The sequence below is a fragment of the Mycobacterium syngnathidarum genome (assembly GCF_001942625.1).
GTDB lineage: Bacteria > Actinomycetota > Actinomycetes > Mycobacteriales > Mycobacteriaceae > Mycobacterium > Mycobacterium syngnathidarum.
In genome coordinates, this window is record NZ_MLCL01000037.1 from 1 (window position 1) to 42,983 (window position 42,983).

39 protein-coding genes and 1 pseudogene are annotated in these 42,983 nt (G+C 67.1%); 31 read left to right on the forward strand and 9 right to left on the reverse strand.

Translation table 11 applies throughout. From position 1 onward, the window contains the following. Nucleotides 1-119: 119 nt before the first annotated feature. Both BKG60_RS12020 and BKG60_RS12025 read left to right on the forward strand, forming a co-directional pair. The gene (locus BKG60_RS12020) at nt 120-1,103 is read left to right on the forward strand and encodes a thiamine-phosphate kinase (RefSeq protein WP_120764898.1); all 984 of its coding nucleotides are present in this window, start codon (nt 120-122) and stop codon (nt 1,101-1,103) included. A 24-nt stretch (nt 1,104-1,127) separates the two neighbouring features. Continuing rightward, nucleotides 1,128-1,838 (forward strand): uracil-DNA glycosylase, encoded by a 711-nt coding sequence (locus tag BKG60_RS12025; RefSeq protein ID WP_070188968.1) that lies wholly within the window; start codon nt 1,128-1,130, stop codon nt 1,836-1,838. A gap of 3 nt (nt 1,839-1,841) precedes the next feature. Here BKG60_RS12025 and BKG60_RS12030 read toward each other — a convergent pair whose 3' ends face one another. Together BKG60_RS12030 and rpmB are read right to left on the reverse strand one after the other, a co-directional pair. Next, the gene (locus tag BKG60_RS12030) at nt 1,842-2,198 is read right to left on the reverse strand and encodes a hypothetical protein (protein WP_131823174.1); all 357 of its coding nucleotides are present in this window, start codon (nt 2,196-2,198) and stop codon (nt 1,842-1,844) included. A gap of 69 nt (nt 2,199-2,267) precedes the next feature. Further along, the gene (rpmB, locus tag BKG60_RS12035; RefSeq protein ID WP_003881125.1) at nt 2,268-2,462 is read right to left on the reverse strand and encodes a 50S ribosomal protein L28; all 195 of its coding nucleotides are present in this window, start codon (nt 2,460-2,462) and stop codon (nt 2,268-2,270) included. Between the two features lie 262 nt (nt 2,463-2,724). Here rpmB and BKG60_RS12040 point away from each other — a divergent pair, with 262 nt between their 5' ends. Genes BKG60_RS12040 through BKG60_RS12050 form a run of 3 tightly spaced genes read left to right on the forward strand, consistent with a single transcriptional unit; the run spans nt 2,725 to nt 7,315 of the window. After that, nucleotides 2,725-4,362, forward strand: coding sequence for a DAK2 domain-containing protein (locus BKG60_RS12040; RefSeq protein ID WP_070945272.1), 1,638 nt, complete (start codon nt 2,725-2,727; stop codon nt 4,360-4,362). Then, the gene (gene recG, locus BKG60_RS12045) at nt 4,362-6,611 is read left to right on the forward strand and encodes an ATP-dependent DNA helicase RecG (protein ID WP_075909650.1); all 2,250 of its coding nucleotides are present in this window, start codon (nt 4,362-4,364) and stop codon (nt 6,609-6,611) included. The genes BKG60_RS12040 and recG overlap by 1 nt, the downstream gene beginning before the upstream one ends. After that, entirely contained in the window at nt 6,608-7,315 is a 708-nt protein-coding gene (locus BKG60_RS12050; RefSeq protein ID WP_075909651.1) for an HNH endonuclease family protein, read from the forward strand. Before recG ends, BKG60_RS12050 begins: the two co-directional genes overlap by 4 nt. Nucleotides 7,316-7,446: 131 nt before the next feature. Here the strand turns inward: BKG60_RS12050 and BKG60_RS12055 are convergent, their stop codons facing one another. After that, entirely contained in the window at nt 7,447-8,289 is an 843-nt protein-coding gene (locus tag BKG60_RS12055; protein WP_075909652.1) for an aldo/keto reductase, read from the reverse strand. Nucleotides 8,290-8,294: 5 nt separating this feature from the next. Then, entirely contained in the window at nt 8,295-9,122 is an 828-nt protein-coding gene (locus tag BKG60_RS12060; RefSeq protein ID WP_075909653.1) for an aldo/keto reductase, read from the reverse strand. A 13-nt stretch (nt 9,123-9,135) separates the two neighbouring features. Between BKG60_RS12060 and BKG60_RS12065 the strand changes: the two genes are divergently transcribed. From BKG60_RS12065 to mutM, 11 genes and pseudogenes are all read left to right on the forward strand, one after another. After that, on the forward strand, nt 9,136-10,272 hold the full coding sequence (locus BKG60_RS12065) for an alpha/beta hydrolase (protein WP_171054957.1): 1,137 nt from the start codon (nt 9,136-9,138) through the stop codon (nt 10,270-10,272). Between the two features lie 27 nt (nt 10,273-10,299). After that, nucleotides 10,300-11,136 carry a DsbA family protein gene (locus BKG60_RS12070; RefSeq protein ID WP_075909655.1) on the forward strand — a complete coding sequence of 279 codons (837 nt, stop codon included), beginning with the start codon at nt 10,300-10,302 and terminating at the stop codon, nt 11,134-11,136. Next, nucleotides 11,133-11,756 carry a vitamin K epoxide reductase family protein gene (locus BKG60_RS12075; RefSeq protein ID WP_070945279.1) on the forward strand — a complete coding sequence of 208 codons (624 nt, stop codon included), beginning with the start codon at nt 11,133-11,135 and terminating at the stop codon, nt 11,754-11,756. Before BKG60_RS12070 ends, BKG60_RS12075 begins: the two co-directional genes overlap by 4 nt. A 34-nt stretch (nt 11,757-11,790) precedes the next feature. Beyond that, the gene (locus BKG60_RS12080; RefSeq protein ID WP_070187869.1) at nt 11,791-15,210 is read left to right on the forward strand and encodes a pyruvate carboxylase; all 3,420 of its coding nucleotides are present in this window, start codon (nt 11,791-11,793) and stop codon (nt 15,208-15,210) included. Then, complete coding sequence (gene rsmD, locus BKG60_RS12085) at nt 15,207-15,761, forward strand: 16S rRNA (guanine(966)-N(2))-methyltransferase RsmD (protein WP_075909656.1); 555 nt, start codon at nt 15,207-15,209, stop codon at nt 15,759-15,761. Before BKG60_RS12080 ends, rsmD begins: the two co-directional genes overlap by 4 nt. 38 nt (nt 15,762-15,799) lie before the next feature. Further along, nucleotides 15,800-16,276, forward strand: a complete 477-nt coding sequence (gene coaD / locus BKG60_RS12090) for a pantetheine-phosphate adenylyltransferase (RefSeq protein ID WP_070187871.1) — start codon at nt 15,800-15,802, stop codon at nt 16,274-16,276. Nucleotides 16,277-16,280: 4 nt separating this feature from the next. After that, a pseudogene (locus BKG60_RS12095) lies at nt 16,281-16,592 on the forward strand (hemerythrin domain-containing protein); the annotation flags it as partial. 144 nt (nt 16,593-16,736) lie between these two features. Continuing rightward, complete coding sequence (sepIVA, locus tag BKG60_RS12100; RefSeq protein ID WP_070187873.1) at nt 16,737-17,474, forward strand: cell division protein SepIVA; 738 nt, start codon at nt 16,737-16,739, stop codon at nt 17,472-17,474. 65 nt (nt 17,475-17,539) lie between these two features. Next, nucleotides 17,540-18,157 carry a YceD family protein gene (locus tag BKG60_RS12105; protein WP_070187874.1) on the forward strand — a complete coding sequence of 206 codons (618 nt, stop codon included), beginning with the start codon at nt 17,540-17,542 and terminating at the stop codon, nt 18,155-18,157. After that, entirely contained in the window at nt 18,154-18,846 is a 693-nt protein-coding gene (rnc, locus tag BKG60_RS12110; protein WP_070947144.1) for a ribonuclease III, read from the forward strand. Before BKG60_RS12105 ends, rnc begins: the two co-directional genes overlap by 4 nt. Nucleotides 18,847-18,852: 6 nt before the next feature. Then, nucleotides 18,853-19,725: a bifunctional DNA-formamidopyrimidine glycosylase/DNA-(apurinic or apyrimidinic site) lyase gene (gene mutM, locus BKG60_RS12115; RefSeq protein ID WP_070947143.1), complete on the forward strand. Its 873-nt coding sequence runs from the start codon at nt 18,853-18,855 to the stop codon at nt 19,723-19,725. A gap of 21 nt (nt 19,726-19,746) precedes the next feature. Here mutM and BKG60_RS12120 read toward each other — a convergent pair whose 3' ends face one another. Beyond that, nucleotides 19,747-20,574 carry an Rv0361 family membrane protein gene (locus tag BKG60_RS12120; RefSeq protein WP_070187877.1) on the reverse strand — a complete coding sequence of 276 codons (828 nt, stop codon included), beginning with the start codon at nt 20,572-20,574 and terminating at the stop codon, nt 19,747-19,749. Nucleotides 20,575-20,713: 139 nt separating this feature from the next. On the opposite strand from BKG60_RS12120, the gene BKG60_RS12125 reads away from it, so the two are divergent. From BKG60_RS12125 to smc, 3 genes are read left to right on the forward strand one after another with little or no spacing between them, the layout of a single operon-like run. Continuing rightward, nucleotides 20,714-21,121, forward strand: a complete 408-nt coding sequence (locus BKG60_RS12125) for an OsmC family protein (RefSeq protein ID WP_070187878.1) — start codon at nt 20,714-20,716, stop codon at nt 21,119-21,121. Beyond that, nucleotides 21,118-21,426, forward strand: a complete 309-nt coding sequence (locus tag BKG60_RS12130; RefSeq protein ID WP_070187879.1) for an acylphosphatase — start codon at nt 21,118-21,120, stop codon at nt 21,424-21,426. The genes BKG60_RS12125 and BKG60_RS12130 overlap by 4 nt, the downstream gene beginning before the upstream one ends. A 26-nt stretch (nt 21,427-21,452) precedes the next feature. After that, nucleotides 21,453-25,040: a chromosome segregation protein SMC gene (smc, locus tag BKG60_RS12135; RefSeq protein WP_070947141.1), complete on the forward strand. Its 3,588-nt coding sequence runs from the start codon at nt 21,453-21,455 to the stop codon at nt 25,038-25,040. Nucleotides 25,041-25,077: 37 nt separating this feature from the next. Here smc and BKG60_RS12140 read toward each other — a convergent pair whose 3' ends face one another. Next, a complete protein-coding gene (locus BKG60_RS12140; RefSeq protein WP_075909657.1) occupies nt 25,078-26,559 on the reverse strand; it encodes a PE-PPE domain-containing protein in 1,482 nt (493 codons plus the stop codon). 396 nt (nt 26,560-26,955) lie between these two features. Here BKG60_RS12140 and ftsY point away from each other — a divergent pair, with 396 nt between their 5' ends. From ftsY to BKG60_RS12170, 6 genes are all read left to right on the forward strand, one after another. Continuing rightward, on the forward strand, nt 26,956-28,338 hold the full coding sequence (gene ftsY / locus BKG60_RS12145; protein ID WP_070187882.1) for a signal recognition particle-docking protein FtsY: 1,383 nt from the start codon (nt 26,956-26,958) through the stop codon (nt 28,336-28,338). Between the two features lie 163 nt (nt 28,339-28,501). Beyond that, nucleotides 28,502-29,851 (forward strand): ammonium transporter, encoded by a 1,350-nt coding sequence (locus BKG60_RS12150; protein ID WP_070187883.1) that lies wholly within the window; start codon nt 28,502-28,504, stop codon nt 29,849-29,851. 33 nt (nt 29,852-29,884) lie between these two features. Continuing rightward, nucleotides 29,885-30,223: a P-II family nitrogen regulator gene (locus BKG60_RS12155; protein WP_003881099.1), complete on the forward strand. Its 339-nt coding sequence runs from the start codon at nt 29,885-29,887 to the stop codon at nt 30,221-30,223. 80 nt (nt 30,224-30,303) lie between these two features. Then, nucleotides 30,304-32,793: a [protein-PII] uridylyltransferase gene (locus BKG60_RS12160; protein ID WP_070947139.1), complete on the forward strand. Its 2,490-nt coding sequence runs from the start codon at nt 30,304-30,306 to the stop codon at nt 32,791-32,793. Between the two features lie 64 nt (nt 32,794-32,857). Continuing rightward, a complete protein-coding gene (gene ffh / locus BKG60_RS12165; RefSeq protein ID WP_070187885.1) occupies nt 32,858-34,432 on the forward strand; it encodes a signal recognition particle protein in 1,575 nt (524 codons plus the stop codon). 4 nt (nt 34,433-34,436) lie between these two features. Beyond that, entirely contained in the window at nt 34,437-35,498 is a 1,062-nt protein-coding gene (locus BKG60_RS12170) for an amidohydrolase family protein (RefSeq protein ID WP_070187886.1), read from the forward strand. Nucleotides 35,499-35,556: 58 nt separating this feature from the next. Here BKG60_RS12170 and BKG60_RS12175 read toward each other — a convergent pair whose 3' ends face one another. From BKG60_RS12175 to BKG60_RS12185, 3 genes are all read right to left on the reverse strand, one after another. Further along, entirely contained in the window at nt 35,557-37,119 is a 1,563-nt protein-coding gene (locus BKG60_RS12175) for a diflavin oxidoreductase (RefSeq protein ID WP_070188025.1), read from the reverse strand. Between the two features lie 84 nt (nt 37,120-37,203). Continuing rightward, nucleotides 37,204-38,019 carry a D-alanyl-D-alanine carboxypeptidase gene (locus BKG60_RS12180; protein ID WP_070187887.1) on the reverse strand — a complete coding sequence of 272 codons (816 nt, stop codon included), beginning with the start codon at nt 38,017-38,019 and terminating at the stop codon, nt 37,204-37,206. 87 nt (nt 38,020-38,106) lie between these two features. Next, the gene (locus tag BKG60_RS12185) at nt 38,107-38,991 is read right to left on the reverse strand and encodes a D-alanyl-D-alanine carboxypeptidase family protein (RefSeq protein WP_070188026.1); all 885 of its coding nucleotides are present in this window, start codon (nt 38,989-38,991) and stop codon (nt 38,107-38,109) included. A 75-nt stretch (nt 38,992-39,066) separates the two neighbouring features. Between BKG60_RS12185 and BKG60_RS12190 the strand changes: the two genes are divergently transcribed. From BKG60_RS12190 to trmD, 6 genes are all read left to right on the forward strand, one after another. Beyond that, nucleotides 39,067-40,302: an osmoprotectant NAGGN system M42 family peptidase gene (locus tag BKG60_RS12190; protein WP_070187888.1), complete on the forward strand. Its 1,236-nt coding sequence runs from the start codon at nt 39,067-39,069 to the stop codon at nt 40,300-40,302. 19 nt (nt 40,303-40,321) lie between these two features. Continuing rightward, entirely contained in the window at nt 40,322-40,741 is a 420-nt protein-coding gene (locus BKG60_RS12195) for a nuclear transport factor 2 family protein (RefSeq protein WP_070187889.1), read from the forward strand. A 170-nt stretch (nt 40,742-40,911) separates the two neighbouring features. Beyond that, nucleotides 40,912-41,376: a 30S ribosomal protein S16 gene (gene rpsP, locus BKG60_RS12200; protein ID WP_070187890.1), complete on the forward strand. Its 465-nt coding sequence runs from the start codon at nt 40,912-40,914 to the stop codon at nt 41,374-41,376. An 8-nt stretch (nt 41,377-41,384) separates the two neighbouring features. Continuing rightward, a complete protein-coding gene (locus BKG60_RS12205; protein WP_003881089.1) occupies nt 41,385-41,627 on the forward strand; it encodes an RNA-binding protein in 243 nt (80 codons plus the stop codon). Between the two features lie 10 nt (nt 41,628-41,637). After that, on the forward strand, nt 41,638-42,165 hold the full coding sequence (gene rimM, locus BKG60_RS12210; RefSeq protein ID WP_070187891.1) for a ribosome maturation factor RimM: 528 nt from the start codon (nt 41,638-41,640) through the stop codon (nt 42,163-42,165). A gap of 11 nt (nt 42,166-42,176) precedes the next feature. Then, nucleotides 42,177-42,860 carry a tRNA (guanosine(37)-N1)-methyltransferase TrmD gene (gene trmD, locus BKG60_RS12215; protein WP_070947138.1) on the forward strand — a complete coding sequence of 228 codons (684 nt, stop codon included), beginning with the start codon at nt 42,177-42,179 and terminating at the stop codon, nt 42,858-42,860. Nucleotides 42,861-42,983: the final 123 nt, after the last annotated feature.

Here is a 42,983-nt window from a genome sequence, read left to right on the forward strand (position 1 = left end):
CGAGGGCGGCGGTGTCATGCAGGCCCTCTACGAGCGACCGACGCTGGCCGTCACCTCGGCCCCCGCCGAGTCCCTTCCACGAACCTCTCAACAAGGCCCGCAATAAGGATGGTGCCCTAGTGACCGGCGAGACCATCGGCAGCGCTTCCGGTGACGACAACGACGACACGCTGGGCGGAGCCGGAGAATTCGTGGTCATCGACCGCTTGGTGGCCGGGCGCGTACAAGCCGATGTGGTGACGTTGGGCCCGGGCGATGACGCAGCAGTGGTGACCTCGGCCGACGGCCGCACGGTGGTCTCCACCGACATGCTGATCCAAGACCGCCATTTCCGGCTGGATTGGTCGACGCCGCACGACATCGGGCGCAAGGCGATCGCCCAGAACGCCGCTGATATCGAAGCGATGGGTGGCCGCAGCACCGCATTCGTGGTGGCGTTCGGGGCGCCGCCGGACACGCCGGTCGCCGCCGGAGCCGAATTGGCCGACGGCCTGTGGGATGAGGCGCGCCGGCTGGGTGCCAGCATCGCCGGGGGAGACCTGGTGAGCGCCCCGCAGTGGGTGATATCGGTCACGGTCCTCGGCGACCTCGGCGGGCGGGAACCGGTGTGCCGCAGCGATGCCCGGCCCGGTGACCTCGTCGCGGTGGTCGGTGAGCTGGGTCGTTCCGCGGCGGGATACGCGCTGCTGCTCGACGGCGTCGACGGGTTCCCCGAATTGCGGCAGCGGCACCTGACGCCGCAGCCGCCGTATGGGCAGGGGGCGCGGGCCGCCGATGCGGGTGCCACCTCGATGACCGACGTGTCCGACGGACTGCTCGCCGACCTGGGCCACATCGCTGCGGCCTCCGGGGTGCGCATCGACCTGGACCGCGGCTCTCTGGAGGGCGATCGGCAGGCGGTCGCCGAGGCCGCCGCGGCAGTGGGCGCCGACCCGTGGGCGTGGGTGCTCGGCGGTGGCGAGGACCACGCGCTGGTCGCGACGTTCCCGGGCGCTGCGCCACCAGGGTGGCGGGCCATCGGTCGAGTGGGTAAAGGTCCGGCCGCGGTGCTCGTCGACGGCGCGCCGTGGGCGGGGAGTGCGGGATGGCAGTCGTTTGACTGAGTGGTCAGGCTAAGTTGGCTTTCTGTGACTGCGGATGCGACAAGCAATTCAACGGGTGCACGTCCCCTGGATGAACTGGTCGAGGACGGCTGGGCCCGCGCACTCCAGCCGGTGGGCGCGCACGTCTCGAAGATGGGGGAGTTTCTGCGGGCTGAGCTCTCAGCGGGCCGACGTTATCTCCCTGCCGGTCAGAATATCCTGCGCGCCTTCACTTTTCCGTTCGACAAGGTGCGAGTGCTGATCGTCGGCCAGGATCCGTATCCGACACCGGGACATGCTGTCGGCCTCAGTTTCTCGGTCGGTGCCGACGTGCGCCCACTGCCGCGCAGTCTGTCGAACATCTTCACCGAGTACAGCGCGGATCTGGGTCATCCGCAGCCGGCCAACGGTGACCTCACTCCGTGGGCAGAACAAGGCGTGATGCTTCTCAACAGGGTGCTGACGGTGTCTCCGGGCACCCCGGCCTCCCACCGAGGCAAAGGCTGGGAAGCGGTGACCGAGTGTGCGATCCGGGCGCTGGTAGCCCGTGAGCAACCAATGGTTGCGGTGCTCTGGGGTCGCGACGCATCCACGCTGAAACCACTGTTGGCCGAGGGCGACTGCGCGACGATCGAATCGCCACATCCGTCGCCGTTGTCGGCTTCGCGCGGGTTCTTCGGCTCGCGCCCGTTCAGCCGTGCCAACGAGCTGTTGCAGCAGAAGGGTGTCGATCCGATCGACTGGCGGCTGCCCTGAGCGTCAGGGCATCGGTACTGCCGGCGGGGCCGGGATCGCCGGCGGCGCCGGGACCGGCGGGGGTGACGGGATACCCGGTGAAGGAATCTGTACGGTCACGTCACCGTCCCCTTCGGTCGGACCGGGCATCTCAGCCGGTGGCGATCCGGGGCCAGGCGATACCGGGGTCTCGATCACCGTGGTCTCGGTGTGAGTGGCCGGGCCTTCCGAGGTCACGGGTGCCTCGGTGGTCGTAGAGGTCTCCGAGGTGGTGGTATCTGTGTCGGAGGCGGTGCCGCCACACGCGGTCAGCATCAAGCCGACCGCGACGGCGGCAGCAAACGCATAGGGCGGTGTGTGTGATGCACGACATGGGGTCATGACGGCAGCACATACCCCGCCGTGACCGCTGATAAACAGGATGGTCGCGCACCGATCAGGCGCGCGACGTCAGCCGCGCGAGACCTTGCCGGCCTTGATGCAGGAGGTGCAGGCGTTCACGCGCTGCTTGTTGCCACCCGGACGCGCAACGGCACGCACCGACTGGATGTTCGGATCCCAGCGTCGGCTGGTCCGCCGATGCGAGTGCGACACCGACTTGCCGAAGCCCGGGGCCTTTCCGCAGATATCGCACACGGCAGCCATATCAACAACTCCTCGAATTCAGTCCTTGGGGGTCTGGGCCCGCTCGCCGCTAACGGCGGGGCTCAACCCGACAACCTGATCAGAATACCGGGAGGCCAGAGGATCGCCAAAACGGCCTGTGAACACGACTCCAGGTTGTCCACAGCTGACGGTGCTCTGATCAAGTGTGTCGCCGCAACTCGATAGGCTGGCGCCCACGGCGGTGACTGCGGGGGAACGGCCGCGCCATTCTGTGGGGATCTGATGGGGATTGGGAGGTCCGATGTCGGCTCGACGGCTGGACGGTCCCGCTCTGCGCGCCTGGGCCCACACTGCCGTCGATGATCTGATCGCCCACACCGACGAGATCAACCGGCTCAACGTCTTCCCGGTGGCCGATGCAGACACCGGGACAAACATGCTGTTCACGATGCGTTCGGCGTGGGCGCACGTCGACGCCGAACCGGTCGACGGGGACATCCCGGCCCTGGCCAGCGCGCTGGCGGCCGGGGCGTTGCAGGGGGCTCGCGGTAACTCCGGGGTGATCTTGTCGCAGATCCTGCTCGGCCTGGCCGAGGCGATCACCACCGGGGCGGCTCAGCGTGACGGTGATCTCTCCGTTGTGGACGCCGCGCTGCTGGCCGCGTCGCTGCGCCATGCCGCTGCCCTGGCCGGTGCGTCGATGGGCGAGCCGGTGCCGGGCACCATCGTGTCGGTGCTGGAGGCCGCGGCCGGGGCCGCCGAGCGATGCGCGGCCGAAGGTGGTGACGTCGCCGATGCGGCCGCGGCCGCCGGCGATGCCGCGGCGGCCGCGCTGGACCGCACCCCGGAGCAGCTCGACGTGCTGGCCAAGGCCGGCGTGGTCGATTCGGGCGGGCGCGGCCTGCTGGTCCTGCTCGACGCCATGACGGCCACGCTGGCGGGGCATGCGCCCACCCGGCCCGTCTACACACCGGCACCGCAGACTCCACTGGCCGCGACGGATCTTGCCGGCGCAGAGGCCCCACCCCAGTTCGAGGTCATGTACCTGCTGACGGGCTGCGGTGCGCCGGCCGTCGAGGGATTACGGGCCGCGCTCGAACAGATGGGTGAGTCCGTGGCGATCGCTGCGTCGGGCAGCGACCAGTACTCGGTGCACGTTCACCTCGACGATGCCGGGGCCGCGGTTGAGGCCGGGCTCGCGGTCGGGACGCTGAACCGTATCCAGATCACCGCCCTGACAGTGGGCCCGGGCCCCAGGTCGACCGGGGGCTGGGCCCGCGAGCGGGCCGTGCTGGCCGTCGTCGATGGGGACGGCGGCGTGGAATTGTTCGCCGGCGAGGGCGCACACGTGCTGCGGCCCGAGGCGGACGAGCCCATCAGCGCCCAGCAGTTGTTGCGTGCCCTGATCGATGTGGGGGCAGCCCAGGTCATGGTGCTGCCCAACGGCTATGTGGCCGCCGAGGAGTTGGTGGCCGGCTGCACGGCGGCGATCGGGCGGGGTATCGACGTCGTGCCGGTGCCGGCCGGGTCGATGGTGCAGGGGCTGGCGGCGCTGGCGGTGCACGACGGGAGCAGACAAGCCGTCGACGACGGGTACACCATGGCGCGGGCGGCCGCCGGCGCGCGGCACGGGACGGTCAGGCTCGCCAGCGAAGAGGCGTTGACGTGGGCGGGTGCCTGCAAGCCGGGCGACGGGCTGGGCATCGCCGGCGACGAGGTGTTGATCGTGGGGCCCGACATCACCACGGCTGCCGCCGGGTTGATCGATCTGCTGATGGTGGCCGGCGGAGAGCTGATCACGGTGCTGACCGGCGACGGTGTGGACGGCGCCGTGGGTGAGGCTCTGCAGGCCCACGTGCATCGCGAGCACCTCGGCGCAGAGCTGGTCACCTATCACACGGGCCACCGCGGCGACGCCCTGCTGATCGGGGTGGAGTAGTGGTCAGTCTCAGCGAGCGCCTCGAGTTCGTGATCGGAAAGAAGAACGCGGACAAGCTGAATGCGAATTTCGGCCTTCGCACGGTCAACGACCTGCTGCGGCACTACCCGCGAAAGTACAGCGACGGCATGGCGGTGCGTGAGGAGGGTGAGGCCCTCGATCTGGAGGAGGGCGAGCACGTCACGTTCATCGACGTGGTGACCAAAGCCGAGATCGGCGAGATGCGCTCGACCGTCCGAACCAAATCCGGTGGGACCAGACGGGCCAAGTATCTGCGGGTGGCACTGGGGGATCACCGGCCCGCGGTGACGGCCACGTTCTTCAATGCGGGCTGGATGGTGGACAAGGTGGAGAAGGGCACCCGCCTGATGCTCTCCGGTGAGGTCAAATACTTCCGCAACACCCTGCAGTTGAACCACCCGGCATTCCTGGTGCTCAATCCGCCACCAGGAAAGCAGATCGGCACCAAGTCGCTGACCACCATCGCGTCGGCGTCAGGAGCCAGCGGCGAGGACATGCTGGCCGAGTTCGAGCGTGACTTCTTCCCGATCTACCCGGCGTCGGCGAAGGTACAGAGTTGGGACATCTACGCGTGTGTGCGGCAGACGCTCGACATGCTCGATCCCATTCCCGATCCTCTTCCGGAAGACTTTGTCCGCCAACACAACCTGATATCCGAGGATGAGGCGTTGCGGGCGATCCACCTGGCGGAGAACTCGACCCAGCGTGACCGGGCCCGGGAGCGGCTGACCTTCGATGAGGCCATCGGCCTGCAGTGGGGATTGGTGGGCCGGCGCTACAGCGAGCTGAGCGAATCCGGCCCTGCTGCACCGCCGCTGGATCACGGGCTGGCCGCTGCCATGCGCAGCCGGATGCCTTTCGAGCTGACTGCCGGGCAATCCGAAGTGCTGGAGGTGATCTCGGGCGAGCTGGCGTCGACGCGGCCGATGAACCGGATGCTGCAGGGCGAGGTGGGTTCGGGTAAGACCATCGTGTCGGTGTTGGCGATGTTGCAGATGGTCGACGCGGGCTATCAGTGCGCTTTACTGGCGCCCACCGAAGTGCTTGCGGCCCAACATGCGCGCTCGATCCGTGACGTGCTTGGGCCGCTGGCGATGGCGGGGGAACTCGGCGGTGCCGAGACGGCAACCGGGGTCGCTCTGCTCACCGGGTCGATGACCGCACCGCAGAAGCGTGCGGTGCGTGCCCAGGTGGCGTCCGGGCAGGCCGGCATCGTCGTCGGTACGCACGCATTGCTGCAGGAGGCGGTCGAGTTCCACAACTTGGGCATGGCGGTCGTCGACGAACAGCATCGCTTCGGGGTTGAACAGCGGGACACGTTGCGCGCCAAGGCGCGTGATGGTCTGACTCCGCATCTTTTGGTGATGACGGCCACACCGATTCCGCGCACGGTGGCGCTCACGGTGTACGGCGACCTGGAGACCTCGACGTTGCGCGAGCTGCCGCGTGGCCGTCAACCCATCACCACCAACACCATTTTCATCTCTCAGAAGCCGACCTGGCTGGACCGGGCCTGGGCCAGGATCCGTGAGGAGGTGGGCGCCGGCCGGCAGGCCTATGTGGTGGCATCGCGCATCGACGAATCGGACAAGCCCGCCGACAAGAACGACAATCGCGGCGGCCCACCGCCCATCACAGTGGTCGACCTGTTCGACCGGTTGAGTGCGGGCCCGCTCTCGGGGTTGCGGCTCGGGCTCATGCACGGCCGGTTGTCCGGTGACGAGAAGGATGCGGTGATGGGCCTGTTCCGGGCCGGCGAGATCGATGTTCTGGTGTGTACCACCGTCATCGAGGTCGGTGTCGACGTGCCCAACGCGACCATGATGGTGGTGATGGACGCCGACCGTTTCGGCATCAGCCAGCTGCATCAGTTGCGCGGCCGGATCGGCCGCGGTCAGCATCCCAGCCTGTGCCTGCTGGCCACCAGGCTCCCGGAAACCTCCAAGGCCGGTGAGCGGATCAAGGCCGTGGCCGCGACACTGGACGGTTTCGCCCTGGCGGATCTCGACCTCGACGAGCGTCGCGAGGGAGATGTGTTGGGCCTCAACCAGTCCGGGCGCACCATCAACCTGCGCTTCCTGTCCCTACGCGATCATCTCGAAGTGATCCAGGAGGCCCGGGCATTCTGCGAGCGACGGTACGAGCAGAGCCCGCACGATCCCGGAATGGATCTGCTGGCAGCGCAATTCGTGAACACCGACCGCGTCGAGTACCTGGACAAGGCATGACCGGCTCGCGGGTGTGGTGGCTGGTGGCGGCCGTCGCACTCGCGGTGGTGGTCGCCGTCCAGGTGACCACTTCGACGCACGACGCCGCGCGATTCGCGGCTCAGGCGCAGCCACCCACCGTGGCGCCCGGCGTCGACCTGCTGGCCGGTGTGCTCCAGATTCCGGTTCGCGTCCGCGGCAACGACTATCGTCGCGCGGCGTTCGGCGAGTCCTGGGACGACGACAACAGCGCGCCCGGCGGGCACAACGGCTGCGACACCCGCAACGACATCCTCAACCGGGACCTCGTCGACAAGACGTCCGTCGCGATCAAGCGTTGCCCGGCCGCCGTGGCGACGGGCACTCTGCATGATCCCTACACGAACGCGGTGGTGTCGTTCGTCCGCGGCAATCAGACCGGTGCCTCGGTACAGATCGACCACATCGTGCCGTTGGCCTTGGCATGGGACCTCGGGGCCCGTGACTGGCCCGACGACCTGCGGTTGCGGTTCGCCAACGACCCGGCCAATCTCCTGGCCGTCGCGGGTAAAGCCAATCAGGACAAGGGCGATCAGGAACCCGCCCATTGGATGCCGCCGAACCGGGCGTTCTGGTGCCAATACGCGGTGCAGTTCGTCGAGGTACTGCGCGGGTACGCGCTGCCGGTCGACACGGCGTCGGCTGTGGTGCTGCGTGACGCCGCGGGTACCTGCCCCATGGGCTGAGAGTCCTCGGCGGTCACCGGTCATCCTCGTGGGCCCGTCACGAGGGCACGGACCCCGGCAAGGTGCTGAAGCGCGAACTTCGGGAACCATTCTGGTCAGCCCGATCGGCGGAGTGACACCGGTTTGGGGTGTTACCCCGTGAAGGTCGCCGGGTCCGGCCGGAACCGGGTGCCGTCATCGAGGCCGCTCAGGCTGTCCATCTGCTCGGCGCTCAGCTCGAAGCCGAACACGTCGAGGTTGGACGCGATCCGCTCCGGGTTGGTCGACCGGGAGATCACGATGTTGCCCAGCTGGATGCTCCAGCGGATCAGCACCTGCGCCGGGGTTTTGCCGTGCGCCTCGGCGATGGCCGTGACCGCCGGGTTGTCGAGCAGATTGCCGACGCCGAGCGGGCTGTAGGCCTGTGTGACGACGTTGTACCGGGCGTTCGCTGCCCGCCAGTCACTCTGGTTCAGCAACGGGTGCAGCTCGATCTGATTGACCGCGGGCGCCGTGAACGTCAGGTCGACGATCGTCGAGAGGTTCTCCGGGCTGAAATTGGACACCCCGGTGGAGCGGGCCAGCCCCTCCTGCTTGAGCGCCATCAGCCCACCCCAGCTGTCGACGTACTTGCCGACGTCGTTGCCGGGCCAATGGATCAGATACAGGTCGACGTAGTCCAGGCCCAGCCGCTCCAGGCTGGCCCGTCCGGCGTTCTGTGAGGACTGGAAGCCGTGGTCGGTGATGGCCAGTTTGGTGGTGACCGAGATGTCTTCGCGGGGAATGCCCGAGGCCGCGATGGCGCGCCCGACGCCGGCTTCGTTGTCATAGGCAGCTGCCGTGTCGATCAACCGGTGGCCCGCCTCCAGTGCCGCGGACACCACGCGCTCTGCCTCAGAATCCGAGAGGCCGCCGACGCCGAGGCCGACCACGGGGATCGTGCGGTCGTCGTTGAGCGTGACGGTGGGAATCGCAGCCCCGTCCGAGGAGGTCATGTCACCTATCCTGTGAAGTTGAAGGTTCGCGGATCGGGACCCAGGCGGGTGTCCGTCTTCAACGTGGCGATGGCCGCCATGTCCGTTTCGTCCAGATCGAAATCGAACACGTCGAAATTGCTGACGATCCGCTCGGGGTTTACCGACTTGGGGATGACGATATTACCCAGATGGATATGCCACCTAATCAGTACCTGTGCGGCGGTTTTACCATGCCGTTCGGCGATCCCGGTGATCACCGGATCGGTCAGCAGCGCGCCCTGGCCGAGCGGGCTCCAGGCCTCGGTGGCGATGCCCAGTCTGGCGTGCACCTCACGAAGTTCTTGTTGCGGTAGCAGTGGGTGCAATTCGACCTGATTGACTGCGGGCACGATGCCGGTCGAGTCGATGAGCACCTCGAGGTGTTCGGGTTCGAAGTTGCTCACTCCGATCGACCGGACCCGGCCCTGATCGTGCAGGTGCGCGAACGCCTTGAACGTGTCGACAAATGCGTTGTTGGCCGGCATCGGCCAGTGGATCAGATAAAGGTCGAGATAGTCGACGCCGAGCCGGTCCTGGCTGGCGTCGAACGCAGCCAGCGTGGACTCATATCCCTGGTCGCTGTTCCACAGCTTGGTCACCAGGAACACTTCGTCGCGGGGGACCCCGGAGTCGACCAGGCCGCGGCCGGTCTCGGCCTCGTTGCGGTAGGCGGCCGCGGTGTCGATGTGCCGATAGCCTGCCTGCAGAGCCGCGCTCACTGCACGTTCGGTTTCTTCGGCGGGGGTCTGCCAAACCCCCAATCCGACTTGCGGTATCGAATTACCGTCGTTGAGCGTGACACGAGGACTCACAGAGGGAGCAGCCATGACTGAAAGTCTGCCAGGCGGACCAGTCGGAGGCAGACGTGACGGTCATGGCCGGGATGCGGTCAAACAGGTGGTGCTGGAACGGGCGACCGGGTTCACCTTGGCGGCGATTCCGCGGATCCCGGATCGGCTCAAGAGACTGTTGCTGGGTGGGCGTTCGGTCACGGTCGACGGCAACACCCTGGACACGACGCTGCAGTTCACCCTGGCCGCCCAACATGCGGCCGGAGTCGGCGGATTGGTTGCCGATTACAGCCCGGAATCCGGTGTCGCCGTATCTCGCGCGGCGTTGGCGGTGACGGCGGGCATGATGAAGGCCCGGATCCGTGCGGACGTGACCGATATTTCCATCCCGGGGCCGGCTGGACCGATGTCGGCGCGACGGTACGTCCCCGACGGCAGCGGGTCCCCGGCGCTCCCGGCGCTGCTGCTGTACTTCCACGGCGGTGGCTTCGTGATCGGTGACCTCGACACCCACGACAGCCTGTGCCGGCTGATCTGCCGGGACGGCGGAATCCAGGTGATCTCCGTCGACTATCGGCTCGCGCCCGAGCACAAGGCGCCCGCTGCCGTCGACGACGCTTACGCGGCGTACCAATGGGCACTCGACCATGCTGCCGGCCTGGGGGCCACCCGCATCGTCGTCGGGGGAGACAGTGCCGGGGGCAACCTGGCAGCCGTGGTGGCGCAGCAGGCCCGCGACTCCGAACTGCCGTTGCCGGCATTGCAGCTGCTGCTCTATCCGGTCACCGACCTGTCGAGCGACACGCGATCCAAGACATTGTTCGCCGACGGCTATTTCCTGGGTAAGCGCGACATGGACTGGTTTGCCGGGCATTACCTCGACGGCGCCGAGGTGTCGGCGCAGGATCCGCTGGTTTCGCCGCTGCTCAGCGAGGATCTGTCCGGCTTGCCTCCGGCACTGGTAGTCACCGCGGGATTCGATCCGTTGCGGGACGAGGGCAACCGATATGCCCGGGCGCTGCGCGAGGCCGGGGTGGTGGTCGACCTTCGCGAGGAGCGCTCCATGATCCACGCGTTCGCCAACTTCTTTCCGCTGGGTGGCGGCAGCGCCACCGCCACGGGCGCGATGATCTCCGCGCTGCGCGCACATCTCAGCCACGCCGAAAGTTGACCGGTCGGCGCCGGTACGCTGGTCGACGTGGCCAAACCGAAGAAGACCGCGAAGTACGACCTCAAGGCGGCTGACCGCAAGCGCAACCGGTGGGTTCAGATCGGACTGACAGCCGTTGTGGTGCTGTTTGCCGTCGGCCTGGTGCTCTACATCGTGACCACCGGCCACAAGCGGCCGGCCGCGGGGGAAGCCCGGGCCGTGCACGTGGCCGCGCCCAACGTGATCACCAAGGAGGGCACCACCGAGCCCAAGGTCACGCTGAGCCTCTTCGAGGATTTCCTGTGCCCGGCCTGCGGCAATCTGGAGCAGCAGTTCGGCCCGACCATCAACAAGCTCATCGACACCGGCGCGGTCGCCGTCGACTACCACATGGTGGCGATCCTGGACAGGGCCGGCAACGGTTACTCGTCGCGGGCCGGCGGCGCCGCGTACTGCATCGCCGACGAGTCCGTCGAAGCATTCCGCCGTTTCCATTCCGCTCTCTTCACGCCCGGTATCCAGCCGGAGGAGGGCGGCGGGGTCTACCCCGACAACGCCCGGATCATCGAGCTCGCCCGCCAGGCCGGTGCCGCAGGTGAGGTACCCGATTGCATCACCAAGGGCCGGTACGTCGAGATGGTGCAGGGCATGGCGGCCGCCACCGGAATCCGCTCGACCCCGTCCGTCCGGTTCAACGGCGAGGACTACGACCCGAGCACCCCTGACGCGCTGATCGCGAAGGTCAAGGAAGTCGTCGGTGACCTACCCGCGCTGAAGGGCCCGGCCCCCGGCCCCGCCGCACCCGCTGCGCCTGCCCCTGGGGCTCCGGCCGCACCGGCAGCTCCCGCACCGGCAGCTCCCGCTCCCGCGCCTGCCGCCCCATGACTGACACCGCCGCTGAGCTCGATGAGCTCGGGACCGAGGAGTCCCGGGGCGTAGCGGTGGGCAGGGCCAGTGCCATCTGGGTGCTCATCGCAGGTGTCCTCGGCCTGGCCGCGGCGCTGGCACTCACGGTCGAGAAGATCGAGCTGCTGATCGATCCGGCTTACGTCCCGACCTGCAGCATCAACCCGGTGATCTCCTGCGGGTCGGTGATGACCACCCCGCAAGCATCGGTCTTCGGATTCCCGAATTCGCTGATCGGGGTGGTCGCGTTCACGCTCACCCTGGTCACCGGCGTGCTGGCGGTGGCGGGTGTCCGGCTGCCGCGCTGGTACTGGGCCGGGTTTGCCGCCGGAACCCTGCTCGGTGCCGTCTTGGTGCACTGGCTGATCTTCCAGAGCCTCTACCGCATCGGCGCCCTGTGCCCGTACTGCATGGTGGTGTGGTCGGTGACCATCCCGCTGCTGGTGGTCACGAGCTCCATCGCGCTGCGGCCGCTGCACACCAATGCGGTCGCCCGGGCGGTCTACCAGTGGCGCTGGTCGCTCGTGGCGTTCTGGTTCACCTCACTTGTGCTGTTGATCTTGGTGCGTTTCTGGGAATACTGGTCAACGCTGCTGTAACACTTCCGAAATAACTTGTCGGTTAGGTCTACCCGTGATTTCCAAACTGCTAGTCGCCAATCGTGGCGAGATCGCGATCCGCGCGTTCCGTGCTGCTTATGAGATGGGTATCGCGACGGTGGCGGTGTATCCGTATGAGGATCGCAATTCGCTGCACCGGTTGAAGGCCGACGAGTCGTATCAGATCGGTGAGATCGGTCATCCGGTACGGGCATACCTGTCGGTGGAAGAGATCATCAGGGTGGCCAAGCATTCCGGTGCGGATGCGGTCTATCCGGGATACGGGTTCTTGTCGGAGAACCCGGAACTGGCCTCGGCGTGTGCAGAGGCGGGCATCACGTTTGTGGGGCCTTCGGCGCAGGTTTTGGAATTGACCGGCAACAAGGCACGGGCGATCGCGGCGGCGAAGGCCGCGGGACTGCCGGTGCTCGCGTCCTCGGCGCCGTCGTCGTCGGTGGACGAATTGGTCGCCGCGGCACGGGATATGACGTTCCCGCTGTTCGTCAAGGCGGTGTCCGGTGGTGGTGGGCGCGGTATGCGTCGCGTCACCGACCCCGAGGCGCTGCCCGAGGCGGTGGAGGCGGCCTCGCGGGAGGCGGAGTCGGCCTTCGGTGATCCCGCGGTGTATCTGGAGCAGGCCGTCATCAACCCGCGCCACATCGAGGTGCAGATCCTCGCCGATACGCAGGGCAACGTGATGCACCTGTTCGAGCGGGATTGCAGCGTGCAGCGGCGGCACCAGAAGGTGATCGAGCTGGCGCCGGCACCGAATCTGGATCCTGGTTTGCGCGAACAGATTTGCGCGGATGCGGTGGCTCTGGCCCGACAGATCGGCTACAGCTGCGCGGGCACCATCGAGTTCCTGCTCGACGAGCGCGGCCATCACGTGTTCATCGAGTGCAATCCACGTATCCAGGTGGAGCACACGGTGACCGAGGAGATCACCGACGTGGACCTGGTTGGCTCGCAGTTGCGCATCGCGGCCGGGGAGAGCCTGGCCGATCTGGGCTTGAGCCAGGACTCGTTGGTGATCCGCGGGGCCGCGATGCAGTGTCGGATCACGACCGAGGATCCGGCCAATGGGTTCCGGCCGGATACCGGGCGGATCACCGCCTACCGGTCGCCCGGCGGTGCGGGTATCCGCTTGGACGGTGGCTCGAACCTGGGTGCCGAGATCTCGGCGCATTTCGATTCGATGCTGGTCAAGCTGACCTGCCGCGGGCGGGACTTCTCCACCGCGGTCTCGCGTGCCCGGCGGGCGCTGGCCGAGTTCCGGATTCGCGGTGTGTCGACGAACATCCCGTTTTTGCAGGCGGTGATCGACGATCCGGATTTCCGTGCCGGACGGATCACCACTTCGTTCATCGACGATCGCCCGCAGTTGCTGACCGCGCACACCCCGGCCGACCGCGGCACCAAGATCTTGAACTACCTGGCTGATGTCACGGTGAACAAGCCCAACGGCGAGCGACCGACGGGGGTGTACCCGCAGGACAAGCTGCCTGCGCTGGACCTGTCGACGGTGCCTGCGGCGGGCTCCAAGCAGCGCCTGGTTGAGTTGGGGCCCGAAGGGTTCGCACGTTGGATGCGCGATTCCAAGGCGGTCGGCGTTACCGATACGACGTTCCGCGATGCCCATCAGTCACTGCTGGCCACGCGGCTGCGGTCCACCGGGCTGCTGAAGGTGGCACCGTATGTGTCGCGGATGATGCCGCAGCTGCTGTCCATCGAATGTTGGGGCGGGGCGACTTACGATGTGGCGCTTCGGTTCTTGAAGGAAGACCCGTGGGAGCGCCTGGCTGCGCTGCGTGAGGCCATACCCAACATCTGCCTGCAGATGCTGTTGCGGGGCCGCAACACGGTGGGCTACACGCCCTATCCGGAACTGGTGACCCAGGCGTTCGTGGAAGAAGCAGCGGCCACCGGCATTGACATCTTCCGGATCTTCGACGCGCTCAACAATGTCGAATCCATGCGTCCGGCGATCGACGCGGTGCGCGAAACCGGCACGGCGATCGCCGAAGTCGCGATGTCCTACACCGGAGACCTGTCGGACCCGGCGGAGAATCTGTACACGCTGGACTACTACCTCAAGTTGGCCGAGCAGATCGTCGACGCGGGCGCGCATGTGCTCGCGATCAAGGACATGGCCGGGTTGTTGCGCCCGCAGTCGGCACATCTGTTGGTGAGCGCGTTGCGGTCTCGCTTCGATCTGCCGGTGCACGTGCACACCCATGACACCCCGGGTGGGCAGTTGGCCACGTATCTGGCGGCCTGGCAGGCCGGTGCGTCTGCGGTCGACGGTGCGGCGGCGCCGCTGGCCGGCACTACCAGTCAGCCGGCCTTGTCCTCGATCGTGGCCGCGGCCGCCCATACCGAGTACGACACCGGGTTGTCGCTGGGCGCGGTGTGCGATCTGGAGCCGTACTGGGAGGCGCTGCGAAAGGTGTACGCGCCGTTCGAGTCCGGCCTTCCTTCTCCGACGGGACGGGTCTACACCCACGAGATCCCCGGTGGGCAGTTGAGCAATCTGCGCCAGCAGGCCATCGCGCTGGGGTTCGGGGACCGGTTCGAGGACATCGAAGCCAATTACGCTGCGGCCGACCGGATGTTGGGTCGGCTGGTGAAGGTGACCCCGTCGAGCAAGGTGGTCGGGGATCTGGCACTGGCGCTGTTGGGCGCCGGTGTGAGCGCGCAGGAGTTTGCCGCCGACCCGGCCCGCTACGACATCCCCGACAGCGTGATCGGTTTCCTGCGCGGCGAACTCGGTGACCCACCGGGCGGATGGCCGGAGCCGTTGCGGACCAAGGCTCTCGAAGGGCGGGGTCCGGCCAGGCCGATCCAGGAACTCTCGGTCGAGGACGAAGCGTTGTTGGCTGCGCCCGGTCCCAAGCGTCAGGCGGCGTTGAACCGGTTGTTGTTCCCGGGGCCGACCAAGGAGTTCGAGGCGCACCGCGAGGAGTACGGGGACACCTCTGGTCTGAGCGCCAACCAGTTCTTCTACGGTCTGCGTTACGGCGAGGAGCATCGGGTCGAGCTCGAGCGCGGTGTGCAGTTGCTGATCGGTCTGGAAGCGATCTCGGATGCCGACGAACGCGGTATGCGCACGGTGATGTGCATCCTCAACGGGCAACTTCGTCCGATCACGGTGCGCGACCGCAGCATCGCCAGTGAGGTCCCGGCCGCCGAGAAGGCCGACCGCAACAACCCGGATCATGTCGCGGCCCCGTTCGCCGGTGTGGTCACCGTCGGCGTCGCCGCCGGTGACACGGTGGAGGCCGGCGCGACCATTGCCACCATCGAGGCGATGAAGATGGAAGCCGCGATCACCGCGCCCAGGGCCGGCACTGTCGAACGCGTCGCGGTAGCTGCCACGGCCCAGGTCGAAGGCGGTGACCTCCTGGTGGTGGTCGGTTCGGCGGGCAGGAGCGAAGCGACCGGGGGATCAATCTGACCCGCATCATCGCCGGCGCGTACGGGGGCCGTCGGATTGCGGTGCCGCGCAGCGGTACCCGGCCTACTTCCGATCGGGTCAGGGAGGCCGTGTTCAATGCGTTGACGGCGCGGCTGGACTTCGCCGGATTGGCTGTGCTGGATCTGTACGCAGGTTCGGGAGCGCTTGGCCTGGAAGCGCTTTCGCGGGGCGCAACGTCGGCCACTTTTGTCGAGTCGGATGCGCGGGCGGCCACGGTCATCGCCGAGAACATCGCCGCTCTCGGCGTCCGCCACGCCACGGTACGCCGGGGCAGTGTCGACACGGTATTGGCCGGCGGTGCGACGCGGCCGGTGGATCTGGTGTTCGCCGACCCGCCTTATGACCTGGATGACGCCGCAGTCGATGCGATGCTCGCGGCGTTGGCCGGTACCGGATGGGTGGCCGCGGGCACCCTCGTGCTGGTCGAGCGACGCGCGTCGAGCCGGCCGGCGAGTTGGCCGACGGGCTGGGATGAGCTGAGCACCCGGCGCTACGGCGACACTCGCGTCGAGCTCGCCGAAGTGGGCTAGCGGAGCGGCTGATTCGGCGGCCTGTAGCGTCGTCACCCATGAGTGGCGCGGTATGCCCCGGTTCCTTCGACCCGGTGACCCTTGGCCATGTGGACATCTTCGAGCGCGCGGCTGCGCAGTTCGACGAAGTCGTGGTCGCGGTTCTGGTGAATCCCAACAAGAAGGGCATGTTCGATCTCGACGAGCGTATGGCGATGATCGCCGAGTCGACGGCGCACCTGCCGAATCTGAGGGTCGAGTCGGGGCAGGGCCTGGTGGTCGACTTCGTCAAGGCCCGTGGGCTGACCGCGATCGTCAAGGGCCTGCGCACCGGCACCGACTTCGAGTACGAGCTGCAGATGGCGCAGATGAACAAGCACGTGGCCGGTGTCGACACGTTCTTCGTCGCGACCACGCCGCAGTATTCGTTCGTGTCGTCGTCGTTGGCCAAGGAGGTTGCCTCCCTGGGCGGTGACGTGTCTGCACTGCTTCCCGAGCCGGTCAACCGCCGGTTGCGGGAGAAGCTCGGGGGTTAGCTCCGCGAAGGAGCAGCTGTCCAAGCTGGAGAGCATGGACGTCGACTCGGATGAGTTCATCACCGAACTCGCCAAGTTCCGCGACGCCGTGATCGACCACGCCGAGCACGAAGAACACGAAGAGTTCGACAAGCTACATCGCAAGCTCGACGCCGACGATCTCGAACGGATGGTCAAGTCCGTTCAGGCCGCCGAGGCGATCGCGCCCACCCGCCCGCACCCCGGGGTGGAATCGGCTGCGCTGAATTTCGCGGTCGGACCGTTCGCCTCGATGCTCGATCGGGCACGCGATCTGATCGGCGCCGCGCTGCGGTGAATTTGCCCAAACGACCGGCCGATGGCGGGATGACGCCGCTCACAGCCGGCGACGGCCGGGGCGACACACCGTTTGCGCTCCCCAGTCACAGGCGTAACACCAGGCACACTAGTCACTAACAACGACGACCTGGAGGGTTTTGCCGTGTACCGAGTTTTTGAAGCGCTCGACGAGCTCGGCGCGATCGTCGAAGAAGCGCGCGGCGTGCCGATGACCGCCGGTTGCGTGGTCCCGCGAGGGGACGTCCTCGAGTTGATCGATGACATCAAGGACGCCATTCCGGGCGAGCTCGACGACGCGCAGGACGTCCTCGATGCACGTGACTCGCTGTTGCGCGAGGCCAAGGAACACTGCGAGTCGGTGATGTCCAAGTCCAACGCGGACGCCGACGGCATGCTCAACCACGCCAGGAGTGAGGCCGACCGGCTTTTGGCCGATGCCAAGGCCCAGGCCGATCGGATGGTCGCCGAGGCGCGCCAGCACAGTGAGCGCATGGTCGGTGAGGCGCGCGAAGAGGCGGCGCGGCAGGCGGCGGTGGCGAAGCGCGAGTACGACGCCAGCACGGGCCGGGCGAAGGCCGAAGCCGACCGCCTGATCGAGAACGGCAACCTGTCCTACGAGAAGGCTGTCCAGGAGGGCATCAAGGAGCAGCAGCGCCTCGTGTCGCAGACCGAGATCGTCGCGACGGCGACCGCTGAGGCCACCCGCCTCATCGACGCGGCGCACGCCGAAGCCGACCGGTTGCGCGGGGAGTGCGACATCTACGTCGACAGCAAACTGGCGGAGTTCGAGGAGTTCCTCAACGGCACGTTGCGCTCTGTTGGCCGCGGACGTCACCAGCTGCGCACGACCGCGGGTACACACGATTACGCCACCCGCTGACGGCAGGCGGTGTCGGCGCGCTACTGCGTCGTGGCGCGCTCTGCCGCCGCCGTAGGATCGGAAGCATGGCGACGCACGCGAGATCGGCCGGTCGGGAGGGGCCCGATAAGCGCAGTAACCCCCGATCGCCCTTGGTGATCGATGTTTCCCGCCTGGGTCGGCGACCGGGTTCGTTCTTGGCTCACCAGGAAACGGTGCCCAGCCCGGTGCGGATCGGCGCCGAGCTGGTCGCCATCGAGAAGGGCGCGCCGCTGCAGCTCGATCTGCAGCTTCAGTCGGTTTCGGAGGGTGTGCTGGTCAGCGGAACCGTCTCGGCCCCCACCGTCGGCGAGTGCGCGCGTTGCCTGCAAGAGCTGACCGGCGATGTCGAGATCGACCTGACCGAGCTGTACGCCTACCCCGACAGCACCACTGACGAGACGACCGAGGCTGACGAGCTCGGTCGGGTGGGCGGCTCCGGGCAGGCCGACACGGTCGATCTGGAACAGCCGATCATCGACGCCGTCGGATTGGCATTGCCGTTCTCCCCGCTGTGTCGTCCGGATTGTCCGGGCCTGTGCCCCGATTGCGGTGTCGCGCTGGCCAGCGCCGAGCCGGGACATCACCACGACAAGATCGACCCTCGCTGGGCCAAGCTGGCCGCGATGTTGCCCGACGAAGAACGGCCCAGGGGCGACGAGTGACCGACCCGCACGCGGATTTGCTGGAGGCACTCGGCGTCGACCTCCCGGCCGAACTACTCACCATCGCGTTGACCCATCGCAGCTATTCCTACGAGAACGGTGGCCTGCCGACCAACGAGCGGCTGGAGTTCCTCGGCGACGCGGTGCTCGGATTGACGATCACCGAGGAGCTCTATCACCGCCACCCCGAGCGCTCGGAGGGGGATCTGGCGAAGCTTCGCGCCAGCATCGTCAACACCCAGGCGCTGGCCGATGTGGGCCGCGGGCTGACCGACGGCGGCCTCGGCACTCACCTGTTTCTGGGCAAGGGCGAGGAGAACTCCGGTGGTGCCGACAAGTCCAGCATCCTCGCCGATGGGGTTGAATCCCTGCTCGGCGCAATCTACTTGCAACACGGTCTGAGGACTTCGCGTGAGGTGATCCTGCGGTTGTTCGGTGAGCTGCTCGATACGGCGCCGACGCTGGGCGCCGGACTGGATTGGAAGAGCAGCTTGCAGGAGCTGACCGCCTCCCGCGGCCTCGGGGCTCCCAGCTATGTGGTGACCTCAACCGGGCCCGATCACGACAAGGAGTTCTCGGCGGTCGTGGTGGTGGCCGATGTCGAGTACGGAAGGGGCGTCGGTCGCAACAAGAAAGAGGCTGAACTCAAGGCGGCCGCCGCAGCCTGGAATGCACTCGACAATGCGTGAGCATCGATGCCCGAGCTACCCGAGGTAGAGGTAGTCCGCCGCGGGTTACAGGAACATGTTGCGGGCAAATCGATTTCGGCGGTGCGGGTGCATCATCCGCGCGCCATACGCCGTCATGAGGCCGGCCCCGCTGACCTGACCGCCCGGCTACTCGGTGCCCGCATCACCGGGACCGGTCGCCGCGGCAAGTATCTGTGGCTGACCCTGGGGGCCGACGACGGCGAGGAGACCGGCGCCTTGGTGGTGCACCTCGGGATGAGCGGCCAGATGCTGCTGGGGCCGATCCGTGACGATCGGCATCTGCGGATCGCCGCGATGCTCGACGACGGCACGGCCTTGAGCTTCGTCGACCAACGTACGTTCGGCGGCTGGCAGCTGGCCGAGTTGGTGACGGTCGACGGCACCGCGGTGCCGCAACCGGTGGCGCACGTAGCCCGTGATCCGCTCGACCCGCTCTTCGACCGCGACCATGTGGTTACCGTGCTGCGGCGCAAGCACTCTGAGATCAAACGTCAGCTGCTCGATCAGACCGTGGTGTCCGGTATCGGCAACATCTACGCCGACGAGGCACTGTGGCGGACCAAGGTCAACGGCGCCAGAACCGCAGCACTGCTGCCGCGTCGCCGACTGGCAGAAGTGCTCGACGCCGCGGCGGAGGTGATGACCGACGCGCTGAGTCAGGGCGGGACGTCATTCGATTCGCTGTATGTCAATGTCAACGGCGAATCCGGGTACTTCGAACGGTCGTTGGACGCCTACGGCCGCGAAGGGGAACCGTGCCGACGGTGCGGCGCGGTGATGCGCCGCGACAAGTTCATGAATCGGTCGTCGTTTTACTGTCCACGATGTCAGCCCCGCCCGAGGGGCCCGCGAGGCTGACGCCGCAGAGGTGAGCGGCGCTCATCGGATGCCGGACAGCTCCGGCGAGTCGGACATGCAGATCTTCCACGACCCGTTCTCCTTGCGCAGGTAGAACTTGGCCGCACCCCGGCTTGTCGACAGATCCACCACGGCCTTGTCACCGGTGACCGTGATCTTGCTGATCTCTGCGGTCTCGTTCGCGCCGGTGTTGTCGTGCGGAATATCGATCGCGTCCAAACCGCCTACCTTCTCGAAAAGGTCCTGATCGGCTTGGCAGAAGTAGGGCAGGGCGTCCTTGAAGTCACCTTTGTCGGCCATCACCTGTTCGAGGAATTCTCTGACCTCCTGCTCGGCCGAACTCTCGCCGGTCGAGGAGCCCGCGCTGATGCGGCCGTTGGACTTCGAATCGCCGCCCAGCCCGAAGATGAGGACGGCCCCGACCACCACGACCACCGCGAGGACCGCACCAGCGATCGCGAGCCATTTGCCGTTGCCACCTTTGGGCGGTTGCGGAGTGGGGTAGCCGTATGGCTGCTGCGGAGCGCCGTAAGGCTGGGCTCCGTAAGGCGTTCCGTAAGGCTGCTGGGGCGCTCCATACGGTGATCCGTAGGGGTTCTGAGGTTGTTGCGGCTGCTGCGGTGCCCCGTAGGGGGATCCGTAGGGCTGCTGCGGCTGCTGTGGTGGACCGTAAGGGGATCCGTAGGGCTGCTGCGGCTGCTGAGGTGCCCCGTAGGGCGAGCCGAAAGGCTGCTCGGGATTACCGCCGGTGTTCGGATATCCCTGAGGCCCGCCCTGCTGGTACGGCTGCTGCCACGGCTCGGGAGAACCCGGTGGCGGAGTGGGCGGATTACTCGGCGGATAGGTCACAGTGCTCCTCGGCGAAAGTCGGTCAGTCGAGTCTATCGTCGCTGTCTCGTTCGCCGGCGCCCCGAATCATGAGCGTCGGGGTGAATCGGCAGCCGTCACCGCCGGAATACCCGCGTGTCGCGACGTGTAGAAATACCGCATGACCGAACTTTGGGTTGACCGCACCGGTGTGCGCAGGTATGTCGGGCGCAGTTCGCGCGGTGCAGAGGTACTGGTCGGCAGCGAGGACGTCGAGGGCGTGTTCACCCCGGGCGAGTTGATGAAAATCGCCCTGGCGGCGTGCAGCGGCATGTCCAGTGACCAGCCACTGCGCCGCCGCTTGGGCGACGACTATCCGGCGACGATCCGGGTCTCGGGCCCGGCGGACCGGGAGCAGGAGCGTTACCCGCTGCTGGAGGAGAAACTCGAGATCGACGTGTCGAACCTCTCAGAAGCCGAGGTGGCCCGGCTGCTGACGGTGGTCGAACGCGCGATCGACCAGGTCTGCACAGTCGGCCGGACCCTCAAATCGGGCACAGAGGTGAAGTTCGAGGTCGCTAGTCGATGACCGGGCCGGAACTCCCCGCGGATGGGCCCGGCGCCGAGGTGCGCCTGAGTGCCTGGGTGCACGGTCATGTGCAAGGCGTGGGGTTCCGGTGGTGGACCCGGTCACGGGCGCTGGAGCTCGGCCTGACCGGGTTTGCTTCGAATCGCCCCGACGGCCGGGTGCACGTGGTGGCCCAGGGGCCGCGCGAGAAATGTCAGCGATTGCTTGAGCTGCTGCAGAGCGGGCAGACGCCGGGGTCGGTGGATCACGTCGTCGCAGATTGGGCGGATGCCGACGCCCCGATGGCGGGGTTTCGCGAACGGTAGCCGACTCGGCGGTAGGGTAAATCGCCGTGCACCTCAAGAGTCTGACGCTGAAGGGCTTCAAGTCCTTCGCTTCGCCGACGACTCTGCGTTTCGAACCCGGCATCACCTGCGTCGTCGGCCCGAACGGGTCGGGCAAGTCGAACGTGGTCGACGCACTGACCTGGGTGATGGGCGAGCAGGGTGCCAAGACCCTGCGCGGCGGCAAGATGGAGGACGTCATCTTCGCCGGCACGTCCTCGCGGGCGCCGCTGGGCCGCGCCGAGGTGACGCTGACCATCGACAACTCCGACAACGCGCTGCCGATCGAGTATTCCGAGGTGTCGATCACCCGCCGCGTGTTCCGTGACGGCGCAGGCGAATACGAGATCAACGGCAGCAGCTGCCGGTTGATGGATGTTCAGGAGCTGCTCAGCGACTCCGGCATCGGCCGCGAGATGCACGTCATCGTCGGCCAGGGCAAGCTCTCGGAGATCCTGGAGTCGCGTCCCGAAGATCGCCGCGCCTTCATCGAGGAGGCCGCCGGGGTGCTCAAGCACCGCAAGCGCAAGGAAAAGGCGGTGCGCAAGCTCGACTCGATGGCGGCGAACCTTGCCCGCCTGACCGACCTGACCACCGAGCTGCGCCGTCAGCTCAAGCCGCTGGGCCGTCAGGCCGAGATGGCCCGGCGCGCGGCGACGATCCAGGCCGATCTGCGTGATGCCCGGCTGCGCCTGGCCGCCGACGATTTGGTGCGGCGGCAGGTTGAGTTCCACAACACCAACCAGGCCGAGACCACGCTGCGCCGCGAGCACGATGAGGCGACCGTCCGGCTGGAGGCATCGACCGTCGAACTGCAGGCGCACGAGGCCGCCGTCGCTGAACTGACCCGCCGCGCCGAAGCGGCCCAGCAGACCTGGTTCCGAGCCTCGGCCCTGGCCGAACGGTTGAGCGCGACCGTGCGTATCGCGACCGATCGGGCCCAGTTGTTCGAGGCCGAGACCGAGGTGTCCACCGGACAGGATCCCGAGGCGCTCGAAGCCGAGGCCGACGAGGTTGCCGAGCTCGAAATGGAGCTGCTCGGCGAGCTCGAGGAGTCGCGCATCGTGTTGGAGACCGCCCGCGCCGAGCTGGCCGAGCGTGAGCAAATCGCCGCCGAGGCCGAGCGGGCGCATCTGGCGGCCGCTCGGGCCGAGGCTGACCGGCGTGAAGGGCTGGCCCGGTTGGCCGGTCAGGTCGACACGATGCGCACTCGGGTCGAGTCGATCGACGACGGGGTCATGCGCCTGTCGGTGAACATCGAGGAAGCCGCCGCCAAAGCCCAACAGACGCAGGCCGAATTCGAAACCGTGCAGAACCGCGTCGGCGAGCTCGACGCCGGGGAAGTGGGCCTGGATGACCAGCACGACCGCTCGGTGGCAGCGCTGCGGCTCGCCGACGAGCGGGTTGCCGAGCTGCAGGCCGCCGAGCGGGCCGCCGAACGGCAGGTGGCTTCGCTGCGGGCCCGTATCGAGGCTCTCTCGGTCAGCCTGGACCGGCGTGACGGGGCCGCCTGGTTGCAGAAAAACCACAGTGGCACAGGCCTTTTCGGCACCATCGGCGAGTACCTGAAGGTACAGCCGGGGCATGAGGTGGCGGTGGCGACGGTTTTGGGTGCCGCTGCCGACGCATTGGCGGCCGAGGATTTCGGGGTGGCCGCGGCTGCCGTGGCTGCGCTCAAAGAGTCCGACGGCGGCCGGGCGGCGCTGCTGCTGGGGGACTGGAGCGGCAACGGCTCGGCACCGTCAGGGGTGTTGCCCGACGGGGCGATCTGGGCCAACGACGTGGTCAGCGTTCCGGACCGGCTGCGCCCGGCGATCACCGCGATGCTCGCCGGGGTGGCGGTGGTGAGCGACCTGGCCACCGGAGTGCGGCTGGTATCGGGCCGGCCGGACCTGCGTGCGGTGACCGCGGATGGTGACCTGGTCGGCGCCGGGTGGATCAGCGGCGGCTCCGACCGCAAGCCGTCCACACTCGAGATCAGCGCTGAGATCGACAAGGCCCGAGCGGAACTGGAGATCGCCGACCGGCAGACCGGCGAGCTCGCCGCTGCACTGTCGGGGGCGCTCGCGGAGCAAGCGGCCCGGCAGGAATCGGCCGAAGAGGCGATGGCCGCGCTCAACGAATCCGATGCCGCGATTTCGGCGATCTATGAGCAGCTGGGCCGCTTGGGACAGGATGCCCGTGGGGCCGATGACGAATATCAGCGGCTGGTTCGTCAACGTGACGAGCTCGAGGCCGCACGCGGCAAGACGGTGGAGGAACTCGCCGAGCTGGAGTCGCGGTTGCACAACGCCGAGCAGCTGCCGACCTTCGAGGCCGAGCCGGTGGACCGGCAGACCACGGTAGCCGCCGCTGAGGCGGCGCGCTCGGTCGAGGTGGAGGCCCGGCTGGCGGTGCGTACCGCCGAGGAGCGCGCGAACGCGGTTCGCGGACGCGCTGATTCGCTGCGCCGGGCGGCTGCTGCCGAGCGCGAGGCCCGGGTGCGCGCGCAACGTGCCCGGGAAGCGCGCGAACACGCCGCGCGGGTGGCGGCGGCAGTGTCGGAGTCCGGCCGCGTGGTGGCCCAGCGCTTGAGCGCCGTGGTGTCGGTGGCTTCACGGATGCGCGACGAGTTGGCCACCGAGCGTCAGATGCGCGCCACCGCGCTGTCGCAGGTGCGCGACACGGTCAACGAACTCAACGCGCGGATCACCGCGCTCACCGACTCCCTGCACCGCGACGAGATGGCCAAAGCGCAAGCGGCACTTCGTATCGAACAGCTCGAAGCCCAGGTGCTCGAACAGTTTGGTATGCCCGCCGCCGACCTGATTGCCGAGTACGGCCCACAGGTCGCGTTGCCGCCCAGCGAGCTGGAGATGGCGGAGTACGAGCAGGCGCGCGAGCGCGGCGAACAGGTAATGGCGCCCGCCCCGATGCCGTTCGACCGGCCGATGCAGGAGCGCCGGGCCAAGAAAGCCGAGCGTGAGCTCTCCGAGCTCGGCCGGGTCAATCCGCTTGCACTGGAAGAGTTTGCGGCGTTGGAAGAGCGCTACAACTTCTTGTCGACCCAGCTGGAAGACGTCAAGGCCGCGCGCACCGATCTTCTCGACGTCATCGCTGATGTCGACACGCGCATCCTGCAGGTGTTCACCGAGGCCTACGTCGACGTGGAGCGCGAATTCGAGCAGGTGTTCGCCACGCTGTTCCCCGGCGGAGAGGGTCGGCTGCTGCTGACCAACCCGGCCGACATGCTGACCACCGGCATCGAGGTGGAGGCCAGACCGCCGGGCAAGAAGATCAAACGACTGTCGCTGCTGTCCGGTGGTGAGAAGTCGCTGACCGCGGTGGCGATGCTGGTGGCGATCTTCCGGGCCCGGCCCTCTCCGTTCTACGTGATGGACGAGGTCGAGGCTGCCCTCGACGATGTCAACCTGCGCCGCCTGATCAGCCTTTTCGAGCAGCTGCGGGAGAAGTCCCAGCTGATCGTGATCACCCACCAGAAGCCCACGATGGAGGTGGCCGACGCGCTCTACGGTGTGACGATGCGCGGCGACGGCATCACCACCGTGATCTCGCAGCGCATGCGGGGACAGGAACTGGCAGCCAACCCGAGCTGACTCGGTTGCCGCGCCGATCGGTCGCTCGGCGCGGGCCCTATGCCGCGTCGGAATGTCCCGAACGGTGCTGCCGGCGCGACTTGCCTTGCGTATCGCTGTCTTTCGTGCCCCTGGTTCCGGTTTTCGGGTGGGCTGACTTGCCGTCATCGAAGCGATGGTGTGCGCGGGCCCGACGAGGTGGATCTTGGGGCGCATCCGCCTGCGCGTGGGTTGCACCAGCGGACGGCTTCTTGGAGATCAGCGGCCGTCGCAATGACCGGACATGCTCGGCCTTCGATGTCGGCTGTTGCTTGTCCTGACGCCGCGGCGCCTCGAACTCGGATTCGGTCTTGTCGCCCGGCGTGGTTTTCACCTCGGCATCCGGTGTGCCGACTCCGGCCTGCGGCCCGGCGATGTCGCTGCGCTGCTTTGCTGCCGCAGCGTCGGGCGCGAGCCGATCGGGAGCCGGCTTTTCCACTGTGCCAAGGGTTTCTGTGTCGGTATCGGCCGTTTTGATGCCCAGGTCGGTGAGCGCGTTGCGCACCCCCTCCTTGGCCGCAGCTCTCAGGTCCGAGGCCAGTTTGTCCAGATCGATGCGAGGTAGCAGCCCGGCTCGGGTCGGAACGCCCATGTTCTCCGGTGTGCGGTCGTAGCCCAGGTCGATGAGCACCCGCAGGGTCGGCTCGGCCAGATCGAGCAGTGGGTCGAGAATTCCGATGGTGCGCAACGGCTGCAGCAGCGGCAGGTGCTCGGTGTGAACCAGGTAATAGGTGGTGTTGCCGGACGTGTAGGACTGGTAGGTGGTCGGATCGTCCAGGTCGATCACGGACGACCCGTAGTTCGGATGCAGGTAGAAGTAGCCCATCAGGGCGTTGAGGTCGGCCAGCAGATTCAGTGGGTACTTGGGGAAGTCGGCGATCAAGTCGTACTCACGGGCCACGTCGATCGTCTGGTACTCGTCGTCCGGGGTGGCACCGTCGAAGGTGACCCCGAGGATCGGGATGTACAGCCCTTCGAACCGGGCCAGAATTCCGCCGTTGGGCCGATTCGGGTTGGCCACGAACACGAACGAAAGTTCGTCGGGTGAGGGCACGGCCGCACCCTGGGCGCGGAGTTCGGCCAGGTTGCGCTTCTCCCGGGTGGCGATGTTGGCGCTCTGCGAATAGCCCACGACGATCTTCTCACCGGGGGTCGCCAGGACGGCGTTGTTCAGGCCGAGCACGCCACGAGCCACCGAGGTGTCGAAGCTGACATCGGTCAGGCCGGTGGCCGGCCAGAAGTGCTCCGGTGTCTGCACCCAGTCAAGGTCGTCGTCTCCGAGATGCCAGTCGGACAGATAGGTGCTGTTCACCTGGTCCACGTAGGTGCCGGCGCCCCATTGGTGCGGATCTCCCAGCGCTTTCATCCCGGTGCCACCCATGATCAGTGCCGTTGCCGCCAGTTGTACGAGCGTGGTCATGCTGGCCGTCAGCACCAGCCCGACCGTCCCGGACACGGCGACCAGAGTCAGTGCCAGCCCCCGAAGCGCGCGAATGTGCATCTTTGCCCCTCCCTTTTTCGCGAGAAATCCCAAGGGAAAGACCACGTGCCCACCGGATGCTGAAGCCATTCCCGACCCGCTTTGGATCGTGGACCACGTTTACGGTGCGTGTCAGCGAATTGAAAAAAGTCGCATAAAAAATGAAGTATGCAGGTCAAGATTGAAGAAATATATAATGGCGGGCCACACAGCTAAGCCGTAGAGGAAATCTACGGCTGGCGAGACAATGTTTGAGCTCGTGTGTGGAGGCGAGGAAATGCCGCTGTGGTACGAGAGTGTACCGCCATTTTGTGCCGTGCGGAATACCGATTTTTCCCACCGACGCAGGAATGTGCCGGGCCGGTCGCACCGGGTGGTACGCGGGGCCGGTCGTGCCCACGTCAGCGCCCTGAGACAATGGCGGACGTGACAGAAGGTGCGTTGTTGGGTCTGTGGATCGCCATCGCGGTCGTAGCCGTTCTGGTCGTCGTGGCGCTCGTCGTGGGGCTGGTCCGCTACCGGCGGCGGCGGATCAGCCTGTCGGGGGGTGACGGCACCAAGCCGATCGACCGCTCGGGCGGTTACACGGCTTCTTCGGGTATCACGTTCAGCCAGTCGGGCACGCCGACGGTCGAACGTCTCGACACCACCGGAATGCCCGCGGTCGGCGATGACGCAACCATTCCTCGGGATGCGCCCAAACGCACCATCTCCGATGTTCAGCTGCCCGAACCGCCGGTTGAGCCGCAAACGCCGCAGCCGCCGGCCGAACCGGAAGTGGTGGCCGAACCGGCCGAACCGGAACCGGCCGAACCGGAACCGGCCGAACCGGCACCGGCTGAGGCGCAAGATCCGGTCGCCGCCGCGGTCGAGGAAATCGCCCCGCCGGAAGGGCGAATGGACCGGCTGCGCGGCCGGCTGGCCAAGTCGCAGAACGCGTTGGGCCGCAGCATGCTCGGATTGCTGGGCGGCGGCGATCTCGACGAGGACTCATGGGAGGCCGTCGAGGACACCCTGTTGATCGCCGACCTCGGCCCGGTCGTCACCGCCTCCGTCGTCGGGGCCCTGCGCGAGAAGATGGCCGCAAAGAACGTGCGCAGTGAAGCTGACGCCCGCGCGGTACTGCGCGAGGTGCTGATGTCGGAGCTTCGGCCCGATCTGGACCGTTCCATCAAGGCTCTGCCTCATGCGGACAAGCCGTCCGTGTTGTTGGTGGTGGGTGTCAACGGCACCGGCAAGACCACCACGGTGGGCAAGCTGGCGCGGGTGCTGGTGGCCGATGGCCGCCGCGTCGTCCTCGGTGCCGCCGACACGTTCCGTGCCGCGGCTGCCGACCAGTTGCAGACCTGGGGTTCGCGGGTGGGGGCTGACGTGGTGCGTGGGCCCGAGGGGGCCGATCCGGCGTCGGTGGCCTTCGATGCCGTCGATGACGGGATCAAGACCGGGGCCGATGTCGTCGTGATCGACACCGCCGGCCGCCTGCACACGAAAACCGGCCTGATGGACGAACTCGGCAAGGTCAAGCGGGTGGTCGAGAAGCGTGCCGCCGTCGACGAGGTGCTGCTGGTGCTCGATGCCACCATCGGCCAGAACAGCCTGCCGCAGGCCAAGGTGTTCGCCGAGGTCGTCGACATCACGGGGGTGGCGCTGACCAAGCTCGACGGCACCGCCAAGGGCGGGATCGTGTTCCGGGTCCAGCAGGAACTCGGAGTCCCGGTCAAGCTCGTCGGACTCGGCGAAGGTCCCGACGACCTCGCCCCGTTCGAGCCGGCAGCGTTCGTCGACGCTCTGCTGGGCTGACGCCGTCCCCCGGGGCGGTGAGACTGGCGCAACATGAGTGTAACGGCGATCCGGGTTGCGTTCACGTTGACGAAACGTGAGCGCATCACCGATGAAACGCCTGCGAACGAACCTCATCGGGAGGCCGATCTTTCGGCGCACTTCCCAAGGAGGTTCACACAAAGTGGTCTTAGCCCTACCTGACGAATCGTTCGCCGCATTCGACAGCGGCGACACGGCGTGGGTGCTCGTCAGCGCCGCATTGGTGTTGCTGATGACGCCGGCGCTGGCGTTCTTCTACGGCGGCCTCTCCCGGCAGAAGTCCGTGCTCAACATGATGATGATGTCCTTCGGAGCTATTGGCGTGGTCAGCGTCATCTACGTGCTGTGGGGCTACTCGATGTCCTTCGCCTCGGCGCACACCGGCGGATCCGACATCGCCGGGATCTTCGACAACCCCTTCTCGCTGTTCGGTCTGACCCAGTTACTGGAGACCCGGGAGATCGGCGGCCAGGAGCTGCATGTCATCGGTGGGTTCGGGTCTGTCCCGGCGATCGTGTGGGTGGCTTTCCAGCTCACCTTCGCGGTCATCACCGTCGCGCTGATCAGCGGCGCCCTGGCCGAACGCGTCAAGTTCGGCACTTGGCTGCTGTTCACCGGGATCTGGGTCACCGTGGTGTACTTCCCTCTGGCCCACATGGTTTGGGGCGGCGGCCTGTTGTCGGGCAACGAGCGCGGCTTCGCCTCTTGGTTGTTCGGAACCACAGTCGGTGATGACGGCACGGCGGCGGCCACGGTGGCTCCCATCGACTTCGCCGGTGGCACGGTGGTGCACATCAACGCAGGTATGGCCGCGCTGGTGCTGGCGATCCTGGTCGGCCGGCGCCGCGGATTCGGCAAGATGGCCTTCCGGCCGCACAACATTCCGTGGGTCATGCTCGGTGCCGCACTGCTGTGGTTCGGCTGGTTCGGATTCAACGTCGGTTCGGAAGGCGCTGCCGATGCCACTGCCGGCCTGGTCTGGATCAACACCACTGCCGCCACCGCCGCCGCGATGCTGGGTTGGCTACTGGTCGAGCGCCTTCGCGACGGTCATCCGACCAGCGTCGGTGCCGCTTCCGGAATCGTGGCCGGTCTGGTGGCCATCACCCCGGCCTGCGGCGCGCTCAGCCCGATCGGATCGCTGTTCCTGGGAGCGATCGCCGGTGCGCTGTCTGCTCTGGCCATCGGTCTGAAATACAAGTTCGGTTACGACGATTCGCTCGATGTGGTCGGTGTGCACCTCGTTGCCGGTTTGTGGGGCACGATCGGAATCGGCTTCTTCGCCACCGAATCCGGCCTGTTCTACGGCGGCGGCGTCAAGCAGCTGGTCGTCCAGATCGTGATCGCGGCCGCGGCAACTCTATTCACCGCGGTGATGACTGCCATCATTGCTTTGGCCCTCAAACCGCTGGGCTGGCGTGTCGCAGAGGAAGATGAGGCGACCGGTATCGATGAGACCGAGCATGCGGAAACGGCTTACGAGCTCGCCTGATCGGGAACAATTGCCCTGGAAGGGATGGAATTTATGAAGCTGATCACTGCGATCGTCAAGCCGTTCACGCTCGAGGATGTCAAGACCGGGCTCGAGCAGACGGGCATTCTGGGAATGACGGTCAGCGAGGTACAGGGCTACGGCCGTCAGAAGGGCCATACCGAGGTCTACCGCGGTGCCGAGTACTCGGTCGATTTCGTACCGAAGGTTCGGGTGGAGGTCGTGGTCGACGATTCCGCGGTCGACAAGGTTGTGGATGTCATCGTGCAGGCCGCACGCACCGGCAAGATCGGCGACGGGAAGGTATGGGTCAGCCCGGTCGACACCGTGGTTCGGGTGCGTACCGGTGAACGGGGAGCTGACGCGCTGTAGCCGGGGCGTCTGTGAGACGTCTTCTCCCCGGCCAGCACTCGCGTGAGCATTATCCGGTGATCGGCCGGGGAGGAGTCGAGATGACAGAGAACAGACCAGAAGTCGGGGCCTCTCCTCGGGAGGCCCTGGCGCCGTCCCGGCCCGCCAATGACCTGGCCGCGGCGGTCCAACAGTTGCTCTCCGGCGGATCGCGTCAACTGGATGCGGCTGCCCTGCGGCACGCCTTGCTCGATCTCCATGAATTCTGGCTCGCCACAAAGGCTGCCGAGATCGGGATCACCGCCACCAGTGGATTCTCCATCGTGGCCACCGGTGGTCTGGGGCGCGGCGAGATGTTGCCGTATTCCGACCTCGACTTGACGTTGTTGCATGACAACATGCCCGTCGAACTCGTCTCCGAGGTCGCGGAGAAGCTTTGGTATCCCTTGTGGGACGCCAATATTCGAATCGACCACAGCGTGCGTACGGTGCCCGAGGCGCTCAATGTGGCCGGTGAGGACATCTCGGTGGGCCTGGCCATGCTGGACGCACGCCACATCGCCGGTGACGCCGACCTGTCGGCGTTGCTGGTCGGCGGGGCGCGCCGACAGTGGCGGATCGGAATCGCCTCGCGGTTCGACGAACTCGTCGAGCACGCACAGTCGCGGTGGGAGCGCAGCGGCCAGATCGCGCACCGCGCCGAGCCGGATCTGAAGTCCGGCCGGGGCGGTCTGCGGGACGTTCAACTGCTCAACGCGCTCGCGATCGCACAACTGGCCGACGTGTATCCGAGTCGGGCGCTGGCCTCTCCGACCAGGACCCTGGGCGATGCCCACCTGGCGCTGCTGAATGTGCGCACCGAACTACACCGGGCTTCCGGCCGGGGCCGGGAGTTGTTGCTGGCCCAGCACGCCGACGAGATCGGCGCGGCGTTGCGGATCGGGGACCGATTCGACCTGGCCCGTACCCTCTCGGATGCGGCCCGCACCGTCAGCTACTACGTCGACTCCGGGATCCGCACCGCCGCCAACGCCCTGCCGAAACGTGGGTTTGCCGCGTTGCGTCGCCCGGTGCGCCGGCCGCTCGACGAAGGGGTGGTCGAATATGCCGGCGAGGTGATCCTGGCCCGCGACGCCCGTCCGCAACGTGACCCGGGCCTGATCCTGCGGGTCGCGGCCGCATCGGCCGGCACCGGGCTGCCGATGGCGGTGTCCACCTTGAGCAGGCTGGCCGAGACTGCACCGGAACTGCGCACGCCGTGGCCGCGGCAGGCCCTCAAGGACCTCCTGGTCCTGCTCGCATCCGGGCCCGCCGCCGTGGCCACCATCGAGGCCCTGGACCGGACCGGTCTGTGGGGCCGACTGTTCCCCGAGTGGGGTGCGGTACGGGATCTGCCGCCGCGGGACGTGGTGCACATCTGGACCGTCGATCGCCACCTGGTTGAAACCGTCTCGCGCGCGGGCGCTTTCACCACCCGGGTGTCGCGTCCGGATCTGCTGCTGCTGGGTGCGCTGTGCCACGACATCGGCAAGGGTCGCGGCGGGGACCACAGCGTGATCGGTGCGGAGTTGGCCACGCAGATCGGCACCCGGCTGGGCCTGTGGCCCTCCGACATCGAGGTGCTGTCGAAGATCGTCCGCTACCACTTGCTGCTGCCCGACACCGCAACGCGACGAGATCTGCAGGACCCCAAGACCATTGACACGGTAGCCGCCGCGCTCGGTGGGGACATGGTGCTGCTGGAGCTGCTTCACGCCCTGGCTGAGGCCGATTCGCTGGCCACCGGGCCCGGGGTGTGGGGGGATTGGAAGGCATCGCTGATCGGTGACCTGGTCAGACGGTGCCGTCTGGTGATGGCGGGTGAACCGTTGCCGCAGCCCGATCCCGTCGAGCCGCGGTTCATGGAGCTGGCCGCAAACGCCGGTGTCCATGTCGAGCTCACCCCGGGCGACGGCCCGCACATCCACAACGTGACGATGATCGCCGCGGACCGGCGGGGCCTGCTGTCGAAGGCCGCCGGCGTGCTGGCGTTGAATTCCCTGCGGGTCCACTCGGCATCGGTCAACAGTCACGACGGTTCGGCGATCAACACCTTCGTGGTCTCACCGCACTTCGGTGCTCCGCCGCCGGCCGAGCTGCTGCGCCAGCAGTTCATCCTGGCGCTCGAGGGCGAACTGGACGTCATCGGTGCGCTGCAACGGCGCGATCAGGAGGCGGCTCAGCATCCGGCCGGCCGCGCCGGCGAGATCCTCGCCTCGGTGCCGGCCAACCACGTGCCGCCCCCGCCGCGCATCCTGTGGTCCACCGGGTCCGAGCCGTCCGATCTGATCGTCCAGATCCGCACAGTCGACCGGGCGGGTCTGCTGGCCAGGCTCACCGCGGTGTTCGAACGGGACGGCGTCGACATCGCCTGGGCCAAGGTGACCACGCTGGGGTCTTCGGTGGTCGACGTGTTCTGCATCAACGCCCCGGCACTGGCCGCCGATGAGGCCGGCCGGGCGGCGTTCCGCGAGGAGCTGGAGCGCGACATGCTCGCGATCCTGCCCGCCCCGCCGCCGAAACCGGCCAAAGCGGTGGAGCAAGCGGGCTGACCGGTTGAGCGGGCCGGCCGGTGGGCTCACCACCCCGCCCCGACCCGGCCGCTAGGCTTACCACGTGTTTGAGAGCCTGTCTGACCGGTTGACCGGAGCCCTGCAGGGCCTACGCGGCAAGGGGCGGTTGACCGACGCCGATATCGACGCCACGGCGCGCGAGATCCGGTTGGCCCTGCTCGAGGCTGACGTCTCGCTGCCGGTGGTGCGTGAGTTCGTCGCACGGATCAAGGATCGCGCCAAGGGCGCCGAGGTCTCGGCCGCGCTGAATCCCGCGCAGCAGGTGGTCAAGATCGTCAACGAGGAGCTCATCGGCATCCTCGGTGGTGAAACGCGCCAACTGAACTTCGCCAAGAACCCGCCGACGGTGATCATGCTGGCCGGTCTGCAGGGTGCCGGTAAGACCACTTTGGCCGGCAAGCTGGCGAAATGGCTTAAAGGACTCGGGCACACCCCGTTGCTGGTGGCGTGTGACCTGCAGCGGCCCGGCGCGGTCAACCAGCTGCAGATCGTCGCCGAGCGTGCCGGCGTGGCTGCCTTCGCCCCGCATCCGGGCACCGGCCCTGATGGCGAGGTCAGCACAGCGGTCGGTGGGCTCGGAGATCCGGTGGCAGTCGCTTCGGCCGGTCTGGCCGAGGCCCGTGCCAAGCACTTCGACGTGGTCATCGTCGACACCGCCGGCCGGCTCGGTATCGACGAGGAGCTGATGGGTCAGGCTGCGGCCATCCGCGACGCCGTGAAGCCCGATGAGACCCTGTTCGTGCTCGACGCGATGATCGGTCAGGACGCCGTCGCCACCGCCGAGGCCTTCCGTGAGGGCGTCGGCTTCACCGGTGTCGTTCTGACCAAACTCGACGGTGACGCCCGCGGTGGTGCCGCGCTGTCGGTCCGCGAGATCACCGGCGTGCCGATCCTGTTCGCCTCCGCGGGGGAGAAGCTCGAAGACTTCGACGTCTTCCACCCCGACCGGATGGCCAGCCGCATCCTCGGCATGGGCGATGTGCTCACCCTCATCGAGCAGGCCGAGCAGGTCTTCGACCAGCAGAAGGCCGAGGAGGCCGCAGCCAAGATCGGCTCCGGTGAGCTGACGCTGGAGGACTTCCTCGAGCAGATGCTGGCGATCCGCAAGATGGGTCCGATCGGCAACCTGCTGGGCATGTTGCCCGGGGCCGGTCAGATGAAGGACGCGTTGGCCGCGGTCGACGACAAGCAGTTGGATCGCGTGCAGGCCATCATCCGCGGCATGACCCCCGCCGAACGGGCCGACCCGAAGATCATCAACGCCTCCCGGCGGCTACGCATCGCCAACGGCTCCGGTGTCACGGTGTCGGAGGTCAACCAGCTGGTGGACCGGTTCTTCGACGCCCGCAAGATGATGTCGTCGATGGCCGGCCAGATGGGCATGCCGTTCGGCCGCAAGAACTCGCCGCGCAAGGCGGCCAAGGGCAAGAACAAGCAGGCCGGCAAGAAGAAGGGCCGTCAGTCAGGGAAAGGTCCGACCCCGCCGCGCAACCCGTTGGGTGCCGGGATGCCGGCCGGCTTCCCCGATCTGTCGAACATGCCCAAGGGCCTGGACGAATTGCCGCCCGGCCTGGCCGATTTCGACCTGTCCAAACTGAAATTCCCGGGCCAGAAGTAGTTCGGTGCTGCACCTGCGCGGACGCGCCCTGCCCGACGGCGAGCCCGTCGAGTGGTGGGTCGCCCACGGGGTGCTGTCGGCGGAACCGATCGCCAACGCCGACACGGTCTTTGACGGTGGCTGGATCATTGCGGGTCTGGTCGACGCGCACTGCCACGTGGGTTTGGGGCCCGGCGGCGCGGTGTCGCTCGACGAGTCGGTGGTGCAGGCCGAGATCGAGCGCGACGCCGGTGCGCTGCTGCTGCGCGATGCCGGATCGCCCGTGGACACCCGTAGCTTTGACGATCGCGAGGACCTGCCGCGCATCATCCGGGCCGGGCGGCATTTGGCCCGCCCCAAGCGCTATTCGCCGGGTTTGCCGATCGACATCGAGGACGAGTCGCAACTGCCCGCGGCCGTCGCCGAGCAGGCGCGGTGGGGTGACGGCTGGGTGAAGCTGGTCGGCGACTGGATCGACCGGGGTGTCGGGGACTTGGCGCCGCTGTGGTCTGACGAGATCCTCAAGACGGCGATCGCCGCCGCTCACGCCGAGGGGGCACGGGTGACGGCGCACGTGTTCGGCGAGGATGCGCTTCCGGGGCTCATCAACGCCGGTATCGACTGCATCGAGCACGGCACCGGGGTCACCGACGCCACCATCGAATTGATGCTGGAGCACGGCACGGCGCTGGTGCCCACCCTGATCAACATCGACAACTTTCCCGGGATCGCCGACGCGGCAGGCAAGTACCCGACGTATGCCAAACACATGCGGGATCTGTATGCCTCTTGCCGCAGCCGGGTCGGCGCGGCCTACGAGGCGGGGGTGCCGATTTTCGCGGGTACCGATGCCGGCGGGATGATCGCCCACGGTCGCATCGCCGACGAGATCGAGGCGCTCAAGGGCATCGGTATGAGCCCGACCGCAGCACTGGGCGCGGCCAGTTGGGATGCCCGGGCCTGGCTGGGCCGGCCCGCGTTGGAGCACGGGGCACCGGCGGATCTGGTCTGCTACACCGAGGATCCGCGCCTCGGCGGTGTCAGCCACCCAGATCTGGTGATCTTGCGCGGCAAAGTCTGGCGTTGATCCCGCGCCGAGGACGCAGAAGTGTGAGTGGACCGCGCCGCCAGCGCAGAATCGAAGGCTAGTAGACGTCGCGCAGGTAGCGGTGGGTCTTGATCAGGTCGTTGACGTAGGCGTGCGCGGCGTCGGCGTCCATGCCGCCGGCGTCGGCGATGATCTGGTGCAGGGCGGCATCGACATCCTTGGCCATACGGTCGGCATCACCACACACGTAGAGGTACGCGCCGTCCTGTAGCCAGCTGAACAACTCGGCCGCGTTCTCTCGCATCCGGTGCTGCACATACACTTTCGTGCTCTGATCGCGGGAGAAGGCCACGTCGAACCGGGTGAGCGTGCCGGAGTCGGCGAAGCCTGTCAGCTCCTCGCCGTACAGGAAGTCGGTGGTGCGGCGCCGGTCCCCGAAGAACAGCCACGAGCGGCCCGGCGCGGCGGTGGCCCGACGTTCCTGCAGGAAAGCCCGGAACGGCGCGATGCCGGTGCCAGGGCCGATCATGACGATCGGCACATCGGCTGCGGGCAGCCGGAAATGATGGTTGGGGCGCAGGTGAACTCGAACCGTCTGAGTGCGTTCGGCCAGATAGGTCGAGGCCACACCGCCATATCGGCGGTCGGTGCCCGGGTAGCGCACGGTGCCCACGGTCAGATGCACGCTGTCGGGGTGCACCAGCGGGCTCGAGGCAATCGAGTAATCGCGGAACTGTAACGGGCGCAACGTATCGATGACGTCTTCGACGGTGAGGTCGGCGCGCCTGATCAGATCGAGGACGTCCTCGCCGTAGGCCGCCGGGCCCGCCAGGTCCTGGAGTGCGCGTGAGGGGGTGCGGATCTCGAACTGCTCGGCGAGCAGGACCCCCAATGTCTCCTCCGCCTCGGCTACCCGGTACTCGGGGCCGACATTGAGTTCGGTCAGGATCGCCGCGACGAGGTCGGGGTCGTTGACGGCGTGGACGGCCAGCGAATCGCCTGCCTGGTAAGCGATCCCGGAGTCCGTGAGGTCCAGCTCGTAGTGACGCACCTCCTTGTCGGAGTCTGCTGCGGTGAGCAGCCGATTCACCGTGAGGGGAGCAGCGTGATGAGGATTGCGTTCCTGCGCGCGAAGCGGGGGCTCGGCAGGCGAGGTCTCGAGGACGGAGACGGTGGCGGTCGGGCCGGCGTGGGCGGCCACGAGTTGTTTGACGAGATCGGTGGTCCAGGCGGCGGCGGGTTCCTCGTAGTACCCGTCCACGTCGACGCGGTCGGCCAGCCGGGTGGCGCCGAGCTCTTCGAGCCGGGCATCGAGGAGTTTTCCTGCGTTGCAGAACAATTCGTAGGACGTGTCCCCAAGGGCGAGCACAGCGAAACTCATGTGCTCCAGCCGCGCGGTCGCGGCGCTGATCGCTTCCCAGAACAGTGTGGCGGTGTCGGGGAACTCGCCGTCGCCGAACGTGGACGTGACGACGATGAAATGCGTTGTGGTGCCGAGACGGTCTAGCTCCACCTGGTTGAGTTCGACGGCCTCGGCGGGAATTCCGGCGGCCGTGGCGGCTTCGGCGAACGACATGGCTGCGTCTTCGGCGTTGCCCATGTCGGTGCCATAGGCGACCACCAGCGAGAATTCCCGGTCGGACACATCGGCTCCCTTCATCGCGTGATCCACGCCGAATTTAGGGTTACCTTAGTTTGGAGCGAGTCCCGCTGGGGCCCTACCTTTTAGCGCCTGCGCTCATGGTCAGCGTGAGAAGCCGTAGTCGAACAGGTCGATCGCCTGACCGTAGAGATCGCCCGTGCCGTACATCTGGACCACGACCAGGCGCCGGTTACCGCGTTGCGCCGCGCCCACATAGGTCTTGCGGGCCAGATCGGTATATCCGGTCTTGCCGGCGATGTCGCCGGGGTAGCGCTGGAGCAGTTCGTTCTGGTTGGTCAGCGTCTTGCCCGGGAATTGCGCCGTGGGTTGGCGCATGATCTGTGCGATCAGCGGATACCTCAGCGCCGCGCGCAGGATCACCGCGAGGTCGTGTGGGGTGGTGACGGTCTCCCAGCCGGGCCCGTCGAGTCCCGATGGTGAGGATGCCCGGGTGTTGCGGGCGCCGACACTGGCCGCCTTGCGCGTCATCGCCGCCACGGTGGCCGGTTGGCCGCCGAGCATGTCGGCAAGCATGTTGGCCGCGTCGTTGCCCGACACCATGAGCAGCGCTTCGAGCAGCTGGCGGGTGGTGTAGGGCTGCCCCGGCACGAGGCCCACGCACGAGCATTCGACCTTGGTGTGCGACTGGTTGGCCCGGGCGAAATTGTCGGGACGGAGGTGGTCGAGCACGACCATCGCCAACAATGGCTTGATCGTGCTGGCCGGGGCGTACGAACCGTTGGGATCTTTGGACGCCAGCACCTGGCCGGTGTCCATGTCGGCGACGAGCCAGGCCTTGGCGGGCCCGTCGGGAATCTGCGCGCCTGCCGGCTGAACGCCCGGCTGCGCGTTCGCGGCGGGGGTGACCGCGAGCACCGCGCCGAGGGCGAGCACGGTCGCCGCGAAACGTCGTCGCACGGAGCTAGACGCTACGGATCACAGGACTCGGTCAGCGTGCGATCAGGTCTCCGTATGGTTGCGGCGCCGGAGTGCGGCATCAGCCCGCTACAGCTGGCTGATGCCCGCCGAGCGGTCCTGCGCGAAACCCCAGTCCAAGAGGCTGGTGGCCTGGTCCCAGTAGGTCGGGCCACCTTCCTTGACCAACCCGTACATCATGGCGATCACCAACCGGCGGCCGTCGCGCTGTGCAGCGCCGACGAACGTCTTGCGAGCCACATCGGTGAAACCGGTCTTACCGCCGAGCATGCCTGGATAGCGGCCCAACATCTCGTCCTGGTTGACCAACGTGACCGGTCCCGTGGCGCCTGGGAAGGACGCCGATGGGGATGACGTGATCGCCGCGAACGTCGGATTCGCCAGCGCGGCGCGGAAGATCACGGCCAGGTCCCGCGGCGTGGTGGACCCATCGATGCCGGGGCCGTTCAGACCCGATGGTGACCCGGCATGGGTGGCGTTCGCGCCGAGCGCGGCGGCCTTGGCGTTCATCTTGGCCACTGCGGAGTCGGTCCCGCCGAGCAGGTGCGCCAATGTGTTGGCGGCGTCGTTGCCGGACACCAGCAGTGCCGCATCCAGTAGCTGCCGCATCGTGTAGGTGCGTCCGGCTTTGATCCCGACGCAGGTGCACTCGACCTTGGCGTCGGCTTCGTCGGCGACGACCGTCGCATCCAACGGAAGCTCGTCGATGGCCACCAGCGCCAACAGAGTCTTGATGGTACTGGCGGGGGCGTGCGGAACGTATTGATCTCTGCCGGCCAGGATCTGCCCGGTATCCATGTCGGCGACGATCCAGGCCGGGGCCGGGCCGTCCGGGATGGGCGTCGCGCCGACCTGCTGCACGCTGCTGTCGGCGAAGGCGGCAGGGGAACCGGGTAGAGATGTAGGGAGAAGTGCAGCGAGACACAGCGAGATCGCGCCGACGAGCCTGCCCATGTCCATTGACCCTAGTGGCACAATCCGCGTGCATCGGTGTGTGAGGAAGATCCGACGAATTCGAGGTGTGAAACCGTGGCCGAGACCGCCGCTATGCCGGAGGCCGAACGTAAGTGGATGATCGACACGCTGCTGGCGTTGCTGCAGACCCCGAGTCCGTCGGGACGCACAGACGCCGTGATGCAGTTGATCGGCGATACTCTCAACGATTTCGGTGTGCCGTTCACGTTGACCCGGCGCGGTGCGTTGACCGCCGAACTGCCTGGTGAGTCGCCAACGATCGACCGAGCGCTGGTGGTGCACTCCGACACCATCGGTTGCATGGTCCGAAATCTGAAGGACAACGGTCGCCTCGAATTGGTCCCGGTCGGCACATTCTCCGCACGGTTCGCTGCGGGTGCGCGGGTGCGCATCTTCTCCGACGACCCCGACGAGTTCTTCACGGGCACGATCATGCCGCTCAAGGCCAGCGGGCACGCCTACGGCGACGAGATCGACACCCAGCCCACCGACTGGGATCACGTCGAGGTGCGGGTGGACCGAAATGTGTCGACGCGTGCGGATCTGGAACGGCTGGGTCTGAACGTCGGTGACTTCGTCGCGCTGATCGCCAGCCCCGAACTCACCCAGGACGGCTTCGTGGTGTCGCGGCACCTCGACGGGAAGGCCGGGGTGGCGGTCGCGCTGGCCCTGGCCAAAACCATCTCGGAGCAGAAGATCGTGCTGCCGCACCGCGCCACGCTGATGGTGACCATCACCGAGGAAGTGGGGCACGGTGCCAGCCACGGACTTCCGCCCGACGTGGCCGAGTTGGTCTCGGTGGACAACGCGGTCTGCGCCCCCGGACAGCACTCGATAGAACACGGCGTGACGATCCCGATGGCCGACCTGCACGGCCCGTTCGACTATCACCTGACCCGCAAGCTCTGCCGCCTGGCCGAGGGACAGGGCATCCCGTTCGCGCGGGACGTGTTCCGCTACTACCGGTCCGACGCGGCGGCTGCCATCGAGGCGGGCGCAGGGACCCGGGCGGCGCTGGTGGGGTTCGGTCTGGACGGCAGCCACGGCTGGGAACGGACGCACCTGGACTCGTTGGAGGCCACCTACCTACTGCTGAATGCCTGGCTGCAGACACCGTTGACGTTTGAGGCATGGGATTCCAGCCCGACCGGTGCGTTGCGTGACTTCCCGTCCTCGAAGCAGCCGGCCCCCAGTGAGCAGTGGGTGCCGTTGTCCCGCGGCGACTTCACCGAGCCGGGGCACGCCTCGCCAGGGACGCATTGGCCGCCGTCGGAGGGCCCTCAATCCTGACCTGGTGTTGAATCGAGACATGTTGAGCCTGGCCGAGATTTCGGATCGCCTGGAGATCCAGCAGTTGTTGATCGACTACTCCACGGCGATTGACCGCCGACTGTTCGACGACCTGGATGCGGTGTTCACACCCGACGCCTACATCGACTACCGGGCTATGGGCGGTATCGACGGCCAGTACCCCCAGGTCAAGGCCTGGTTGGCCGAAGTGCTGCCGAACTTCCCGGCCTACGCCCACATGCTCGGCAACTTCGATGTGCGGATCACCGGGGACACCGCGTCGTCGCGCACGATCTGCTTCAACCCCATGGTGCTGCCGGGGTTGGAGCAACAGGTGTTGTTCTGCGGGTTGTGGTACGAGGACGAGTTCGTCCGGACCGCCGACGGCTGGCGGATGAGCCGCCGCGTCGAGACCAAATGTTTCGACAAGGTGGTCTGACTCCGCGCGATTTTGGCCCGTACTGCCTGCTCTGGCACAATTGTCGGCTGTCTGCCGTGCGACTCGTTCAATGCGCTGCGCGGCGGTCACACACGTAAGGCAAAACCGGATCGGGCAATTCCGCCCGCATCGCCGAATTGCAGCGTGACATTCGAGGAGAAGTCTCAACCATGGCTGTCAAGATCAAGCTCACCCGGCTTGGCAAGATCCGCAACCCCCAGTACCGCATCGCCGTCGCCGACGCGCGCACCCGCCGCGAAGGCCGCGCCATCGAGGTCATCGGCCGTTACCACCCCAAGGAAGAGCCGAGCCTGATCGAGATCGATTCGGAGCGCGCGCAGTACTGGCTGGGTGTCGGTGCTCAGCCCACCGAGCCGGTGCTGGCCCTGCTGAAGATCACCGGTGACTGGCAGAAGTTCAAGGGCCTGCCGGGCGCCGAGGGCACGCTGAAGGTCAAGGAGCCCAAGCCGTCCAAGCTGGACCTGTTCAATGCGGCGCTGGCCGAGGCCGAGAGCGGCACCGGTGCCGCCGCCGTCACGCCGAAGAAGAAGAAGGCTCCCAAGAAGGACGAGGCCGCCGAGGCTGAGGCGCCGGCTGCTGAGGCCGCGGCTGACGAAGCCGCAAGCGAGAGCTGAGCACCGCGGTGAGTTCTGTCGTGGTCGACGCCGTCGAGCACTTGGTCCGCGGCATCGTGGACAACCCCGACGACGTACGCGTCGACATGGTCACCAGCCGCCGCGGGCGGACCGTCGAAGTGCACGTGCATCCCGATGACCTGGGTAAGGTCATCGGCCGTGGCGGCCGCACCGCCACGGCGTTGCGGACCCTGGTCGCGGGTATCGGTGGACGCGGAATTCGCGTCGACGTGGTGGACACCGACCAGTAGCGTCGGATCCATGGACCTGGTTGTCGGGCGGGTTGTCAAAGCTCACGGCATTTCCGGTGAGGTTGTCGTCGAGGTCCGCACCGACGACCCCGATGCCCGGTTCGCCCCTGGCGTGGCCCTGCGGGGCCGCGCCAAAGGGGGTGCCGAGCGTGAGTTCTCCGTCGAGTCCGTGCGTGATCACGCGGGTCGGCTGCTGATTCGTCTGGCCGGTGTTGCCGATCGCAATGCCGCCGACGCGTTGCGTGGCACGGTGTTCGTCGTCGACACCGCCGACCTGCCCGCGATCGATGATCCCGACGAGTTCTATGACCACGAACTCGAAGGCCTGCGGGTCGTGACGACAGACGGGTCCGTGGTGGGCGTGGTTCGCGAGGTGCTGCACACCGCGGCCGGCGAGCTGTTGTCGGTCAAAGCCGATCCGGATGGACGTGAAGTGCTCGTGCCGTTCGTCAGCGCCATCGTCACCTCGGTGTCCCGGGACACCGGCACCGTGGTCATCGATCCTCCAGACGGTCTGCTGAACCTGGACCAGGTCTGACGGGCCGCGCAGTGCGTATTGACGTCGTCACGATCTTCCCGGCCTACCTCGACCCGATCCGTCAGTCGTTGCCCGGCAAGGCGATCGACGCGGGAATCCTGTCCGTTGCGGTGCACGACCTGAGGAATTGGACTCATGATGTGCACCGGTCGGTGGATGACTCACCGTACGGCGGCGGGCCGGGAATGGTCATGAAAGCTCCGGTGTGGGGCGCGGCGCTTGACGAAATCTGTTCTGAAGAAACGCTTCTGGTGGTACCGACCCCAGCTGGGCGGCTGTTCACCCAGGCGGTGGCCGAGCGGTGGAGCACTGAGTCGCACCTGGTGTTCGCCTGCGGGCGGTACGAAGGGATCGATCAGCGGGTGGCCGAGGATGCGGCTCGCCGGATGCGGGTCGAAGAGGTCTCGATCGGCGATTATGTCCTCAACGGCGGCGAGTCTGCGGCCCTGGTGATGATCGAGGCCGTGGTCCGCTTGATGCCCGATGTATTGGGCAATCCCGCGTCGCATCAACAGGATTCGCATTCCGATGGCCTTCTCGAAGGGCCCAGCTACACCCGTCCGCAGAGTTGGCGCGGGCTCGACGTACCCGATGTGCTGCTGTCGGGGGATCACGCCAAGGTGGCAGCCTGGCGCCATGCGCAATCGCTGCAGCGTACCCGCGAGCGCAGGCCGGATTTGCTCGACGGGTCCTAGGAGTCTGCTGAATTATTTCGGCGTGGTGGCCGGGTTTGTGGCGATGTTCTCGAGATGATGGGCGGGTGCAGGGGCGTTCTGATGATCAGCGTGAGTTGTTGGATGCGGAGTCGGTAGCGGGGC

Bases quoted from the DNA above. Each gene is read 5' to 3' on its own strand.
- BKG60_RS12195 (WP_070187889.1), top strand. From the start codon at position 40,322: ATGTTGAGCCTGGCCGAGATTTCGGATCGCCTGGAGATCCAGCAGTTG.
- BKG60_RS12030 (WP_131823174.1), bottom strand. From the start codon at position 2,198: ATGACCCCATGTCGTGCATCACACACACCGCCCTATGCGTTTGCTGCC.
- BKG60_RS12185 (WP_070188026.1), bottom strand. From the start codon at position 38,991: ATGGGCAGGCTCGTCGGCGCGATCTCGCTGTGTCTCGCTGCACTTCTC.
- ftsY (WP_070187882.1), top strand. From the start codon at position 26,956: ATGGCGGACGTGACAGAAGGTGCGTTGTTGGGTCTGTGGATCGCCATC.
- BKG60_RS12160 (WP_070947139.1), top strand. From the start codon at position 30,304: ATGACAGAGAACAGACCAGAAGTCGGGGCCTCTCCTCGGGAGGCCCTG.
- mutM (WP_070947143.1), top strand. From the start codon at position 18,853: ATGCCCGAGCTACCCGAGGTAGAGGTAGTCCGCCGCGGGTTACAGGAA.
- rpmB (WP_003881125.1), bottom strand. From the start codon at position 2,462: ATGGCTGCCGTGTGCGATATCTGCGGAAAGGCCCCGGGCTTCGGCAAG.
- BKG60_RS12055 (WP_075909652.1), bottom strand. From the start codon at position 8,289: ATGACCTCCTCGGACGGGGCTGCGATTCCCACCGTCACGCTCAACGAC.
- BKG60_RS12040 (WP_070945272.1), top strand. From the start codon at position 2,725: ATGTCGGCTCGACGGCTGGACGGTCCCGCTCTGCGCGCCTGGGCCCAC.
- BKG60_RS12125 (WP_070187878.1), top strand. From the start codon at position 20,714: ATGACCGAACTTTGGGTTGACCGCACCGGTGTGCGCAGGTATGTCGGG.
- BKG60_RS12140 (WP_075909657.1), bottom strand. From the start codon at position 26,559: ATGCACATTCGCGCGCTTCGGGGGCTGGCACTGACTCTGGTCGCCGTG.
- BKG60_RS12050 (WP_075909651.1), top strand. From the start codon at position 6,608: ATGACCGGCTCGCGGGTGTGGTGGCTGGTGGCGGCCGTCGCACTCGCG.
- coaD (WP_070187871.1), top strand. From the start codon at position 15,800: ATGAGTGGCGCGGTATGCCCCGGTTCCTTCGACCCGGTGACCCTTGGC.
- BKG60_RS12130 (WP_070187879.1), top strand. From the start codon at position 21,118: ATGACCGGGCCGGAACTCCCCGCGGATGGGCCCGGCGCCGAGGTGCGC.
- BKG60_RS12175 (WP_070188025.1), bottom strand. From the start codon at position 37,119: ATGAAGGGAGCCGATGTGTCCGACCGGGAATTCTCGCTGGTGGTCGCC.
- BKG60_RS12155 (WP_003881099.1), top strand. From the start codon at position 29,885: ATGAAGCTGATCACTGCGATCGTCAAGCCGTTCACGCTCGAGGATGTC.
- BKG60_RS12065 (WP_171054957.1), top strand. From the start codon at position 9,136: ATGACTGAAAGTCTGCCAGGCGGACCAGTCGGAGGCAGACGTGACGGT.
- BKG60_RS12075 (WP_070945279.1), top strand. From the start codon at position 11,133: ATGACTGACACCGCCGCTGAGCTCGATGAGCTCGGGACCGAGGAGTCC.
- BKG60_RS12105 (WP_070187874.1), top strand. From the start codon at position 17,540: ATGGCGACGCACGCGAGATCGGCCGGTCGGGAGGGGCCCGATAAGCGC.
- rpsP (WP_070187890.1), top strand. From the start codon at position 40,912: ATGGCTGTCAAGATCAAGCTCACCCGGCTTGGCAAGATCCGCAACCCC.
- rimM (WP_070187891.1), top strand. From the start codon at position 41,638: ATGGACCTGGTTGTCGGGCGGGTTGTCAAAGCTCACGGCATTTCCGGT.